Here is a 56681-nt window from a genome sequence, read left to right as displayed (position 1 = left end):
GGTGACCGACGTGGTGACCTGCACCGAGGAGCGCTGGGCCTGGGACACCAACGAGGTGAGTTCGGTCATCATGTCGTTGAAGCCGGTTTCCACCGCGCCGAACTCGTCCTTGCGATCAAGATTCAGGCGACTGCTGAGATCGCCAGTGCGCATGACTTCGAGGATATCCACAATGCGATTCATCGGTGCCATGATCGCGCGCATCAACAGCAGGCCGCAGAGGCCGGCGACGATGATTGCCACCAGCAAAGAGACGCCCATGCTGATTTTGGCGGCCGTCACCGCGTCACTGATGGCCAGCGTGGATTGTTCAGCCAGAGCGTGATTATTTTCAAGAAGGCTGTTCAATTGCTTGCGCCCATTGACCCAGGCCGGCGTCAGTTTTTGCTCCAGGGCAAGAACCGCCTGGTCGTACTCTTTGCGCTGATAGAGATCGAGAACGTTGGTCATTTCTTTGTTGTAGAGCTGATGACGCACTTCGAACTCGTCGAACAGGACCTGGTCGTCCTCCGTGAAAATGGTTTTACGGTAGTTGGCTATTTGCTCGTTCAAGCGCTCTTCGAAACTTTTGTACATGGTCTGGTCGGCGACGGTCATTTCACGATGCCCGGAAAGGCCGACAAGCTGTTGGGTGAGGTTAAAACTGTCGACCCACGCACCGCGGATCATCGAACTGTAATACACCCCCGGGACCGCATCGGTGCGGACCGATTCTGCGCCGGCGTCGATCTTCATCAGCCGAGAAAAAGACACCACAACCATCAGCAGCATGATCGCGATAATTACCGCAAAGCTCGCCAAAATGCGTTGGCGCAACGTCCAGTTCTTCACAGTCAGTCCTCGGTGCGGATCAAATTGCGGGGGAGTATAGCTGAGGGCGATGTTTCATTTATAAGACGCTGAGCATCGTTTCTCATCCCGCCAATAAAAAGCACGGATTCGGTAGAAACATCACATCCCGCATTGGAAATTTGTCGACCGTGACATCGGGCACTAGTCTGGATAAACCCATGACACAGCCCGGCCTCAGTCAGCCTCCCACAAAGCGCACTACGCTAATAACAAGCCACTCGTGGCGAACTACCCCGTTCAACGCTGTCCCGACCCTAATTAAAGAAGAGGGAAACCCCATGTTCGAACACAAGACCGCACTGCTCAGTGCAATCGCCACGGCGCTTCTGGCCAGCGCCAGCCTGCAGGCCGCCGAACCGCTGAAAGCCGTCGGTGCCGGCGAAGGTCAGCTGGATATCGTTGCCTGGCCCGGCTATATCGAACGGGGCGAAAGCGACAAGGCTTACGACTGGGTCAGCGCTTTCGAGAAGGAAACCGGCTGCAAGGTCAACGTCAAGACGGCCGGCACGTCCGATGAAATGGTCAGCCTGATGGCCAAGGGCGGTTACGACCTGGTGACGGCGTCCGGCGATGCCTCCCTGCGCTTGATCGCCGGCAAGCGCGTCCAGCCGATCAACACCGCATTGATCCCCAACTGGAAGAATCTCGATCCGCGCCTGAAGGATGGGCCGTGGTACGTGGTCGACAAGCAAACCTATGGCACCCCGTACCAATGGGGGCCGAATGTGCTCATGTACAACACCAACGTGTTCAAACAGCCGCCGACCAGTTGGAGCGTGATACTCGAAGAGCAGAAACTGCCCGACGGCAAATCCAACAAAGGCCGCGTGCAGGCGTATGACGGCCCGATCTACATCGCGGACGCGGCGCTGTACCTGAAAACCGCCAAGCCGGAACTGGGCATCAAAGACCCTTACCTGCTCGACGAAAAACAGTACAAGGCCGTTCTCGACCTGCTGCGCGCCCAGCAAAAGTTGATTCACCGCTACTGGCACGACACCACCGTGCAGATGAGTGATTTCAAGAACGAAGGCGTGGTGGCCTCCAGTTCCTGGCCGTATCAGGTCAACGGCCTGATGAACGAGAAACAGCCAGTCGCCTCGACCATCCCCAAAGAAGGCGCCACCGGGTGGGCCGACACCACCATGATGCACGCCGAAGCCAAGCACCCGAACTGTGCCTATAAGTGGATGGACTGGTCGCTGACGCCGAAGGTCCAGGGCGATGTGTCCGCCTGGTTCGGCTCGCTGCCGGCGGTTCCGGCGGCGTGCAAGGCAAGCGAACTGTTGGGGGCCGAGGGGTGCAAGACCAACGGTTTCGACCAGTTTGACAAGATCGCCTTCTGGAAAACCCCGCAGGCTGAGGGTGGCAAGTTTGTGCCTTATAGCCGTTGGACCCAGGATTACATCGCGATTATGGGAGGCAGGTAATACACCGCCTCTTGTGGCGAGGGAACTTTGTGGCGAGGGGGCTTGCCCCCGTTGGGTGGCGAAGCCGCCCTGGAACCAGTCACCGCGGTCTAACAGATACACCGCGCTCTCCTTTTCAGGGCTGCTACGCAGCCCAATGGGGCGGTGCGGCGGTCCGACAAGCCCCCTCGCCACAGTGAGCATTCCAGCTAAAAAGGCACACCGATTCAGCTTTTTCAGAAGTCCAGGCAGGGGCCGCTGTGATGGGCCCCGCTTTTTGGGAGCACCGTATCCATGACGCTTGCAGTCCAGTTCACCAACGTTTCCCGTCAGTTCGGTGAGGTGAAGGCCGTTGACCGGGTTTCCATCGACATCCAGGACGGCGAGTTCTTTTCCCTGCTGGGCCCTTCTGGCTCGGGTAAAACCACCTGCCTGCGCCTGATCGCCGGTTTCGAACAGCCGAGCACCGGCTCCATCCGCATCCATGGCTTGGAGGCCGCCGGGCTGCCGCCGTATCAGCGCGACGTGAATACCGTGTTCCAGGATTACGCGCTGTTCCCACACATGAACGTACTCGACAACGTCGCCTACGGCTTGAAAGTCAAAGGCGTCGGCAAGAGCGAACGCCACAAACGTGCCGAAGAAGCCCTCGACATGGTCGCCCTCAACGGCTACGGCGAGCGCAAACCGGTGCAGCTGTCGGGCGGCCAACGCCAGCGTGTGGCCCTGGCTCGCGCGCTGGTCAATCGCCCTCGCGTGTTGTTGCTCGACGAACCCTTGGGCGCCCTCGACCTGAAGCTGCGCGAGCAAATGCAAGGCGAACTGAAGAAGCTGCAACGTCAGCTCGGCATCACCTTTATCTTCGTCACCCACGACCAGACCGAAGCGTTGTCGATGTCCGACCGCGTGGCGGTGTTCAACAAAGGGCGCATCGAGCAGGTCGACACGCCACGCCACCTCTATATGAAACCGACAACCACCTTCGTCGCCGAATTCGTCGGCACGTCCAATGTGATACGCGGTGATCTGGCCCGGCAGTTGAGCGGCAATCCTCAGCCGTTTTCGATCCGCCCGGAACACGTGCGTTTCGCCGAAGGGCCGCTGGCCAGCCATGAAATAGAAGTCAGCGGCGTGCTTCATGACATCCAGTATCAGGGCAGCGCCACCCGCTATGAACTGAAACTGGAAAACGGCCAGACCCTGAACATCAGCCAGGCCAACGTCCAGTGGCTGGACGTCAGTGCGCAACATCAGCCCGGGCAACGCATCAGCGCTCGCTGGGCGCGCGAGGCGATGATCCCGCTGCACGACAATGTTGTAGGCGGGGTATGAGATGGACAGCGTGATCTCTCGAACCCCGGCCAACGGCTCGCCGCTGCGCCGGTTTTCCAACCTGCTGTACCGGCGGCCGAACCTGTATCTGTCGCTGCTGCTGGTGCCGCCGTTGCTGTGGTTTGGCGCCATCTACCTCGGCTCGCTGCTGACTCTGCTCTGGCAAGGCTTCTACACCTTCGATGACTTCACCATGACGGTCACCCCCGACCTGACCCTGGCGAACTTCGCAGCGCTGTTCCAGCCATCGAACTTCGACATCATCCTGCGCACCCTGAGCATGGCCATCGTCGTGTCGATCGCCAGTGCAATCGTGGCCTTCCCGATCGCCTACTACATGGCGCGCTACACCAGCGGCAACACCAAGGCGTTTTTCTACATCGCGGTGATGATGCCGATGTGGGCCAGTTACATCGTCAAGGCCTACGCCTGGACCTTGCTGCTAGCCAAGGGCGGCGTGGCGCAGTGGTTTGTTCAGTATTTGAATCTGGAGCCCGTGTTGCAGTTCGTGCTCGGGATGCCGGGAGTGGGTGGCAGCACCTTGTCGACCTCGCATCTGGGGCGGTTCATGGTGTTCGTTTACATCTGGCTGCCGTTCATGATTCTACCGATCCAGGCGTCACTGGAACGCCTGCCACCCTCCTTGCTGCAAGCTTCGGCGGACCTGGGCGCCAAGCCGCGTCAGACCTTCATGCAAGTGATTCTGCCGCTGTCGATTCCGGGGATCGCGGCCGGTTCGATTTTCACGTTTTCACTGACGCTGGGCGATTTCATCGTGCCGCAACTGGTGGGCCCGCCGGGCTACTTCGTCGGCAGCATGGTCTACGCCCAGCAAGGGGCGATCGGCAACATGCCGATGGCGGCGGCCTTCACGCTGGTGCCGATCGTGCTGATCGCCATTTACCTGTCCATCGTCAAACGTCTGGGGGCCTTCGATGCGCTCTGACTCTTCCTCTCAAGACCGGGCGTCCCTGGGCCTGCGCATCGCCGCCTGGGGCGGGTTGCTGTTCTTGCACTTCCCGATCCTGATCATCTTCCTCTATGCCTTCAACACCGAAGACGCGGCGTTCAGCTTTCCGCCCAAGGGCTTCACCCTGAAGTGGATCGCCGTGGCGTTCTCGCGGCCCGACGTACTGGAGGCGATCAAGCTGTCGCTGCAGATCGCCGCCATCGCCACGCTGATTGCGTTGATCCTCGGCACCCTCGCCTCGGCGGCGTTGTACCGGCGGGACTTCTTCGGCAAGCAAGGTATTTCGCTGATGCTGATCCTGCCGATCGCATTGCCGGGGATCATCACCGGGATCGCGCTGCTGGCGACCTTCAAGACGCTGGGGATCGAGCCGGGGGTATTCACTATCGTGATCGGTCACGCGACCTTCTGCGTAGTGATCGTCTACAACAACGTCATCGCCCGGTTGCGCCGCACGTCCTACAGTTTGATCGAAGCGTCGATGGACCTCGGCGCCGACGGCTGGCAGACCTTCCGCTACATCGTCCTGCCGAACCTCGGCTCGGCGTTGCTGGCTGGCGGCATGCTGGCGTTTGCCCTGTCGTTCGACGAAATCATCGTCACCACCTTCACCGCCGGCCACGAACGCACCTTGCCGTTGTGGCTGCTCAACCAGCTCAGCCGCCCACGGGACGTGCCGGTGACCAACGTCGTGGCGATGCTGGTCATGATGGTGACCATGTTGCCGATTCTCGGCGCGTATTACCTGACCCGTGGTGGGGAGAGTGTCGCCGGTAGCGGCGGAAAATAACTGACCACTGGAAACCGGATCCTGTGGGAGCAGGGGCCAGTTCCCACAAAAAGAAAACAACAGCTTCGGAGGATAAAGCCATGCAAACCAAACTCTTGATCAATGGCCAACTGGTCGCTGGGGACGGCCCCGCCCAAGCCGTGTTCAACCCGGCCCTCGGTCGTGTACTGGTGGAAATCAACGAAGCCAGCGAAGCCCAGGTCGACGCCGCCGTGCGCGCCGCCGATAGCGCCTTTGAAGGCTGGTCGCAAACCACACCGAAAGAACGCTCGCTGTTGCTGCTCAAACTCGCCGACATCATCGAAGCCCATGGCGAAGAGCTGGCCAAACTGGAGTCGGACAACTGCGGCAAACCCTACAGCGCCGCGCTGAACGACGAGATCCCGGCGATTGCCGACGTGTTCCGATTCTTCGCCGGGGCCAGCCGTTGCATGGGTGGCGCGCTGGGGGGTGAATACTTGCACGGCCACACCTCGATGATCCGCCGCGACCCAGTGGGCGTGATTGCCTCCATCGCGCCATGGAACTACCCGCTGATGATGCTCGCCTGGAAAGTCGCCCCGGCCCTGGCCGCCGGTAATACCGTGGTGCTCAAGCCGTCGGAACAAACCCCGCTGACCGCCCTGCGCCTGGCAGAACTGGCGTCGGAGATTTTCCCGGCGGGTGTGCTTAACCTGGTGTTCGGTCGTGGTCCTACCGTTGGCACCCCACTGGTCACCCACCCGAAAGTGCGCATGGTGTCGCTGACCGGTTCCATCGCTACCGGCTCGAATATCATTTCCAGCACCGCCGGCAGCGTCAAACGCATGCACATGGAACTGGGCGGCAAGGCGCCGGTGATCATCTTCGACGATGCCGACATCGACGCCGCCGTGGAAGGTATTCGCACCTTCGGTTTCTACAACGCCGGCCAGGACTGCACTGCCGCTTGCCGCATCTACGCTCAGGCAGGCATCTACGACACCTTCGTCGAGAAGCTCGGCGCCGCGGTCAGCAGCCTCAAGTACGGCTTGCAGGATGATCCGTCGACGGAGCTGGGCCCATTGATCAGCGCGCAACATCGTGACCGCGTAACCGGGTTTGTCGAGCGGGCCATGGCGCAACCGCACATTCGGTTGATCACCGGCGGCAAGCCAGTGGAAGGCAATGGCTTCTTCTTTGAACCGACGGTGCTGGCCGACGCACAACAGGACGACGAGATCGTGCGCCGCGAAGTATTCGGGCCGGTGGTATCGGTGACCCGATTCACCGATGAAGCGCAGGCGCTGGCCTGGGCCAACGATTCGGACTACGGCCTGGCGTCGTCGGTCTGGACCTCGGACGTCGGCCGCGCCCATCGCCTGTCTGCACGCCTGCAGTACGGCTGCACCTGGGTGAACACCCACTTCATGCTGGTCAGCGAAATGCCGCACGGTGGTCAGAAACTGTCCGGTTATGGCAAGGACATGTCCATGTATGGGTTGGAGGATTACACGGTTGTGCGGCATGTGATGTTCAAGCATTAAAAGCGAAAAGATCGCGGCCTGCGGCAGTTCTCCTGTAAGCGCTGCCGCAGGCCGCGATCTTTTGCTCAACGGACAAAGCCTTTACACCTCAAAACCGCGAAACACTCCTCATCGCATCCACCAGATAGCGCATCGCAATCCGGTCACTCTCCGACAGCTCGCGATAGCGCTCCACCAACTTCAACTCCTCCGAACTGAGCCGACGCCTTCGCCGCCCGGTGGCCAGGCAGGGAAAGAGTCCTAACATTTCAGTGATTCCTTGTACTTTCGACATGGACGATGTCCTTCTAAACGTCAGAGAAAACTGCAAAACCGCATCGCCCTATCACTTTCAGCGGTCGTCTTGTGTGCACTGAACCCACCGGCCTGAAGGGCCGAAACCGGTCATGTCCATAGAATAGAAATTAAATCGGCACTGAGAAGTGGTTTTTAGAGTAATTAGTCGAAAAAAGCAGATATGCCCTATAAATCAGAAAGCGCTGTGAGAAACGTTACCTGACATGTCTTGTTTCATTGCCACGCTGTCGCAGTGCTATCAATCATTTTTGCTCTGCAACTGAACGGTTTAAGCTTATTGGCATCTGCTCTAAAGTCCGTTGCGTTTGGCCGAAGGCATGTCCGAACCGTTATTTCTGATCCAGCACGTGCCAGGAACGGCGCGGGATTGTTCACGACAGGTTGTACTTATGCACCGCAGGAATTTGCTCAAAGCGTCCATGGCCATCGCGGCTTACACCGGTCTCTCGGCCACCGGCCTGCTGGCCGCAAACGCCTGGGCCGGCAGTGGCACTGCCGATGGCGACGCCCAGGCGTTCGACTTCGAAGCGCTGAAGAGCCAAGCCAAACAGCTCGCCGGCAAGCCGTATCAGGACACCAAACAGGTGCTGCCGCCGACACTGGCAACCATGACACCGCAGAACTTCAATGCGATCCGCTACGACGGCAATCACTCACTGTGGAAGGATCTGAAAGGTCAGCTGGACGTGCAGTTCTTCCACGTCGGCATGGGTTTCAAGCAGCCGGTGCGCATGTACAGCGTCGACCCCAAGACTCGACTGGCGCGCGAAGTGCATTTCCGCCCGTCGCTGTTCAACTATGAAAAAACCACCGTCGATACCCAGCAGCTCAAGGGCGACCTGGGCTTTTCCGGGTTCAAGCTATTCAAGGCCCCGGAGCTGGATCAGCACGACGTCTTGTCGTTCCTCGGCGCCAGCTATTTCCGTGCGGTAGACGCCACCGGCCAGTACGGTTTGTCGGCCCGCGGCCTGGCAATCGACACCTACGCCAAGAAGCGTGAAGAGTTCCCGGACTTCACCAAGTTCTGGTTCGAGACACCGGGCAAGGACAGCACCCGTTTCGTGGTGTACGCCCTGCTCGATTCGCCGAGCGCCACCGGGGCCTACCGTTTTGACATCGATTGCCAGGCCGAGCGCGTGGTGATGGAAGTCGACGCCCACGTCAATGCCCGCACCGCCATCGAGCAACTGGGTATCGCACCGATGACCAGCATGTTCAGCTGCGGCACCCACGAGCGCCGTATGTGCGACACCATTCACCCGCAAATCCACGACTCCGATCGCCTGGCCATGTGGCGCGGCAACGGCGAGTGGATCTGCCGCCCGCTGAACAACCCGGACACCTTGCAATTCAACGCCTTCGCCGACACCGACCCGAAAGGCTTTGGTCTGGTGCAGACCGACCATGAATTCGACAGTTATCAGGACACCGTCGACTGGTACAGCAAGCGCCCGAGCCTGTGGGTAGAACCGACAACCGCGTGGGGCGAAGGCTCTATCGATTTGCTGGAGATTCCTACGACCGGCGAAACCCTGGACAACATCGTCGCGTTCTGGACGCCGAAGAAACCGGTCGCCGCCGGTGATTCCCTGAACTACGGCTACAAGCTCTACTGGAGCGCCCTGCCACCGACGGGTACGCCGCTGGCACGGGTCAACGCGACCCGTTCGGGCATGGGCGGCTTTGTCGAAGGCTGGGCACCGGGTGAGCATTATCCCGAAGTCTGGGCACGCCGCTTTGCCGTGGACTTCACCGGCGGCGGGCTGGACCGCTTGCCCGAAGGTGCGGGGATCGAACCGGTGGTGACCTGCTCGAACGGTCAGGTGAAGGATTTCAACGTGCTGGTGCTCGATGACATCAAGGGCTACCGAATCACCTTCGACTGGTACCCGACCAATGACAGCGTGGCGCCGGTGGAGCTGCGGTTGTTCATTCGCACCAATGACCGCACGTTGAGTGAAACCTGGCTGTACCAGTATTTCCCGCCGGCGCCGGATAAGCGCAAGTACACCTGATATAGGCTGCGATCTTTTGGCGTTAAAAAGCCCCGGTCAACCCGACCGGGGCTTTTTGGTTTTACAGCGGCTTTCAGTCACGCAAATCCGATTCATGAATCGGCTGGTCACGATGGGTGGCCCGTTGGTATTGCGCCGGCCAGACAGCCTTGTGCCCACCCAGATCGTCATCGGCATGCAGCGGCCAATACGGATCACGCAACAACTCCCGGGCGAGGAAGATAATGTCGGCCTGACAGGTACGCAGAATATGCTCGGCCTGGGCTGGCTCGGTGATCATGCCTACCGTGCCGGTGGCAATGCCCGACTCTTTACGTACCCGCTCAGCAAATCGGGTCTGATAACCGGGCCCTGTAGGAATTTCGGCATTTACCGCCGTACCGCCCGACGAAACGTCGATCAGGTCCACCCCCAGGTCTTTCAAGCGTCGCGCCAGCTCCACGGTTTCGTCGGGGTTCCAACCGTCTTCCACCCAGTCCGTGGCCGATACTCGCACAAACACCGGTAACTCTTCAGGCCAGACGGCCCGCACCGCTTCGGTGACTTGCAGCACCAGCCGAATACGATTCTCGAATGAACCACCGTACTGATCGCGCCGTTGATTGCTCAAGGGCGAAAGAAATTGATGCAGCAGATACCCATGAGCGGCGTGCACTTCGACCACTTTGAAACCGGCGATCAACGCCCGTTTGGCCGAATCGACGAAAGCCTGGACGACCTCGGCGATCTCACTTTCATTAAGCTGCTTGGGTGGTGTGTGCTGGGGGTCGAAAGCGATCGGCGAAGGGCCGACCGGGATCCAGCCGCCATCTTCCGGCTTGACGCTGCCATGCTTGCCCAGCCACGGCCGATGCGTGCTGGCCTTGCGCCCGGCGTGGGCCAGCTGGATGCCGGCAACGGCGCCCTGAGCGGCAATGAAGCGCGTAATACGTTGCAAGGGTTCGATCTGTTGATCATTCCAGAGACCAAGGTCCTGGGCGGTGATACGCCCGTCGGCGGTGACCGCCGTGGCTTCGGTAAACACCAGACCGGCGCCGCCGATCGCGCGGCTGCCGAGATGGACTAGATGCCAGTCATTGGCCAGCCCATCGACGCTGGAGTACTGGCACATCGGTGATACCGCGATGCGGTTAAGCAGGGTCAATTGACGAAGGGTATAGGGTTCAAGCAGCAGACTCATGGGGCACCTCTCAAATCAGTGGGCAGGCTCCAGGGTTCTGTTTGAATAGTCGACGAGTGACAGGAAAAAGGTGCAGCACCCGCCCCCGCGGGCAAAAAATTCGACAAGACGTCACAAGGATAATCAAGCAGTGCTTAGAGCCTAGTCGACATCGCGGGATCAGGGAGGGTTCAGAGAGATTCGGTGTGAGGGAAATCGCTTTCGCGGGCAAGCCTCGCTCCCACAGGGTTTACGCAAATCCTAAGGGAGCGGGCTTGCCCGCGAAGGGCTTAACGCGGTTCGATGTGGGCAATCATCAACTGCACAGTCTCGTTCCCACGAAACTCGTTGAGGTCGAGTTTGTAGGCCAATTCGACCCACTTGATGGTCGGATTCGGCCAGATGTCCCGGTCGATCCCGAAGGCGATACCATCCAGCTTCACCGAGCCGCATTCACTCTTGAGCACCACTTTGAGGTGCCGCTCGCCAACCACACGCTGCTCGACCAACTGGAACACCCCGTGAAACAGCGGCTCCGGAAAGTGTTGCCCCCAAGGCCCGGCGTGGCGCAGGGCGCGAGCCAGTTCCAGGTGAAACTCCTCGACCGCCAGGGTGCCGTCCGACAGCAGTCGCCCGGTCAGGTCTTCTTCGCGCATTTGCCTGCGCACTTCGGCGTCGAAGGCTTCGGCGAACAACGGAAAATTCGCTTCCGGCAAGGTCAGGCCGGCCGCCATGGCGTGGCCGCCGTATTTACTGATCAGGTTCGGATGTTGCGCCGCGACCACGCTCAATGCATCGCGAATGTGAAAGCCCTGAACCGAACGCCCCGAGCCCTTGAGCAGGCCATCGCCAGCATCGGCAAAGGCAATGGTCGGACGGAAATAGCGCTCTTTCATACGCGAGGCGAGGATACCGATCACCCCCTGGTGCCACTCGGGATCGAACAGGCACAGGCCGAACGGCATCGATTCCACCGGCAGATCCTTGAGCTGGGCCAGCGCCTCGCGCTGCATGCCCTGCTCGATGGATTTACGGTCCTGGTTCATGCCATCCAGCTGAGCCGCCATTTCACGGGCGGCGCCAGCGTCTTCGGTGAGCAGGCACTCGATGCCCAGGCTCATGTCATCCAGCCGCCCTGCCGCGTTCAGACGCGGGCCGAGGATAAAGCCCAGGTCAGTGGAGGTGATGCGCGAATGATCACGCTTGGCCACTTCAAGGATCGCCTTGATCCCCGGCCGCGCGCGCCCGGCGCGAATTCGCTCCAGGCCCTGATGCACCAGAATCCGGTTGTTGGCATCCAGCGGCACCACGTCGGCGACGCTGCCCAGCGCCACCAGGTCGAGCAATTCACCGATGTTCGGCTGCGGCTTGCTCTCGTACCAGCCCAGGCTGCGCAAACGCGCACGCAGGGCCATCAGTACATAGAAAATCACCCCGACACCGGCCAGGGCTTTGCTCGGGAACTCGCAACCCGGCTGGTTCGGATTGACGATGGCGTCGGCCAACGGCAGCTCGTCACCGGGCAAGTGGTGATCGGTGACCAGCACCTTGAGCCCGGCTTTTTTCGCCGCCGCCACGCCTTCGACGCTGGAAATGCCGTTGTCCACGGTGATCAGCAACTGCGGATCACGGGTCAGCGCCACTTCGACGATTTCCGGGGTCAGGCCGTAGCCGTACTCGAAGCGGTTGGGCACCAGATAGTCGACATGCGCCGCGCCCAGCAGGCGTAACCCCAACATGCCCACGGTACTGGCCGTCGCGCCATCGGCATCGAAGTCGCCAACGATCAGAATCCGCTGACGCTGCTCCAGCGCTGTCACCAGCAAATCCACCGCCGCCTCGATGCCCTTGAGCTGCTGGAACGGAATCAGCCGCGCCAGGCTCTTGTCCAGTTCAGCCTCGGACTGCACGCCCCGCGCCGCGTAAAGGCGGGTCAGCAGCGGTGGAATATCACCGAGGAATGGCAGGGTGTCGGGCAACAGGCGAGGTTCGATGCGCATGGGGTGACAGGTGCTTCTCTTGAATACGTAGGATAAAACCGGGTGACGCGGCCAAGCGGCGAATAATCAGCCGCGTTCGCCGGCCAGCCATTGCAACTGGACTTCGTGCTGACCACGGTCGTCGGTGACGAAAATCGTTCCTTCGCTGATCATCACGTCCCACTTGATAACGCGCGGCATGTCCTTGGCCAGGGTTTCCAGCACTTCCTGGGGCACGGCGGCGATGTTGACGTTTTTCAGGGTCTTGATCGCCGGGATCACTTTGCCTTCCCACACACGCAGGCTGCCGTAGGCCAGCAGGCTGGTGCGTTCGGTGCGGCGCGAGCACCAGGTCAGGCGGTCGGCGTCTGGCTGGCCGACTTCGATCCAGTGCAGGACACGGTCGTCCAGGCTCTTTTCCCACAGCGCCGGCTCATCCACGTCTGACAGACCGCGGCCAAAAGACAGCTGCTCGTTGTACCAGAAGGCGTAGGCCAGCAGCCGCACGGTCATGCGCTCTTCGGTTTCCGAAGGGTGACGGGCGATGGTCTGCTTCACGTTCTCGTAGACGCTGCGGTCGAGGTCGGTGAGGTTCAGTTCAAACTTGTATGTCGTGGACGGCTGGGCCATGAACGGGCTTCTTGATACGGGGAAAGGCGGCAAGTCTAACCGATGCAAGAGGGCAATCAACGAATTGAAGGCGAATCAACTTTGGGCGATGGATGTCGGCCTATGATAAAACGCTGTATTCGCTCAGCCTTTGTCCTACAGGATTTCGCATGCCGTTCTCCAATAAACCGCTCTCGGGTCTGAAAGTCATCGAATTGGGTACGTTGATTGCCGGGCCGTTTGCCTCGCGTATTTGCGGCGAATTCGGCGCCGAAGTGATCAAGATCGAGTCACCGGACGGCGGTGATCCGTTGCGCAAATGGCGCAAGTTGTATGAAGGCACCTCGCTGTGGTGGTTCGTTCAGGCGCGCAACAAGAAATCCCTGACCCTGAACCTGAAACACCCCGATGGCCTGGCGATCCTGAAACAGCTGCTCAGTGAAGCGGACATCCTGATCGAGAATTTTCGCCCCGGCGTGCTGGAAAAGCTCGGCCTGAGCTGGGAAGTCCTGCACGCACTGAACCCGAAACTGGTGATGGTGCGGCTCTCGGGCTTTGGCCAGACCGGCCCCATGAAAGATCAGCCGGGCTTCGGTGCGGTCGGTGAGTCCATGGGCGGCCTGCGCTACATCACCGGGTTCGAGGACCGGCCGCCAGTGCGCACCGGGATTTCCATCGGCGACTCGATTGCCGCGCTCTGGGGCGTGATCGGCGCACTGATGGCCTTGCGTCATCGCGAGGTCAACGGTGGCTTGGGACAAGTGGTGGACGTGGCACTGTACGAAGCGATCTTCGCCATGATGGAAAGCATGGTCCCGGAGTTCGACGTGTTCGGCTTCATCCGCGAACGCACCGGCAACATCATGCCGGGCATCACACCCTCCTCCATCCACACCAGCGCCGATGGCAAACACGTGCAGATCGGCGCCAACGGCGATGCGATCTTCAAGCGATTCATGCTGATCATCGGCCGCGAGGACCTGGCCAACGACCCAGTGCTGGCCAGCAACGACGGGCGTGACAGCCGTCGCGACGAGATTTACGGGGTGATCGATCGCTGGGTCAACTCACTGCCGCTGGACGCGGTGATCGAGCAATTGAACCAGGCCGACGTTCCCGCCAGCCGGATCTTCAGCGCCGAAGACATGTTCAGCGATCCGCAATACCTGGCCCGGGAAATGTTCCTGCAAGCCAAGCTGCCTGACGGCAAGGACTTCAAGATGCCCGGCATCGTACCGAAGCTTTCCGAGACACCCGGCACCTCGGAATGGGTCGGGCCGCAGTTGGGTGAACACAATGCGCAAGTCCTCCACGATCTGGGCTACGACCCGGCACAGATCGCACGGCTGCGTGAAGACGGGGCCATATAAGCTGAATCGCCTGCTTTCATCCGTCCTCGGTTACGCCGGCATCGGGCGCCTGCTGGCGGCGCTCGGGCTGTTGTCGGGCCTGATATCCCCGGCCCTGGCGCAACCTAAGGAGCATTTGTTCTGGCTGTTGCGCGACCTGCCGCCACTGACAATCTTCGAAGGTCCGAAAAAAGGCCAGGGCGTTATCGACCAACTGATGCCCCTGCTGATCGCCGGTATGCCGCAGTACGAACACACCCTGATACGGGTCAATCGCGCCCGCGGCATGCAGATGCTTCACGAAGAATCCTTTACCTGCGACCCCTCGCTGGTCTGGAGCAAGGAGCGCGAACAATGGATCACGTATTCCATTCCGGCCTTCCGGGTGGTCAGCAATGGGCTGGTGATCCGACGTGAAGACCGGTCGGTGCTGGAACCGTTTCTTTCCAACGGTGAAGTCGATCTGGCCGCATTGTTGGCCAGCGGTCAACAGAAAGTCGGTGTGATCGCCGAGCGCCGTTACGGTGAGTTCCTCGACACACTGCTGCAACAGGCGCCAGCCGGCGCGCTGACGCCCCACTATGGCAATGACGCCCTCGGCAGCCTGCTGCAGATGCAACGCTTGGGTCGTTTGCAGGTGGTATTGGGTTACTGGCCGGAAATCCGCTATCAGGCCCATCAGGAAAACCTGGCCGATGAGCAACTGGAGTTCTACCCGGTCAAAGGCACGGGCAACTACATGCCCGTGTACATCGGTTGCTCGAATACGCCTCAGGGTCGACAGGCGATCAGTGAAATCAACCGACTATTGCGCGCCCTGCCCCGCGAGCACCTGGGCCCGTTGTATGCCGACTGGCTCGACCCGCAAAGACGCAAGGATTACCTGAAAGAAACCAAGGCCTTTTTCGAGCATCAGGCCACGCAATGACAAATCGCAGGCAAAAAGAAACCCCGAGAAGTGGGGAGACAACTCGGGGTTAAACGTGGCCTGTATTACAGACCCGTAGCAGCAAGCTACAAGCACCGGAGCACAATGCTTGATCCTGCCGTTACATGGTCTGACTGACCTTGGTGCAGGAAGGTTCCCACAAAAAACACTTCAATTTCGGCTGGCCAGGCGCTTGTCCTGAGCAGCATTGCGCAACGCCGCGATGACACAGGGCTCCAAGCGTCCTTCAGCGATCAGCACGTCGCGGTGCAAGCCGTCGACGACATCCGTCAGCAGACGTTTATCGGTTAACTGGGCCTGATTGAACAGCCGTTCGACCACGATAGCGCCGGTCGCACTCTTGAGCGTCACCAGGCATTCGCCATGGGCACCCGATGGGGTCAACGTGACTTGGTACGGGCTCAGAGCCTCGCCGAGCAATAGACTGATACTTTCCATCTCGATCACCACTCAATAGTCCGCAAACAAAGTGCCTGGGGCGTATCCACAGTAAATGACCCCAGACCCGAGAAGAAAGTTCTGGATTCCAACGGCAGGCGCACCGGCGCCTCTGGTGGATAAAGCATGCCCGGAAAAGATGACAGTAAAAAAACAGCCGCGTTTAAACCCTTTCACCCGAGACACATTCCTTGTAGCCGCTGCTACAGGCATTGCGCTTCACGCCTGCCTTGTCCGCTTGGCCAGATCGGTCCATCCGCCCAGCAGCCCTCGCAATTGACCGTCCGCACTATAAAACGGCACCGTCCACTGATAGATGTCCCTGACACCATCCTTGAACATCAACTGACGTTCGCTGAAGCGCGTCTTGCGCGTACCGAGTTGGGCCATGAACTCGGCGTGCAGTTGCTCGGCGGTTTCTTTGGGCAAGACATCGAGTTCGATCAGTCGACGCCCCTGTATCTGGTCGAAACGGGTCGACAACCCCTCTTCATAACTCTTGTTGCACATGATCAAGCGCCCTTCCAGGTCACGCACGAACATCGGATCGGGCATGGCGTCTATCAAGGCATGCTGGAAGGAGAGCTGGTCATTGAGGTCTTTTTCGGCGTCCCGACGTTGCTGGATCAACATCGCAAGTCGCCGGTTCCACAATAGGGATAGCAGCGCAAAAACACTGGCGACAAAAACGCCCCAACAACCCCATTCGGCTATTCGCTGCCAGGTCGAAGGCGTCTGTACAGGAACAATGCCATCGAGCCACTTCAAGCGAATGGCACGTAACTCGGCAGGTGGAAACGCTTCGAGCGCCTTGTTGAGGATGCTCAACAATTGCGGCTGCCCTTTGCGTACCGCCAGATGATCGGCCTCCCATTTACCCTCCACCGTATCGCCCACCTTGAGCTGCCCGGACGGATAGAGCTGCGCCCCGGTTTCGTTCTCGATGGTGGCATAGGCTTCGCCGCTTTCGACCAACGCCCTGGCCTCGGCGTAGGTTTTGACCGAATGCAACTCGATGGCCGGATAATCGCGACGAATGGCCGCCTCCAGCGCATGCCGTGCTGGCAGCACCAGTACTCTTTTCGACAGCTGCTGCATGGATTGCACCGCTGGCGCGCCCGCTCGCCCGACGAACACCCAGCCAGCACCACCGAACGCATGACTGAAATCCAGGAATTCCTTGCGTTCCTCACTCATTGCCAGTGTGGTGCTCATGTCTGCCGCGCCGTTTTCCAGGCGCTCCAGCAATTGATCGGTGGAAAACGTCTCTTCGTGGAGGAACTTCAGCCCTGTCATGGCGCTGATGCGGTTGAGCACATCGTTGTTCAAACCGCTCCAGTGTCCATGTTCATCCTTGAACAGGTACAACGGGTACTGCGCCGACGCGACGATGACCGTCGGATGTTGCGCAATCCATTGCAGCTCCTGAGCGTCTAGCCCGATCGCGGCCCCGACGACCGACTCACGGGGTCCATAAGTCGCCAATTGCGCCGCCAGGCCCCATTGAGCAACGCTCATGGCGCCGACCAGAAATATCCAGCACGCAGCTGGTTTAAACCCTCTAAAAAACAGCATTGCCACTTCCTTGGTGATCGTCTCGCCCGTCCTTCATGGGCGGCTCTTCATTTACGAAACCCGACAAGTGTGGCATGCAGAAATGAGAAAGCCCGTCAGGAGACGGGCTTCAAAATGTGACAGCTTTTACCGGTTACAGTGGCTTGCCGCGGTTGCCATGCTGACTGACAAAGGCCTGCACGGCTTTCAAGTCGTTCGGCAACACGGTGCAACGCTCATCTCGCTCAAACAAATCAGAAAGATGTGCAGGTAGTTCGAGCGCTTTTCCTACACCGGCTTTTTCCACCGCGTCCGGGAATTTGACCGGATGAGCCGTGCCCAGGATCACCATCGGGATATCCAGGCTGCGACGGCATTCGCGCGCGGCCTTCACGCCGATGGCGGTGTGCGGGTCCAGCAGCTCGCCGGTTTGCTCGAAGACTTCGGCAATGGTTTCGCAGGTTTGAGCGTCATCCACGGCCAGCGAATCGAACAGCTTGCGCGCCTCGGTCCAGCGTTCCTGTTCGACGCTGAAACCGCCACCCTGCTTGAAGGTGTCCATCAAACCGGCAATCGCCGCGCCGTTGCGACCGTGCAGGTCGAACAACAGGCGTTCGAAGTTCGACGAGACCATGATGTCCATGGACGGCGACAGCGTGGCGTGCAGGGTTTCCTTGACGTACTGATTGCCGCTCATGAAGCGGTGCAGGATGTCGTTGCGGTTGGTGGCGACGATCAACTGGTTGATCGGCAGGCCCATGTTGCGCGCCAGGTAACCGGCGAAGATATCGCCGAAGTTGCCGGTCGGCACCGAGAACGATACCGAACGCGCCGGGCCGCCCAACTGCAGGGCTGCGTGGAAGTAATAAACGATCTGGGCCATGATCCGCGCCCAGTTGATCGAGTTCACCGCTACCAGGCGAGTGCCCTTGAGGAAGCTCTGGTCGGCGAAGCTCGCCTTGACCATTTCCTGGCAGTCATCGAAGTTGCCTTCGATGGCGATGTTATGGATGTTCTCGCCGAAGATGGTGGTCATCTGGCGACGCTGCACTTCGGACACGCGGTTGTATGGGTGCAGGATGAAGATGTCGACGTTTTCGCAATGCTTGCAGCCTTCGATGGCCGCCGAACCGGTGTCACCGGAGGTAGCGCCGACGATCACCACGCGCTCGCCGCGCTTTTCCAGCACGTAGTCGAGCAGGCGACCGAGCAGTTGCAGGGCGAAGTCCTTGAACGCCAGGGTCGGGCCGTGGAACAGCTCCAGCACCCATTCGTTGCTGTTCAGCTGACGCAACGGCGCCACGGCGTTGTGGGAAAACACGCCATAGGTTTCTTCAAGAATCTTTTTGAAATCGGCATCGGGGATGCTGCCGGTGACGAACGGGCGCATCACCCGGAAGGCCAGCTCGTGATACGGCAGGCCAGCCCAGGAAGCGATTTCTTCCTGAGTGAAACGTGGCAGGTTTTCCGGGACGTACAGACCGCCGTCGGTGGCTAGACCGGCCAGCAGGACGTCTTCGAAATTCAGGGCCGGTGCCTGGCCGCGGGTACTGATATAACGCATGACTGGCTCCAATAGACAGTGTTCGCAAACCCGGGCCCGCACGCGGGCCCGGTGAACGATAACGGCTTAGTTCAGGTGCTCGACGCGGATCCGTACAACCGGACCGACCACGCCCGCCAAGGCTTCCAGGGCAGCGATCGCATCGTTGATGTGCTGTTCCAGCACACGATGGGTCAGCAGGATCATCGGCACCAGGCCGTCGTGTTCCTCGACTTCCTTTTGCATGATCGATTCGATGTTGATGCCGCGCTCCGACAGGATGCTCGCCACCTGGGCCAACACGCCCGGATGGTCCTTGGCCTGAATGCGCAGGTAGTAAGCGCTTTCGCAGGCTTCGATCGGCAGGATCGGGTGGGCCGACAGCGAATCCGGCTGGAAGGCCAGGTGCGGTACACGGTTTTCCGGGTCGGAGGTCATGGCGCGAACCACGTCCACCAGGTCGGCGATTACCGACGAAGCGGTCGGTTCCATGCCGGCGCCAGCACCGTAGAACAGGGTCGAACCGGCAGCATCACCGTTGACCATCACCGCGTTCATCACGCCGTTGACGTTGGCGATCAGGCGATCGGCCGGGATCAGCGTCGGGTGCACGCGCAACTCGATACCGGCCGCGGTGCTGCGCGCCACGCCCAGGTGCTTGATGCGATAGCCCAGCGCTTCGGCGTAGTTCACGTCAGCGGTGGTCAGCTTGGTGATGCCTTCGGTGTAGGCCTTGTCGAATTGCAACGGAATGCCGAACGCGATGGACGCCAGGATCGTCAGCTTGTGGGCGGCGTCGATGCCTTCGACGTCGAACGTCGGGTCGGCTTCGGCGTAACCCAGGGCCTGCGCTTCGGCCAGCACGTCTTCGAAGGTCCGGCCTTTTTCACGCATTTCGGTAAGGATGAAGTTACCGGTGCCGTTGATGATGCCGGCCACCCAGTTGATACGGTTGGCAGACAAGCCTTCACGGATCGCCTTGATCACCGGAATGCCGCCGGCCACGGCCGCTTCGAACGCAACGATCACGCCCTTCTCGCGAGCCTTGGCGAAAATTTCATTACCGTGAACGGCAATCAGTGCCTTGTTCGCGGTGACCACATGCTTGCCATTCTCGATGGCCTTGAGTACCAGCTCGCGGGCAACGGTATAGCCGCCCATCAGCTCTATGACGATGTCGATCTCAGGGTTCGTGGCCACTTCGAAGACATCGTTGGTAATCGCAATACCGGTCGTCTGGAACTGAGGCTTTGGCGTGCGCATGGCAATTTGTGCCACTTCGATTCCACGCCCGGCACGACGAGCAATTTCCTCGGCGTTGCGCTGAAGTACGTTGAAGGTACCGCCACCGACGGTCCCTAACCCACAGATGCCTACTTTGACCGGTTTCACTGTGAACTCCCCATAAAACGGCCGACTCGAGGCCGGCCGTGAAAACAGCCGCAGGTTCGCGGCTCTCTATTGATGGCCCGGCAAATGCTGCCGCCGGACCACGCTCGTCAAAGGCTGGCCGTGACGATGCGAATTTACTTCGCGCCCAGTGCCAGTTTGGCGACTTGTGGCGCAGGCTGGTAGCCCGGAATGACCTGACCGTCAGCCAAAACGATGGCCGGTGTACCGTTCACGCCAATCGACTGACCAAGGGCAAACTGCTTGGACACCGGGTTATCGCACTTGGCGGCCTTGATTTCCTTGCCATCGACCATTTTGTCCATGGCGGCTTTCTTGTCTTTGGAGCACCACACGGCTTGCAGTTGCTCGTCACCCGGCGAGCCCAGGCCCTGGCGCGGGAACGCAACATAACGCACTTCGATACCGCGCTTGTTCAGCTCAGGCACTTCGGCGTGCAGCTTGTGGCAATACGGGCAAGTGGTGTCGGTGAACACGGTGATGTGCGACTTGGTTTCGCCGATGGCCGGGTAGACCACGGTTTCCGCCACCGGAATGTCGTTGATCAGTTTGGCAATGCCCAGGCGTTCGGTCTTCTCGGTCAGGTTGACCGGTTTACCGTCCTTGAGCTGGAACAGGTAGCCCTGAACAACGTATTGGCCGTCGGCGCTGGCGTAAAGCACGCGGCTGCCCTTGAGCTTGACTTCGTACAGACCTGGCAGCGGGCTGGCGGTGATGGTTTCGACCGGCACGTCGAGCTGGAGGTTTTCCAGGCTTTTACGAATGGCTTTGTCGGCCGCGTCATCGGCGACGGCAAAGGTGCTGACCAACGCAATGGCTGCAGCGGCGAAAATCTGGGTCAGACGCATGAGAACTCCTGAAGGCGGACAAATGGGACGATCAGAACGCCCGTGCCGAAACACCGGGTCATAACCGCCCATCGTGCAAACCGGCAAAGCCTACCACATAAGGCCCCTGTGGCGAGGGGGCTTGCCCCCGTTGGGTTGCGAAGCAGCCCCTCCTTGGCGATCCCTATCCGACATATGGACCGAGGCGTGAGGCTTGACGACTGCTGCGCAGCCGAACGGGGGCAAGCCCCCTCGCCACAGGGCTTGCGCTAGCCTCTGGGGTGATGCTTGGCATGCAGGTCCTGCAAGCGCGCCCGGGCGACGTGAGTATAGATCTGGGTGGTGGAGAGATCGCTGTGGCCGAGCAACATTTGTACCACCCGAAGGTCGGCACCGTGGTTGAGCAGGTGCGTGGCGAAGGCATGCCGCAGGGTATGCGGCGACAGCGACTTGCCGATCCCGGCGACCTTGGCCTGGTGCTTGATGCGATGCCAGAAGGTCTGGCGGGTCATCTGCTCACCGCGCTGGCTGGGGAACAGCACATCGCTGGGACGCCCGCCCAGCAACTCGCCACGGGCATCGCGCATGTAGCGCTCGACCCAGACAATCGCCTCCTCACCCATCGGCACCAGCCGTTCCTTGCTGCCCTTGCCCATCACCCGCAGCACGCCTTGGCGCAGGTTGACCTGCTCCAGCGTCAGGCTGATCAGCTCCGTCACCCGCAAGCCACACGCGTAAAGCACCTCAAGCATGGCGCGATCACGCTGACCGATGGCCTCGCTCAGGTCCGGAGCGGCCAGCAAGGCTTCCACATCGGCTTCCGACAAGGATTTAGGCAATGGCCTACCCAGCTGCGGCATATCCACGCGCAGGGTCGGATCAACGGCAATCAGCTTTTCCCGCAGTAAATAGCGATAGAAACCACGCACACCAGAGAGGAATCGCGCCGTAGAACGGGGTTTGTAGTTTTGCTCCAGGCGCCAGGCAAGGTGATCGAGGATCAACTCGCGCCCGGCGTTGATCAGCTCCAGGCCCTTCTCCTGCAACCAGCCGTTGAACAAGGCCAGGTCGCTGCGATAGGCATCGCGGGTGTTATCGGAAAGGCCTTTCTCCAGCCACAGGGCGTCGAGGAACTGGTCTATCAGGGGATGATCGATGGCAGGCATGGGGGCTCAGGACTGGCGGGCAAAAGGCCGCAAAAATGAAGAGTCTTGCATAACACGTTGAAGGTGACACATGAAATTCGGGCACAAAAAAAGCATCCCTTGCGGGATGCTTCTTTTTGAGTAGACGCTCAGCTCATTACCGGGCCGGTTCGTTCTGCCCCAGGATCAGCTTGCCATCCTTGTCGACCGGAATCTGATTGCCCGGATCGCGATCCATCCGCACTTTGCCTTCCTTGCCGTCCAGCGAATAACGAACGTCGTAGCCTACGACCTTGTCGCTGATGTCATTGACCGTGTTACAGCGAGTCTGAGTCGTGGTGTAGGTGTCACGCTCCTGCATGCCTTCCTGCACCTTGTTACCCGCATAACCGCCGCCGACCGCACCGGCCACTGTGGCGATTTTCTTGCCTGTACCGCCGCCGATCTGGTTGCCCAACAGGCCACCAGCCAGGGCGCCGACCACCGTACCGGCGATCTGGTGTTGGTCTTTCACCGGCGCTTGCCGGGTCACCGTAACGTCCTTGCACACTTCACGTGGAGTCTTGATTTGTGTCTTGACCGGTTCAACGGCCAGCACTTGTGCATACTCAGGGCCGCTTTTAACCAGTTTGTAGGTGGCAACAGCACCACCGGCAGTCACACCGACAGCACCCAATACCGCACCAACCAGCAACGACTTGTTCACATGAACCTCCTGGCTATAACAGACGGGACAAACCCGCGCTTCTCCCAGCCTTGGAGCATAAAAAAAGGCGCGAGTTCAACACTCGCGCCTTCTCGGCTTGCAGCAGGAGATAACCGTTATGGACGGTCGTCGACTTCCTTCTCGCTCGTTGCCACAGGAATCAGGTCTTCGCTGTTCAGGTTCAGCCAGATCAGCACCACGTTCGCGATGTAGATCGAGGAGTAAGTACCCGCCAGAACACCGATGAACAGGGCAATGGAGAAACCGAACAGGTTGTCGCCACCGAAGAACAACAGGGCCGCGATCGCCAGCAAGGTGGAGATCGACGTCGCCATGGTCCGCAGCAGGGTTTGCGTGGTCGAGATGTTGATGTTCTCGATCAGGCTGGCCTTGCGCAGGACGCGGAAGTTCTCACGAACCCGGTCGAATACCACGATGGTGTCGTTGAGCGAGTAACCGATGATCGCCAGTACCGCCGCCAGCACCGTCAGGTCGAAGGTGATCTGGAAGAACGACAGGATACCGACGGTCACGATCACGTCGTGGATCAAGGACACGATCGCACCGACCGCAAACTTCCACTGAAAGCGGAAAGCCAGGTAGATCAGGATGCCGCCCAGCGCCATCAGCATGCCGAGGCCGCCCTGGTCGCGCAGTTCTTCACCCACCTGCGGGCCGACGAACTCGACACGCTTGACCTGAGCCGGGTTGTCGCCGCCGACTTTCTGCAGCGCTTCAGCCACCTGGTGACCCAGTTGCGGGTCTTCGCCAGGCATACGCACCAGAAGATCGGTAGTCGCACCGAAGTTCTGCACGATGGCTTCGTGATAACCGGCTGTAACCAGTTGCTCACGCACCTTGGTGACATCCGCCGGACGCTCGTAGGTCAGCTCGATGAGCGTACCGCCGGTGAAGTCCAGGCCCCAGTTCATGCCCTTATGAAAGACACTGAACATTGCCAGCGCGGTAAGGAACAATGTGACGCCGAACGCAAAGTTGCGAACGCCCATGAAGTTGATTGTACGTAACATGGCAGCCCCTTAAATCCACAACTTCTTGAAGTCACGACCGCCGAAGATCAGGTTGACCATCGCGCGGGTCACCATGATGGCCGTGAACATCGAGGTAAAGATCCCGAGGGACATGGTCACGGCGAACCCTTTGACTGGGCCGGTGCCCATGGCAAAGAGAATCCCGCCCACCAACAAGGTTGTCAGGTTGGCGTCGAGAATCGCGGTGAATGCCCGGCCGAAGCCTTCGTTGATTGCCCGTTGTACGGTCATGCCGGCCGCGATCTCTTCACGTATCCGCGAGAAGATCAGGACGTTGGCGTCGACCGCCATCCCCATGGTCAATACGATACCGGCGATACCCGGCAGGGTCAGCGTTGCACCCAGCAGCGACATCAAGGCCAGCAGCATCACCATGTTCACTGCCAACGCAACGGTGGCGATGAGGCCGAAGAAGCGGTAGATGGCCATGATGAACAGCGAGACAAACAGCATGCCCCACAACGATGCATCGATACCTTTGGTGATGTTGTCGGCACCCAGGCTTGGGCCAATGGTGCGCTCTTCAGCGAAGTACATCGGAGCCGCCAGACCACCGGCACGCAGCAGCAGCGCCAACTCGGACGATTCGCCCTGGCCGTTCAGGCCAGTGATGCGGAACTGGGCACCCAGCGGCGACTGGATGGTCGCCAGGCTGATGATCTTCTTCTCTTCTTTGAACGTCTGGACCGGCACGTCTTTCTCGACGCCGTTGACCACTTGCTTGACGTAAGTGGTGACCGGACGCTGTTCGATGAAGATTACCGCCATGCTGCGGCCGACGTTGCTGCGAGTCGCACGACTCATCAGCTCGCCACCGTGGCCATCCAGACGGATGTTCACTTCTGGCGTACCGTGCTCGCCGAAGCCCGCCTTGGCGTCAGTCACCTGGTCACCGGTGATGATCAGGCCACGCTCGATAAGCGCCGGAGGACGCTTGCCTTCACGGAACTCGAATTCCTCGGAAGTGGCTTTCGAAGCACCAGGCTCAGCGGCCAGACGGAACTCCAGGTTGGCCGTCTTGCCGAGGATACGCTTGGCTTCTGCGGTGTCTTGCACGCCCGGCAGCTCAACCACGATGCGGTTGGCGCCCTGGCGCTGAACGATAGGTTCGGCAACACCCAGCTCGTTGACGCGGTTACGTACCGTGGTCAAGTTCTGCTTGATGGAGTATTCACGGATTTCCGCCAGCTTGGCCGGGGTCATCGCCAGACGCAGTACCGGTTGGCCATTGAGGTCGGCCGGAACAATGTCGAAATCGTTGAAGTTCTTGCGGATCAGCGCACGGGCCTGCTCGCGGGAGTCTTCATCAGTGAAGCCCAACTGAATGGCACCGCCCAGTTGCGGCAGGCTGCGATAACGCAGCTTCTCTTTACGCAACAGGCTCTTGACGTCGCCTTCGTAGACTTTCAGGCGTGCGTCGAGGGCTTTGTCCATGTCCACTTCCAGCAGGAAGTGCACACCACCGGACAAGTCCAGACCCAGCTTCATCGGGTGCGCGCCCAGGCTGCGCAGCCATTGCGGGGTGGTTTGCGCCAGGTTCAGTGCAACGACGTAGTCATCGCCCAATGCCTTGCGCACAACGTCTTTGGCTGGCAACTGGTCTTCAGCCTTGACCAGGCGAATCAGACCGCCCTTGCCGTTTGCCGCCAGCGTGGCCGCCTTGACGTTGATCCCGGATTCCTTGAGCGCGGTGCTCACACGGTCCAGATCAGCCTGATTGACTTGCAGCGCAGTGCTTGCACCGCTGACCTGAATGGCCGGGTCATCAGGATATAGATTGGGAGCGGAATAAATCAGACCGACCGCCAGCACCGCCAGGATCAGAATGTATTTCCACAGAGGGTATTTGTTCAGCATCACGCCGCCCGCTTATGACGCGGGGCGCCTTGCGCGCCCCGTCGATTGAGTAGAAGTTGTAACTTAGATCGCTTTGAGCGTGCCTTTTGGCAGCGTGGCGGCGATGGCGCCTTTCTGGAACTTCATTTCAACAGTGTCGGACACTTCCAGAACCACGAAGTCGTCGGACACTTTGGTGATTTTGCCGGCGATACCACCGGTGGTCACAACTTCGTCACCTTTTTGCAGGCTGCTCAGCAGGTTCTTCTGCTCTTTGGCGCGCTTGGCCTGTGGACGCCAGATCATCAGGTAGAAGATGACCAGGAAACCGACCAGGAAAATCCACTCAAAGCCGCCGCCCATCGGGCCTGCCGCAGGTGCAGCAGCGTCAGCCATGGCATTAGAGATAAAAAAGCTCATTTAGCACTCCAGTTGCAAATGTTGAATCTTGGGGTCAGAAAACTCAGTCCAAAGGCGGAACAGGCAACCCGCGTTTGGCGTAGAAGGCATCGACAAAGGCGGCCAATGTACCCTGTTGAATAGCCTCGCGCAAACCAGCCATAAGCACTTGATAATGGCGCAAGTTATGGATGGTATTGAGCATGCTTCCCAGCATTTCGCCGCACTTGTCCAGGTGATGCAGATAAGCGCGGGAGAAGTTCTGGCAGGTATAGCAATCGCAGGTCGGATCCAGCGGCGAATCATCATGGCGATGGAACGCGTTACGGATCTTCAGCACGCCTGTATCAATGAACAGATGCCCGTTGCGGGCATTACGGGTTGGCATCACGCAATCGAACATGTCCACACCGCGGCGCACACCCTCAACCAGATCTTCCGGTTTGCCAACGCCCATAAGGTAACGAGGTTTGTCAGCCGGCATCTGGCCCGGCAGGTAATCGAGCACCTTGATCATCTCGTGCTTGGGCTCGCCCACCGACAGACCACCGATGGCCAGGCCGTCGAAGCCGATCTTGTCGAGGCCTTCCAGCGAACGCATGCGCAAATCCTGGTGCATGCCGCCCTGGACGATGCCGAACAACGCCGCGGTGTTGTCGCCATGGGCGTTTTTCGAACGCTGAGCCCAGCGCAATGACAGCTCCATCGATACGCGAGCGACGTCTTCGTCGGCCGGGTACGGGGTGCATTCGTCGAAGATCATCACGATGTCCGAGCCAAGATCACGCTGGACCTGCATCGACTCTTCCGGCCCCATGAACACTTTGGCGCCGTCGACCGGAGAGGCGAAGGTCACGCCCTCCTCCTTGATCTTGCGCATGGCGCCCAGGCTGAACACCTGGAAACCGCCGGAGTCGGTCAGAATCGGGCCTTTCCACTGCATGAAATCGTGCAGGTCGCCGTGCTTCTTGATCACTTCGGTGCCAGGACGCAGCCACAAGTGGAAGGTGTTGCCCAGAATGATTTCCGCGCCGGTGGCGACGATATCCCGCGGCAGCATGCCCTTGACCGTACCGTACGTGCCCACCGGCATGAACGCCGGGGTCTCGACGGTACCGCGTGGGAAGGTCAGGCGACCACGACGCGCCTTGCCGTCAGTAGCAAGCAACTCAAACGACATACGACTTTGGCGACTCATTCTTTGTCCTCAGGGCCACGTGGTGCGGGATTACGGGTGATAAACATCGCATCACCGTAGCTGAAAAAGCGGTATTCGTTGTCGACGGCGGCTTTATAGGCGGCCATGGTCTCGGGATAACCGGCGAACGCCGAAACCAGCATCAACAGCGTGGATTCGGGCAAATGGAAGTTGGTGACCAGAGCATCGACCACATGAAACGGCCGGCCCGGGTAGATAAAGATATCGGTGTCGCCACTGAACGGCTTGAGCACGCCATCACGCGCGGCACTTTCCAGGGAACGCACGCTGGTGGTCCCCACGGCCACCACACGACCGCCGCGAGCGCGGCAGGCCGCAACGGCATCGACCACGTCCTGGCCGACTTCCAGCCATTCGCTGTGCATGTGGTGATCTTCGATCTTCTCCACGCGCACCGGCTGGAACGTGCCCGCGCCGACGTGCAAGGTCACGAATGCGGTCTCGATGCCCTTGGCGGCAATCGCCTCCATCAGCGGCTGATCGAAATGCAGCCCCGCCGTCGGCGCCGCCACCGCGCCCAGGCGCTCGGCGTATACCGTCTGATAACGCTCGCGGTCCGAGCCTTCATCCGGGCGATCTATATAAGGAGGCAACGGCATGTGCCCGACGCGGTCGAGCAGCGGCAACACCTCTTCGGCAAACCCCAGTTCGAACAACGCATCGTGACGCGCCAGCATCTCGGCCTCGCCACCGCCGTCGATCAAAATCTTCGAGCCGGGCTTGGGTGACTTGCTGGAGCGCACATGGGCCAGCACGCGATGACTGTCGAGCACCCGCTCCACCAGAATTTCCAGCTTGCCGCCGGAAGCTTTCTGGCCAAACAGCCGCGCCGGAATCACCCGGGTATTGTTGAACACCATCAAATCGCCTGGGCGCAAATGCTCAAGCAAATCAGTGAATTGACGGTGTGCCAGGGCGCCGCTGACCCCATCCAGGGTCAACAGGCGACTACCGCGACGCTCGGCCAAAGGATGGCGAGCAATCAGCGAATCAGGGAGCTCGAAGGTAAAGTCAGCAACGCGCATGATGGGGTTCGTCTAGCAGGGCCGGGAAGTCTAGCGGAAATATCAAAAATTCTCCATGTACCTGATTGACCAGCGGTATTCACCTCTCTATACTTCGCCGCCATTGAGCCCTGATGGCGGAATTGGTAGACGCGGCGGATTCAAAATCCGTTTTCGAAAGGAGTGGGAGTTCGAGTCTCCCTCGGGGCACCATATAGCAGTATCTGAAAGTCTCTACCAGACTCTCAGACCCAAAGAAACCGGCCACTTAGGCCGGTTTTTTTGTGTCTGGTTATCTACCCCTGTATCCCCTTATCCGTTGTATCCCTGTATCCCTGCTTGTATCCTGAGAAAAGCACCTAACTTTGGGATACAAGGATGAAGCGCGCAGACATCAAGCGCCGCCCTCTCGCAGACACGACGCTTGCGGGGCTGGAGCCGGAATCAAAGGAATACCGGGAGCTGGACGGAAACGGCCTCTACTTCAGGGTCAAACCTGATGGTGGTAAATCGTGGCAGCTCCGCTACAAACGTCCGGCGGGCAATTGGGCTTGGATGGGGCTCGGGGGTTATCCGGAAGTAAGTGGCGCGTTGGCACGGGACAAAGCTGCTGACCTACGCAAGGTAGTGAGTAGCGGTGCTGATCCGCTAGAACAAAAGCGATCCGCGAAAGCTGCAATCGATGCGGCCAAAACCCGAACCTTTCGATCTGCTGCTGATGCATGGCTGAAGGCGAAAGAGGAAAAGGGTCTTGCAACCTCCACCCTCAACAAAATCCGTACCTACCTCGACAAGGACATACTCCCGGCACTGGGAGACAAGCCTCTAGATGAAATCACCCGTACCGACTGCGCAGAACTCCAGGCATCCATCGAAGCCCGAGACGCACACAACGTGGCGGAAAAGTGTCGCACCTGGATAAATCAGATCTTCGGGCGAGCCATCGGCTTAGGCCTGACTGAAAACGATCCGGGCAGCCGCCTTCGCGATATTGCAGCCCAAGCTCCAAAGACTCAGCAGCATCCACATTTGCTGGAGCCTGAGCTGGCGGAATTTCTCCAGGCACTAAAAAACACCCCGAGCAGGCTGACGGCCCGTACTGCGGCATGGCTTTGTGTTTGGACGGCATCACGACCTGGAATGGTCCGCTTGGCCGAATGGAAGGAATTCGACCTTGAGAAAGCCATTTGGACCACACCTGCCGCCAAAATGAAGATGCGTCGGGATTTTGTATGCCCCCTTCCCCGCCAAGCAGTTGCGGCACTGAAAGAGCTTTACCACTTAACCGGTCGCAGTCGTTGGCTCTTCCCTGGGGTCGGAGCCAAAAATCCGACCATCAGCGAAAACACGATCAATAAGGTCTTTGCCACCATCGGCTATAAAGGCCGCCTCGTTGGGCACGGGACTCGGCACACCGCGAGCACATTGCTCCGAGAACATGGCTGGCCGAAAGAACACGTTGAGGCACAGCTTGCCCATAAAGAGGAAGGCATTTCCGGGGTATACAACAAGGCTCAATACCTTGAACAACGCGTGAAGATGATGCAGTGGTATGCCGACCATCTTGATGCCCTTGAGTATGGAAACGTCGTGCAAGGCCAATTTGGAAAGGTGATATGAGGCTACTTATCCATCCCGCCTCCAAAAGCGGTGTAACGCGTGTTACTCGTGTAACGAAGTTTATCAACCAACTGAAAACATTAGGTTTTTTTAGAGTTACACGCAAACTCAGTTTTCCGTACGCCCCGTGTAACAGGGATAAACGGTGTAACGGCATGAGAACCAATGTTGCCCTGTTGGTAGCTTTTTTTCGTCGTGGACCTCGCGGGCTAATCGCCCCCGTTTCGGGGCAAGGGGCAGCGTCATGAAAGGCACAGTTAGCCTAGAAGCTGGAGAGCTAGAGATCGCGGGGGTCGAGGTAAGTTGTCTGCTTATGGATATCGAGGAGATCGAGTTAGCCGTTAGTGAATTAGCGTTGTACGGTCATTTTTTCGACCATTTCAAAGGAGGCTTCGAGCTAATCCATCATGCATTGTTTTATTGGCTTGAGGATGGCGGATATGCCGAAAGCGCTAAATCGACGATTAACACCCTGTTTCTTCGTCGAGATCTCATCGAAGAGCGCTTTCACTTTGCTGAAGCGACAGCCCTACCGAGGGTAATTCGCAGTGAGATTAAGACAGATCATCTCGTTAGCGACTCCCAGCTCGTAGCAACCTACGCATTCGTGCAGGCCGTAGAAGCAATTGAAGCCCTTGCGAACTGGCTGTTCGACTTGGAGCTTGGGGTTTATGACATTGAGGTTGACCTGGTCGAGTTACTGCGACAAACCGATCACAAGGAATACGTGAAGCTTGTGGAGAAGGCGCGAGATCGAACAAGCGGGTTCGAAATCAGAAGCAGAGAGGACTTCGCCCTCTTAAAAGCGGGCGCTGATAAGGCATTGATGCTGGCCTCACTTTACCGACAAATCGAAGACGTCGAGGCTTCACAACCTGGCTCTAATGCATACAGTTTTATGCGTAACGTCCTGGCTAATGTTTCTGCGACCCAAGCATCACAACGCGGAAAGACAGCAGGCAAAGGCAACAGTAACCCTGAATCGGACATACAACAGGCGGCAAAAAACCGATTTGATCGTGTATGCAGTGCAGCCGACCGACACCTTTCAGCCAATCCAAAAATATCTGGAACTGACTTGATCAAAGTGATCGTTGAAAAGGACAAGATAGCGTCGATTCCGACCGTCAGAAAATACCTTCATAGGGGTGGTTACATACCCCGATAGCCAGCAAAAAAAAGCAAACCATGTTTGCTTTTTTTTTGCTCTCTAACCTGTGCCTGTCTCTCACATTACAGGCACGACTATGACTAACTCCCTCGCATCCATAACCAACAACATTTCCCATCGCGATCCAGCGACGACCTTGATCAGAATTTCTGAAGTCACGGCCATCGTTGGTCTTGCTCGCCCCACGATCTACAAGCTCATGCAGTGCACTAAAAGCGGATTTCCGCGCCCCGTAAAACTGAGCACCAGCACCGCACGCGGCGCACCGGTCGCGTGGGTGCTGGCTGAAGTCCAAGCCTGGGCACGGGGTCGTATTGAAGCCCGTGATCAGGTGGCCGCATGAGACGTAGTCACTGCCCATTCAAGGGGCCCTTTCTCGACTCCTACAGCATCGGATTCCGACTTTATCGACCTGATGCTATCAACTGGCGGCATCGCACCATCGCGGGCGTGAGCTGGAACGGCGAAGAGCAGGAGGCGTTCTTTTTCAGCCCTGACGGCCTCGCTCTCCCACTTAAAGCCAATCCTTGGGAATTACCCGAACTTATCCGTAAAAACGCGAAGCGCAGAGAGTTTTCGAGCGTCCACGGCACCGGCTATTTCGCCATGAGCGAAAGCCGCCTCGCCTCACTGAAAACGCGAGGTATGAACGACTGGGTCACCTACTGGCTGGTGGATCAATCGGCCGGGTACGCGAACAATCCGGCGGTATGGCAACGCATCACGGATGAGGATCTCGCAGTGGAAAAGACCGTTACCGAGAACCTTCACAAAAGCATGCGCTTGACCTCGGATCTGACCGAGTACGTAGATGAGTGTCTAGCACAGCGTCGCGATGTGATGGCCGTCGAATACCGCAGACGTTGCGTCGAAGACAGCAAGATCTTGGCTTGGCTCAAAGGCGAAACACCACCACCGCTGCTTGCCTTTGCGCAGGAGGCAGCATGAGCCAAAAGATCGCGGATAACGCTTTGATGCACCCGTTTTCGGTGCTGCGCCGGATTGGCTTTTCGCCCCGCCTCATGCAGCGCCTCGAGCGCTACCGCAGCCAACAGGACAAGCAAGGTCGCGTGGTCAGTGTACTCAGCTGGGCCGACGGCACCTGGTGCGCCCTCTCCCTGCACTGCGAAAAAATCGGAGCCGTGATCGCCGACGAAGGCCAGCAATCGCAAGCCTACGAAGATGCACGATCGATGCTCAGCGGTGGCTTCCTGCCCCTTCTTTCCCTGCGCTGGGAAGCCCATGCCTGAAACGAAAACGCCTCCGGGGGCGATCCGGAGGCGTTGAGGTAAATCTACATGCACGAACAATTTATGCCGCACCTGAAAATTCCGCAAGTCATCAACGCAGTTGCACTTTCCAAAAACGGACGTTACTCTTCCGCCGTCGCTGCAAACTCAGCGGCCGGGCTTGGTAACCCGTTGAACAATAGGCGCAACAGCGCCCATATCTCTTTTGCAGGCGCTTTTTTTACGCCCGCAATTTCGTTTTATGGCGGCTGTGCGTGGGAGACCTTCGGGTCTGCCGGGTTCCTATTGTCCCGGTTTACCAACCTGCGCACAGCTGCCACCCATTCGCTTGGTAACGAACGTGGCAGCTCCTCAACAATAGGAGCTTCGCCAGATGCACGCCCTCAATCCGTCCAAAATTCGCGCCGCTGCCCATCGTGCAATGGCTCTCGCCGCTTTACACGCCAATTCCAGCCTCGCTACACGCCTCTCCCGCTACAACAACCACATGGCCAAAGCTCGTGCGCTCGAAACCGCAGGCGGTGCCCAATGAACAACACCCTGCGCTGCGCCCTGCCTGAAGACCTATTGCGCGTCAGCTTGAACGCCGAAGCCGGTGTGCCCATCGACGCGATCACCTGCGCCATTGATCGCGCCGACTCGGTGCTGACGTTGCTAGAAGATCACTTCGAAAGTGAATCCTCGCGCCTCGCCAATCATGTGATCGCAGCCGTCCTTTGGGACGTACGCGGCACTCTCGGCCTGATCAAGACCCTCGCCTTGCACGGTGACACCACCTCCATTCCGGCTGCACAGAAAGGCGGTGCGCTATGACCACCTCCACCACCCGTGGTCACGCCACATTTACTCGCGTGAATGCCACCGATTTGAAGTTGTTCCGGGTCAATGCAGGAGTACCGGTCGAAGAGGCACTGGAGATGGTTTCCCTGCTGCAGCATCACGCCAACCAGCTCAACTTTGACGCCGCCATGAGCGATAACGGCGAGCGTTTCAGTTGGCCTGCTCTGTACCTTGGAGAGATGGCCAAAGCCCTGATCGATGACATCAACGATGCACTGTTTTTGTCGAGGGCTGACGCATGAGCCAACGCCCGAGCAACTCCGAGAAACGTCCCAGCTTCGCCGACGTGAAAACCGCCGCGCTGAAAGACATTGACCGTGTCTTGTCGCACTGGCTGCCAAATGGCAAGCGCGTGGACGGCGGCAAGGAATACACCGCCCCGAATCCGACCCGCAGCGATAAGCGAGCCGGTTCGCTCAAGATCAGTTTGAGCAAGGGCACGTGGGCCGACTTCGCCACCGGCGACAAGGGCGGTGACCTAATCGATCTGGTGCGCTATCTGGACGGCGGCACCGACGTCGAGGCCTGTAACAAACTGGCGGATCTGCTCAACGTATCGCCCGGTGCCGCCCAGGCGAAGCCAGCGCCCGCGAAGACAAAAGCACCTGAGTGGATTCCCATTCAGCCGATCCCGGCCGAGGCCATGAATAAGTGCCCGGCCAAGCATCGGCAACACGGCGCGCCGTCCAAGGTGTGGATCTACCGCGACGCGCAGGGCCAGGCGCTTATGGCGCTTTACCGCTTCGACCTCGCGCCGGATGAAGACGGCATACCGAAGAAAGTCTTTGCTCCCCTGACATGGTGTCAGCGCGCCGATGGCCAAACCACGCAATGGCGCTGGCAAGGTCTGCCCGATCCGCGTCCACTGCTGCGCCTTGACGAACTGACCCAGCGCGCTGACGCACCGGTTATTCTCTGCGAAGGCGAGAAAGCTGCCGACGCCGCCGCCGAACTGTTGCCCGGCTACGCGGCCACCTGCTGGCCGAACGGCTCCAACTCCTGGCACAAAGCCGACCTGACACCGCTCAAGGGTCGCGAAGTGCTGTTGTGGCCGGACAACGATGTCAGCGGCAAAGCCTGCATGGAAGCCGTGGCCGACAAGCTGCGCGAAATCGGCGCCGCCTCGGTCCGAATCATCGCGCTGGACGTGTTCAAACGTAAGCCCACACTGAAGAACGACCGCGCCGCCTTCGCCAAAGGTGGTCAATGGGTCGACGGTGACGATGCGGCCGATGCGCTCGCCAAAGGCTGGACGGCGGCGCACTTCGCCGAGCTGGAAAGCAGCGGAGAAATGTTCGGTTTGGGTGTCGAAAAGACGGAGCCTGAGCAGGCCGAGACCAAATCAGAACCGAAGACAAAAACCGCCGCCAAGCGCCCCGCAAAATCGAAAAACGACCTGATGCCCGGTGGCTTTCGCCTCACCTCCGAAGGCGTGTTTTATGCGGGCGACGACGGCGAGGCGCGGCCGGTGTGTTCGCCGCTGGAAATCCTGGCCCGCACCCGCGACGACAAAGGCCAGAACTGGGGCCTACTGGTCGAGTTCGACGATCCCGACGGCGCCAAGAAACGCTGGAATATCCCGGCGCGCACCATGACCGGCGACTTCGGCAAGGACGTACTCGGACCGTTGGTAGATATGGGACTGCGCCTCGCGGGCAGCCGCTCAGGACGCAACGCACGCAACGACCTGCAGAGTTACCTCGGCGGCTTCGACAGCGCGCAACGGGCACGACTGGTCACCCGCTTGGGCTGGCACGACAGCGCCTTTCTGCTGCCAGAGCAACAGGTCGGCGCACACAGCGAACACCTGCATTTTTACGAGGCGGGTTCTCAGCTTCCGCCAATCAGCGAAGCAGGCTCGCTTGAGCAGTGGCAGGACCAGATCGGTGCACTGTGCGTCGGCAATCATCGATTGGCGTTCGTCGTCGGCGTGGCCTTTGCTGGCCCGCTGCTGCACATGCTCGGCCATGAGTCGGGTGGCTTCCACTTGTACGGCGACAGTTCAGGCGGCAAGACCACGCACCTGCAAGTTGCTGCCTCGATCTACGGCGGACCGCGTCTGGTGCGTTCGTGGCGTTCCACCGACAACGCGCTCGAATCCATCGCCGCCGCGCATTCCGATGGGCTTCTGGTGCTGGATGAAATCGGCATGTGCGACCCGCGCATCATCGGCGAGACGGTGTACATGCTCGGCAACGGCACCGGCAAGGCACGCGCCAATGATCGAGGGCAAGCAGGCCGACAGGTACAGGAGTGGCGTCTGCTGTTCCTCTCCACCGGAGAGAAGACGCTGGCTCAGCACATGGCCGAAGCCAACAAGGAACTGAAAGCGGGCATGGAAGTACGCATGCTCGCCGTTCCGGCCGATGCGAGCAAAGGCCTCGGCATGTTCGATGCGTTGAACGGCTTTGAGGATGCGGCGTCACTCGCCGACGCGCTCAAGGCGCGGGTAGCGAAGTATTACGGCACTCCGCTCACCGCTTTCCTCACCGCGCTGTGCGAACCGGGCAAACGCCACGGTTGGTCCGCCATCCTGCGACGCACGCTGGAAGGGTTTATCGCCCAGTCGCTGCCGGCCTCGGCCAGCGGACAGGCACACCGTGCAGCCGCTCGTTTCGGCCTCGCGGCCGCAGCGGGTGAGCTGGCCACCGCGATGGGCATCACCGGCTGGCCCGATGGAACCGCCACCACCGCCGCTCGCGTGTGCCTCAACGCCTGGATGAACGAGCGTGGCGGCGCCGGAAACTTCGAAGGTGATGCGATCTTGGCGCGGCTGCGCCAGGTCATCGAGCGCTTCGGCGAAAGCCGTTTTACCCGCTGGGAATCGGCGGCGGCAAAGATCGACGAACACGGCCCGCGCACCATCGACCGCCTCGGCTTTCGCAAGACGCTGGAGCACGGCTTGGGCGACTCCTTGCACACCACCAACACCTATTACGTGCTGCCCGAAGCATGGCGCTCGGAGATCTTCCGGGGGATGAACATCAATGCTGTGAACAAAGAGCTGCTACAGCGCGGCGTTCTGGAGCCGGGAGGTGATGGCAAGGCGTCGAGTTTGATCCGATTACCCGGCCTAGGCACGCAACGCTGCTACGTCGTGAAAACGATTCCAGGAATGGATGAGAGCGAGGCTAGGGCTGCCTGAGGGCATCTCTGCTGATCGAGGTAGCGCCGGCTTATTCCGGCCTCGCCAGCCACTCAACCAACCCACAATCGAATTGAACAGAGACTAAACACATGAACGAAATTCAAGACCTTAAAGACCGTCGCAACCATCTGCTGAGCGAGGCCGACCAATTGCATGCCGAACTGCTGCCCCTTGAGGCGGTGCTGGAAAGTGAGGAAACCATCGAACCGACTCAGGAGCGCGAACTCCGCGACAGGTACAACGAGCTGAAACGGAATTTCGATTCGCGCAAAAACAACGCCGACCTTTTGGACAGGAAAATCAGTCGCCGCGAAAACCTCGCCAACTGCGATTCCCTGATGGCGGGGTACATCGAAGCGATGGATAACTGGACCGCTGATGAACAGGAGTTGAGGGAGAAGCGCCAAAGCCTCAGCACCCGCCTGGAGCAAATTCAGCAGCAGGCGGAAGAGGACATGGCAAAAGCTCGCCAGGCCGAAACGGACGCCGCCACGGCGTACGCACAGGCAGTCGCGTGGGGCGACACCGAAGGCGAGAAAACAGCCAATACTGATGCGCAAAAGGCTGCGAAGAACCTCACCGTGGCCACCGAGCACAATCGTCGCCAACACCTGATCATGACAGCTCTGGAGCAGGAGCTGGTCACCGTAGATAAATACATCGCTGAAGCACTGCTAAAGCATAAAGAAATAGAGCGCACTGCCCTGTTGCTATCGCAGACGGTACTTGAAGAACAGTGGAACGAGGCCGCAAAAACGTTGTTCGAGGTGGGCGGAAAGCTCTGGGCGAATTACAACTTGATTGGCCGTGACCAGATTGGACTTATGAAGCTTGCCGTTCCAGAGCAAGGCGAGAATTTTGGGAAGTGGACGTGGGAAGAGCTATCAGCTCGATCGCGCCAGTACCGCGCGCGGGACTTAATCGAGCTCGACGGCGTATCGACACCGCACCAACCTGAAGTCATGAGCAGTCTGGAACAACCCAAGGATGAACGTAATGAACAAACCAATACAGAACAGCGCGAGCTGGTCTGACACGCTTAAAACTCGGAAGGCCCATCTCAATGCGCTACTGAAGACCATCAACGCAGGGACGGGAAAATCCAGTCCGATACAAAAGCTAACCATCAACGCGATTAAATCGGAAATGGCGCATATTGAAAGCCAGCTGAATCGCCGGAAACAGCGCTGAACTTGTAACGAGCACTAACATCCAAATAAGCGAGCACGCATAACCGAACTAAAGAAGGGAAACAACATGTCCAAACTCGCAGAATACCGTCAGCTCGAAAAACACCTCGCTGAGCAGCTCCAGGCCCTGGAAGCACTGAAAGGTGATGATGGTCTGAAGAAAGAAATCGAGTTCGAAACCAAACTGCGCAAGCTGCTCGAACACTACGGGTTTAGCCTGAAACACATCATCAACATTCTGGAGCCGCACAGCACGGCGCGGCATCAAGCAGCAGCTCCGGCTGCCGGTAGACGCAAACCACGCGAACTCAAGGTCTACGAAAACCCGAATACTGGTGAGGTGATCGAAACCAAAGGTGGGAATCACAAGGCTTTGAAAGAGTGGAAAGCGAAACACGGAGCCAATGTCGTCGAAGGATGGCTGAAGAAGTAAATCTGCTTCGCCTGAAAAAGGGCCCATGCGGGGCCCTTTTTCGAAGTGACGCGGACACCCTCAGGACTACCAGATTAGCGCCCTCTTTCTTAAAAAAACCAGTGATGGCAGCCCCTGTAACTTTCATCAGAACCTCAGTACTGCCACCGCTAACTCATCTTAAATCGTCCATGCTGGTAGCTCTATTGAATATTTCCATATTTCCGCGGTACCTATAGATGTTTCTTGTTCATAGCCATTAGCAAAAGGAAATACTATGCTCGAAGCATTATTTTTTGCATAGAGGTAATATAAAGCAAAGCCTAGTGCTTGCGCCTTAGTGGAAAGAGGGCTCAAATACAAATTCGTGATGGGCTTTTTTAAAGACTCCGCCTGCACTACTTCGTGGATTCGCTCAGCGGTAGAGAATGGATCGTTGACGGGAGCATAATATCGTTGCTTGCCTCTCCCAGTCGGAAATGCTGCTTCTGGAGCCTTACTAGCCCGAACAACACTCTCCTGATACATATCTGCTCTAAGAGAAGGAAACCCCCACAATGTAACTATATTTGCGAAGTCTTTATGCTCAGCCACTTGCTTGAGCAGTTCGTGATCATAGCCAATACCGAGGAGCAGAATATCGTTTGAGCTTTCATTGTTTGGCTCACCTTCAAATCCGGCGATTGATCGAACTAGCGTTACGGGACCCGCAGAAAAATTGGTATCGTCTTTTTTCTGATATCGAACAGGTTCAGAATAAATTGCGTCAAATTTCAGAAGGCCATAATATTGTAGCAACTTGATCAGAAACAATAAGTGCGGCCGCATAAATCCGGTTATATCAATGCACAGTCGCTTGCCTGCCAGAGACTCAGCATACTTCTGAAAAAACTCGTTTAAAAACTCAGACTCTTCCATCTGCGACGAATAGAACACCTCTCCGCTTTCGGGGTACTCAGATTCGTTAAACTGGTATTGTGGAAAAATTAGCCATAGCTTTAGCGGCGCTTGACATTTATCGAAAACGACTCCAATTCGATCGCTCAAATTATATGCAGAAATGAATACATCATACTGGGCGTCGAGCGGCCAGCTTCCTTCTATGGGCAAGCGAGTTTTATAAAAGTAATCAAATCGCATCATCGTCACCAAAATTCAGTGAAAGAGTACCGTTGGTGGATAGCTCTTCCATATGTGGACGATTTAACTGAGCTCTCGACTTGCCAAAATTAGGAGCCTTCATACCTAAGGTTGCCTCGTTCAACTCCTTTTGAAAGCCTGAGCTGTCAAGCGTACCGAATATGGCTTCCGCTACGCTGTGGGGCAAGCGGACATCTCCGCGAACAGATACGGGTAGATCCCACTTCGGCGACAGCATAGGGTTGAGTTGATATTTTTCATCGACGCGCTTGGAGTTTGCGTTGGGACGGCCTTTAGGATGGCGGAAAATATATGACCAATTCTCTGCTCGTTTGAGATTGTATTTGGCGGCTTCTGACAGCTTAGACACATCCAAACTGAAGGCTAATGGAGATACCTCAACTGGTTTGGAGGAGAAGCGCACCTCGCGGAGATATTCGGCCAAACGTTCTACTGCACGCTGAACGTTAGGAACGTCCGCACCTGGCCTAGCGTCTTCGTCAAAGAAAAACCCGGCACTTTGTATGACAGCTTCGGCTTGAGTCAGGATTGGAATAGGCCCCTCTCGGAATGGGCGATCACCATTGAACGATGCCCATTTGTAAACATTTTGCAGTATTACCAACAGATTTCTTGGTACACAGGCTGACATCCTGACGAACGAGTCGAACCCAGCATACATTGGAGTCGGTGACTGTTTGTAATCTCGATATAACTGAGCCAACAAATCTATAGCGAAGTGCCCGTATAAAGTTTTGTGCCGACCGGGCTCTCCAGCAAGAAAACCTTTGCATTCTTCGGAAATTAATTCCGCTGACTTAATCAGGTCTTTTCCGCGATACCAGTCTTGGTAAAGCATGAAAATGTTAACTTTCTCAACCAGGGGATGCTCATAGATGCTGAGCAAAGAGATTATTCTTTTAGCGTCAGAAGCAGTTGCGACGGCATTATTTGTACCTTTCGAATGAAGCTGATCACGAAGCCTCTTAAAGTACGGGCGGTCGGATGACTTGGCTATTCCGACTAACTCTTTAGTGTGACTACGATAGTAGTCGTCCGAACTATACGCTTCAAAAAGACTCTGCAGTACCCCCTTAAGTTTTTGTTCACCCGGTTTGTTCGCGAAACCACCGTCCTCTAAACGCTTGGCGCACAACTCTCTTGAAAACTCTTTGAACGCTTCCCCTTTAGACCTCAGAATTTGATCCAAATACAACGCTTTAAACTCTGAACCTTCTTTGTTTTCTTCATCAGTACCGTAATTAGCAAGGGTCTTGATACCGTACAATCGAGCACCAAGCCTAAAGCTGCAGGGGTCCATTGAATGACGAATTAGCGTATTCAAAAACTTTTGTTGATCTTCGGTTAAGTTCTCAACTTCATCTACCAAATATATAAATCGAAGCTTCTCGAATATTTTTATTCGCTTCGTTACGAGCGCCGGCACGCCAAAGAGCAAAGACCCAGGACTTAGCAGTATATTTACATTGAGCGATCTAGTGAATACACAGTTATTTACACTCAGGTCGACAGCTTTCCGAAGTGAAACTATAAAATCCAAAAGACTAGTTAGGGTATCTGGTTCTTGGGTTGGCAGCTCGTCCAGCAGCAGCAACACATCGCCGACCAAGGAGTTGAGCTCAAGCATTAATTTGTGATCGAACTTTGATAAATCTATCAAGGTAAGTATCAAGTTCTCAACCAATCTTAGCTCAAAATAATAATTAAACAGCGTCCCCCATTTTTCTCCGTCCTGGCCTTTCCCGGAGAATTTCCCCGTATCTAGAGTGTTAGCACGGAGGAAAATCCCGATATAGCCTTCGCTTATCAGACCTTTTATCGAATTATCGGGAAATCGAAGTTTTTGCACGGGGTAGGAGCAATATCGCATCAGGTGGGTCTTACCGCTCCCCTTACCTCCGAGAATATGCATTGACGTAATCGAGGTTGGTTCGAGCAAAGCCTGTAGTTCTTGCCCTTTAAAATCAACCCAAAAATCTTTTATCTGGAGGTCGGAATAGTCAGCAGCCCGAATAAGATCAAATGGATTAGTATTATTTTCCACGATCACACTCCGTATTTTTTATCGAATCGTTTGAAAATCGGCACCCAAGAGGTTGATAGTGGATTATCGAACCACATAATTGGTAAAGAATTATCAGGGGTGTTGTGCAAGAATGAGAGTAGCAGCTGACCATTTTTATAGCCTAAAACATGATCGCTAGGGAGTAGCTTAGCGCCGTATCCAGCAGCGACATCTTGCGCACTTTGCTTGTCTAGACCATTGGGAAGGTTAGCAAATGCCCTTGCATTCGGTGAAAAACATTTAAATGTTTCATCCAATTCAAACACGCAAGAAACGTTATCCCCAAAGTATTCTGGTTTTCTTGCGGTCTTCAAACCTTTAGTCGTAGCAAATAAAGCGTAGTAGTGACATTCGACACCTGGAAAGCGGCGAATCTCTTCAAGTTTGTGCGAGAGATATTGTTCAATTTGCGAGCCAGATCCTAGCAAATCATCAATAAATACATACCGCTTTATACTTTTATCGTGCTGCGAAATTTGAATTTGCCCTTGACTGTCACGGGATAATTTAAAAATATCACCGCTATCAATAAACAAATCCTTCCCTAGATTATTTATCTGTCTGAAATAGTAAAGAAGATGAGGGCCACTTTCTGAAGGATTGCCTACCCCGACGAATCGGGTCTTGAGGCGCTCTTCTAAAAAAAGTGGCTCGATAATTCCGGGATCTAAAGTATCGTTATTAGCACGACGTATTTGAGATGTTATTGGGTGTCGGTATAGTGTCTGGTATACACACTTAAGCATCTCCCTAAGCAGATCAAGTCCAAAATAGTTAACTTGTGAAAGCAGGTGTAATGCGTGCAACTTCTCATTGCTTTCATCTTTGAACTGGCCATTAAAATTTTCTAGCCAGGCTTCAACATCGGGCCAAGTGAGGCGAGAGTCCCAAGCTTGCTGAGAAAGAATTTCAATCTTACGCTTTAGTATGTCTTTTAGTTCCATTAAATAATCTTCCTCAAAACCAAGACCCACTCACGAGTTATAAGGCTGGCGGTTTTGTTACGCTTGGTCATCAAACCTCTTGATTTGATCGAGTCGATCAGCTTCAGCCTTAGCTCCATACCCAAACTTTCACAAATCTCTAGCAAATAGTTTGAAGACATAAACTCATGCCCGCATACGATATTATTCCCAATCACCAAGACAAGTTGTCCGCCTGGCTTCAAAACTCTAAATACTTCTGTCAGAGCCTGTCGCATCTCGATCAAATAGGTGGAGGCGATAGATGCTCGCAGAGGGTTTACTTCGTATACGTTTTTTAAGATTTTATCAGCTTCTTTTATGCCGGTACTCGAAAAGCTCATGTATTTCTGCTTTGGTATGTGCTCTCTACCAATATTTTGGTCTTCAAGACCGCGAAGCTCGCAAGGCTTCGCAAACTCTAGCCAGCCTAAGTTAAGACTAGTCGCCCTAATGTACTTCTGCGCTCCCGCATACGGCGGAGAAGTTATCACTAGGTCTATAGAGCTAGAAGCTAAGGGCTGTCCCGACTCAACAACTAATCTGCGCGCATCTCTTCCCGCCAGGCAGGGTCTATGCGTGCCGCTGTCCATGGCGGACAATTCGCGCATGCGTTTTAGGTTTGATTCGAACTGTTCCGAGAAAAGATCAATTACGCTTGTAGACTTACGATCCCTTCGACCTGGATAGTCTTTGATTTTTACTGGGACGGATAATCGTGGATCCGCCAAACTGCTTTTTCTTGTAATCGATGAAAACGTGACCAGAAGAAAGTCTTTGATTATGCCATTAGGTTGATGGCCTATAGCTGCTTTAAGTCGACTAAGATGCTTGATGGTTTCAGGAGTGTACCAGTGCTCGATATTTACGATTTCAGGATGAGACCGAGTACGATTTTTTTTGAAGTCTGAAAGGCACTGTTTGAACGCCTCGTTAAGATTCTCTTCACTAACAAGGGTCGTCTTTGCTGAGGTTATCAAACGCGCTAATGGATTAGCATCAGCATAGAACGCTTCACGACCGGATAGCATTGCCTCTAACGCAACTGTTCCTGTACCTGAGAAAGGGTCAAGCACCCGACCTGCTAGGGGGCAGACCCGATCTGACGCCAAGAAGAAATGCGCAATATGCGGCAAGAGCTTCGCTGGGTAACTATGAATGTAGTGCGTCGCACGCTCTCCGACCTTCATCCATGGCACGAGCTCTCGGAAGGAGACCTCCTGAGCCTCTCCCGAATTGATGAAGTTGGCGAGTAAGCTGTCAAGGATGGCATCAGTGGAGAACGGATACCCCTTACCTCGCCACTGGACGAATTTATTCATTCCCGTTTGCTCTAGCGAAGCACTCAAAAGAAGCTGGCAAGGTTTTTTCCGTTTGTTTGATCGTTTGTAAAATACGCTTAGCAAGGCTCGATGTAGTCAGAGCCGCCATTTTGGAACGCATCCTATCATCGGTGAGGGTTGGACGCTCGGTCGTCACCTTATCAACGGCCGTTGGAGGTGAGCGCATATCGCTGATCGGAAGCCCCTAAAAAGTCGAGCTTTGTTCCTCTCTGCTGTCGACCGATATGTTACACCGATCCGCGTTGTTACACCGAATATCGGGATTGCTCCTGACCAGTGTTACTCATAATTTATCTTTTAAATTCAATGGGTTGAGACCACTTGTTACACCAGTAACACCTGTAACACGACATTTGTTAGGTATCTGCCCCCGCCCCCCATAATCAAAGCTCCCACCGCGATGAATACTCCAGCGAGAGCGGGGGCGGGGGCCCCTGAGGGAATATGCTCCCCACGGGGTCGGAAACCCGCGTGATCGTGTTAGCGGAAAAACGCCCAGCTTAGTGAACAGGTGAACCGGGTGAACTGCTGTTCACCAGTGCATTTGTACTATGGCTTGGGATGTCGCAGGGGACCCTGGGCATTCCGGATAGACACGGGGCAGAGAACCCGCCGGATCTCGTTAGTGGCTGGGTTTCAAAGTTTGTTGACTGGTTGACCGAGTTGACTGGGTCAACCGTTCATTATCATCAACACAATAGGGGACCGTTACTGTTCTGGTAACGATGCCCTTTTCGCTTCAAGATCCTTTCGATTTCAACGTTGAAATTTCAGTAAGCTGGTACGGCTGCCGCTACCACGATGTCGCGGGTTTCCGACCCCGTGCCTAATCAAATGTCTCAGGGGCCCCCGGCATTTCCGGTCGCCCTTGCACGCAATGGGGAAATGACTGCATTCTCCGCACGACCAGCACTGCACATGGCTGCACCGTCAGCAGCTAGGATGCATTCGCCTACCTTCAGTTAACAAGGACGTATCGATGGAACCCGTTATCGCCTTCTTACCAGAGCACGCAGACGAAATTCACATTCGCTCTACGCTCCATTTTGCGATCGAGGAAGCAAAAAAAAGCAAAAATCGGCTAACGGTTTACGTGAATGTTAAGAACAGCTGTCCCTTTCTTGAAGGGGTGTTTGATCGCGCTGATCTCAGCCGACTGCATCGAAATCAATCCATAGTGATCAGTGGGGTGGAGATCACTCTAGAGTCCACGGCTACTCTGGCCCCTTTCACCGCTCACGATGTGATCCTGGCTGTCCATGCATCAACGGCACTTCGCGCAGGAATAGACCGCATCAAAGAAAGGGGATCCTTTATACTGGTGGCCGATAAAGCAGACGTACCGGATGAATGGATCAACTCGCATCAGGTCAGGTTGCTCAAGGCGGAATGACTCTCTAGTAACTGCAAGCTTGTATCCCTGCTTGTATCCCTAGCCGCCGAATATCGCTGCAAGCCTTGTATTATATGGAACCCGACAGTCTCCCTCGGGCACCAAAATTAAGAAAGGTCTTGCTTAGCAAGGCCTTTTTTTTCGCCTGCAGAAAAGCCATTGCCCGCACCGCTGTCATGTGGGGTCTGCCGAGGGTTGCGATCTTTTGATCTTGCTTCTTCTCACGCACGTCCCGCACCGGTGGAACATTTCACAAGGATTCCCCCATGGAATTGCAGCTGGAAAGCGTCGCCCTCTTCTCCCTCAAACTGGCTTACGAGACGGAAGATTCAAGTCCGATTTTGCGTGACGATCTGGTCATGGGTGACTACCAGCGGGATGTGTTTGAGTTGCTGGTGCGGCGGGGGGATGTTGAGACCATTAAGGTCAAAGTGGCTGAATGCGTAGGTCTGGCGCTTGAGGCGATAGGTGGAGTTGGTACGGCGCTGGGTCGAGAACTAGATAGATTGTCGGTTGATTTCAGAGCTGCGCAGACGCTGGAGCACCTTGATGTTCCGCTTATTGCGCTTAAGGATTACTTGAAAGACATTCAGTGAGTGATCGGGTGGAAGCACGTTTGGTGCCCCTTTACACCGGGTGATACTGGATAGGGGTTTGGCTGATATAAAAATGGACCTGTCCACTTTTCCATTGCGCCGGCAGACAACAACGAAAGACTTTTTCGGCATCACAAGGACGTATCAATGCGACAAATCGCCCTTAGCAACAAGCCACTCAGAGGCATTCCCCGCCGCCTTCGCGCTCTGGAACGCTGGGCGTCCAGTTTTCGCAACGAGTTTCACCCGCGATCCGAGCACATGGAGCGCTACATACATTGGAAGATCCCGGTGCACGCGGCCCTGGTCCAAGGCCCTCAAGCCAGGATCGAAGTTCAGGCCTTCTGCATTCAGCAACTGCTCGAAGCCGCCAGCCACCTGTCCAAAGCTGCCGACCACTCACAGGGTTACTACCGGGTCGCCTGCCTGCTGGTGTGGCCATGGGTTCATCAGAGCGAGGTCACCCTCTTCTATGACCGAGATTACTATCTGGGTTTTCTCGGTGAAACCAACACGCTTAAACCAGAGCGGATCAGTGATGTTCTTGCCCTGCACGCTCCAGCGCATTTCATCGAGCACGGGCATGACGTAACTCAACCTGACGATGAGGTTGCAGTACAGTGGTGGTGCATCGGGGAACCGGCCTGATATGGAGAAAAGGAGCGTGAATGTTTATAGGGCTCTTGGTTTACAGCGCAATAAATCGACGCATCTGCTCCCTGAAATCCCCCACAGATCTGATGCTGTTTCTCACCCGTAATGCTTGCTATACATCCCCCATCGACAAGCCCTCAAAGCATTAAGCCAGTGCGTGAGCGCCCCACACCCCGCTCATCTAGACTTAAAGAATAGTCGTAGGCAGAACCAAACACGTCGCTTTGGTGCGGATGATTCAAAGGCGGCGTGGCAAGCTGCGTGATATGCCTGAAGAGGTGCGGCAAAGACCGCGCCGGGCACAACAAGATGCCCACTCAGGGTGCCCTGGCCAACGGCCTGAAAATGCCACGATACCGTGACGTGGTGTGAACGCCGCAGCCGACACTTTCGGACGACCGACAACCGCCTGGTTTGTCCGTGACCGTGAGGAATGCTGTATGTCTGATGAGATGTTGCACCTGCCTATGGTCAACAGCCTGCTGGAGCGCCACAAGGGTTTACCCGGCGCATTGTTGCCGATCCTTCATGAAATTCAGGAGGGCATCGGTTATATCCCCGATGCCGCCGTTCCCGAGATTGCCCACGCCCTCAACCTGAGTCAGGCCGAGGTTCGCGGGGTGATCAGCTTCTACCATGACTTCCGCACCGCGCCTCCGGCCCGGCATATCCTGCGTCTGTGCCGGGCCGAGTCCTGCCAGAGCCGCGGCGCCGAGCAGCTCGCGGCGCAATTGCGCGACCGCCTGCAACTGGACGACCACGGCAGCAGTGCCGACGGCAATATCAGTCTGCGCCCGGTGTATTGCCTCGGCGCCTGTGCCTGCTCGCCTGCCCTGGAGCTGGATGGTCAGGTGCATGCGCGGCTCACTGCCGAACGCCTGGATGCCCTGCTCAACGCTTGCCAGGAGGACGCATGATGCCGACGCTTTATCTGCCCTGTGATTCTCTTGCCCGTGCCGTAGGCGCCGATGAGGTGGCCGTGGCCCTGACCACTCAGGCCCGGGAGCGCGGTCTGTCGTTGGACTTGCAACGCACCAGCTCGCGCGGCCTGTACTGGCTGGAACCGCTGCTGGAAATGGACAGCCCGCAAGGTCGTATCGGCTTCGGCCCGCTGACCGCTGCCGATGTGCCGTCCGTGCTCGATGCGCTGCAAGGCGAGCCGTCCGCTCATCCGCTGGCCTTGGGGCTGGTGGAGGAGTTGTCTTATCTGAAAACCCAACAACGCCTGTTGTTCGCCCGCGCTGGTATTACCCGGCCGCTGTCCCTGGAGGATTACCGGGCTCACGGCGGCTTCGAGGGCTTGACCCAAGCCATCGCTCTGGGCGGCGAGCAGACCGCGACTGCAGTATTCGATTCGGGCCTGCGTGGCCGTGGCGGCGCGGCTTTCCCGGCCGGGATCAAATGGCGCACGGTGCGCGCCACCCAAGCGGCGCAGAAATACATTGTGTGTAACGCCGACGAAGGCGACTCCGGCACCTTTGCCGACCGCATGTTGATGGAAGGCGACCCCTTCCTGCTGATCGAAGGCATGGCCATTGCCGGCATCACCGTCGGCGCCACCTACGGCTACATCTATGTGCGCTCGGAATATCCACAAGCCGTGGCCACCCTGCGCGAGGCGCTGGACATCGCCCGGGCCGCCGGTTACCTCGGCGCCAATGTCGGTGGTAGCGGACAGGCCTTCGACATGGAAGTGCGTGTCGGTGCCGGCGCTTACATCTGCGGTGAGGAAACCGCGCTGCTGGACTCCCTCGAAGGCAAGCGCGGGATCGTCCGCACCAAGCCGCCGATCCCGGCCTTGCAGGGCCTGTTCGGCCTGCCGACCCTGGTGCACAACGTGCTGACGCTGGCCTCGGTGCCAATGATTATGGCCAAGGGCGCGCAGTTCTATCGCGATTACGGCATGGGCCGTTCCCTGGGCACCATGCCCTTCCAGCTGGCGGGCAATATTCGTCACGGCGGTCTGGTGGAACGGGCCTTTGGCCTGACCCTGCGGGAATTGGTGGAAGATTACGGTGGTGGTACCGCCAGTGGCCGGCCGCTGAAAGCCGCGCAGGTTGGCGGCCCTCTCGGCGCCTGGGTGCCGCCGTCGCAATTCGACACGCCGCTGGATTACGAAGCCTTCGCCGCCATCGGCGCAATGCTCGGTCACGGTGGTGTGGTGGTGGCTGACGACAGCCTGGACATGGCCCACATGGCGCGCTTCGCCATGCAGTTCTGCGCCGAGGAATCCTGTGGCAAATGCACCCCATGCCGCATCGGCTCGACCCGGGGCGTTGAGGTGATCGACCGCCTGCTGGCCGCACCTGACCAGAGCGGTCGCGATGAACAGGCAATCATCCTCAAGGACCTGTGCGACACAATGCAATACGGTTCGCTGTGCGCGTTGGGCGGCATGACCTCCTATCCGGTCGTCAGCGCCCTCAAGCACTTCCCCGCCGACTTCGGTCTGCAAGCCTCGGAGGCCGAGCAATGATCACTGTATTCGACCCGAAAACCGATATGGATCTGGGTACCCCGGCCCGCGAAAGCCAGGTGCAAGTCACCCTGAACATCGACGGCCAAAGCATCAGCGTGCCCGAAGGCACCTCGGTGATGCGCGCTGCGGCGATGCTGGGCACCACCATTCCCAAACTGTGCGCCACCGACAGCCTGGAAGCGTTCGGCTCCTGCCGCATGTGCCTGGTGGAGATCGACGGCATGCGCGGCTACCCCGCATCCTGCACCACGCCGGTCAGCGAAGGCATGACCGTGCACACCCAGACGCCGAAGCTCGCGACCCTGCGCCGCAATGTCATGGAGCTGTACATCTCCGATCACCCGCTGGATTGCCTGACCTGCTCGGCCAACGGCAACTGCGAGCTGCAAACCGTCGCCGGCCAGGTCGGCCTGCGGGAAGTGCGTTACGGCTATGAGGGCGAGAACCATCTGGACGACGTGAAGGACACGTCCAACCCGTACTTCGACTACGACCCGAGCAAATGCATCGTCTGCAACCGCTGCGTGCGCGCCTGCGAAGAAACCCAGGGTACGTTTGCCCTGACCATTACCGGGCGCGGGTTCGAATCCCGGGTCGCGGCCGCCGGTGGCGAGGACTTCCTCGACTCGGAATGCGTGTCCTGCGGTGCCTGCGTGCAAGCCTGCCCGACCGCGACCCTGATGGAAAAAAGTGTGGTCGAACTGGGTCAGCCCGAACATAGCGTCATCACCACCTGCGCCTATTGCGGTGTGGGCTGTTCGTTCCGCGCCGAGATGAAAGGCGACCAGTTGGTGCGCATGGTTCCGGACAAGAACGGCCAGGCCAACCACGGCCACTCCTGCGTCAAGGGGCGCTTTGCCTGGGGCTACGCGACTCACCCGGATCGCATCACCAAGCCGATGATCCGCAAGTCCATTAACGACCCTTGGCAGGAAGTCAGCTGGGATGAAGCGGTGACTTACGCCGCCAGCGAATTCCGCCGGTTGCAGCAAAAATACGGCCGCGATTCCATTGGTGGCATTACCTCCAGCCGCTGCACCAACGAAGAAACCTACCTGGTGCAAAAACTGGTGCGCGCCGCGTTCGGCAACAACAACGTCGACACCTGTGCGCGAGTCTGCCACTCACCGACCGGCTACGGCCTGAAACAAACCCTGGGCGAGTCCGCCGGCACGCAGAGTTTCGACTCGGTGATGCAGGCTGACGTGATCCTGGTGATGGGTGCCAACCCCAGCGACGCTCACCCGGTGTTCGCCTCCCAGCTCAAGCGCCGTCTGCGTGAAGGCGCGCGACTGATCGTCATAGACCCACGCCGTATTGACCTGGTGGACACGGTGCATGCCCGCGCCGAACTGCACCTGGCCCTGCGTCCGGGCACCAACGTCGCCATGCTCAACGCCCTGGCCCACGTCATCGTCACCGAAGGCTTGCTCAACCAGGCCTTTATCGACGCCCGTTGCGAGGGCAACGATTTCGCCCACTGGAAAGAGTTCGTCAGCCGTGCGGAAAACTCGCCGGAAGCCCTTGGCCCTGTCTGCGGCGTAGAACCTGCCGACATCCGTGCCGCTGCACGCTTGTATGCCACCGGCGGTAACGCGGCGATCTACTACGGCCTGGGCGTCACCGAGCACAGCCAGGGCAGTACCGCGGTCATGGGCATTGCCAACCTGGCCATGGCCACCGGCAACATCGGTCGCGAAGGTGTGGGCGTGAACCCGTTACGTGGGCAGAACAACGTTCAGGGCTCCTGCGACATGGGCTCCTTCCCCCACGAACTGCCCGGTTACCGTCACGTCTCCAACGAGGTGGTACGGACGCAGTTCGAACAGGCCTGGAACGTCACCCTGCAACCCGATCCGGGCCTGCGCATTCCCAACATGTTCGAGTCTGCACTGGCCGGCAGCTTCAAGGGCCTGTACTGCCAGGGCGAAGACATCGCCCAGAGCGACCCCAACACCCAACACGTCACCGCGGCGCTGTCGGCCATGGAATGCATCGTGGTGCAGGACATTTTCCTCAACGAAACCGCCAAGTTCGCCCATGTGTTCCTACCGGGCGCCTCGTTCCTGGAAAAAGACGGCACCTTCACCAACGCCGAGCGGCGCATCTCCCGGGTACGCAAGGTCATGGAGCCTCTGGGCGGCAAGGCCGACTGGGAAGGCACCGTGGCCCTGGCTAACGCCCTGGGCTATCCGATGAACTACAAGCATCCGTCGGAAATCATGGATGAAATCGCCAGCCTGACGCCGACCTTCACCAACGTCAGCTACGCCGCACTGGATAGTCACGGCAGCCTGCAATGGCCATGCAACGCCGCGGCACCGGACGGCACGCCAACCATGCACATTGAGGAATTCGTGCGTGGCAAGGGGCGCTTCATGCTCACCGGCTACGTGCCGACCGAGGAGAAGGTCAACAGTCGCTATCCGCTACTACTGACCACCGGGCGCATCCTCAGCCAGTACAACGTCGGCGCCCAGACCCGCCGCACTGAAAACGTCGCCTGGCACGACGAAGACCGCCTGGAAATCCACCCGACCGACGCCGAGAGCCGTGGGATCAACGAAGGCGATTGGGTCGGCATCGGCAGCCGCGCCGGCCAGACCGTACTGCGGGCACGAGTCACCGAGCGGGTTGCCCCAGGCGTGGTGTACACCACCTTCCACTTCCCTGAGTCGGGTGCCAACGTGATCACCACCGACAACTCCGACTGGGCGACCAACTGTCCGGAGTACAAGGTCACCGCCGTGGAGGTCAGCCGCGTCTATCACCCTTCCGAGTGGCAAAAACGCTATCAGGCATTCAGCGACGAACAACAACGCCTGCTCAACGAACGTCGCCATGAACGTAGCGCCGGGACAAAAGCCGAGGTACGCCGATGAGTACGGAAAACCTGATCAAGATGGTCAACCAGATCGCCCAATACTTTGCCAGCGAACCGGATCAGCAACAGGCCGTGCTCGGCGTGCGCAATCATCTGCAGATGTACTGGACGCCCGGCATGCGCAAGGAGTTGCTGGCCTGGCAGACGGCGCATCAGGGAGCAGACTTGCACCCGCTGGCGCAGGCAGCGGTCAGTGGGGCGGGCTGGGAGGCTTAGGTTTACACGATCCTTGGGGAAGATTGCCCCTTGGCCTGTTGGCTGAAAACTGTGGCGAGGGAGCAAGCTCCCTCGCCACATGTGAGCATGTGTTGCGAGTCTTTCGGGACTAATGCACCGGCAACACCACCAACGCCTCCAAACCGCCCATCGACCGATTACTCAGGGTCAGCTCACCTCCGTGTTCCAGCACAATCGCTCGCGCCGCCGATAACCCCAAACCAACACCCCCGGTGCTTTTGTTGCGCGAGCCTTCCATGCGAAAGAACGGTGCGAACACTTGTTCAAGGCAGGCATCTGGAATACCCGGTCCACGGTCCAGTATTTTGATCCGCACCTCTCCAGTACCGGGAATCAGTTCAATCTCCGGCTCACTACCGTACTTGATGGCGTTATCAAGCAAGTTAGTGATCACCCGTTTGAGCCCCAACGGTCGACCGAAATACACCAGCCGCAGCGGCCCGCTGAAGGCAATCTCAATACGCTGATCACGGTAATCATCGAGCAGGGTTTGCAGCAGTTCCGCCAGATCAAACTGGGTGGCCGGTTCAAGCCTGGCGTCGTCGCGGAAGAACTCCAGTGCCGAGTGGATCATCGCCTGCATTTCATCCACGTCACGAAACAGCCGCTGCTGTTGCTCGGTATCTTCGATGAACTCGCCACGCAGGCGCATCCGCGTCAGAGGGGCGCGCAGGTCGTGAGAGATGGCGGCAAGCATTTGCGTGCGGTCGCGAATGAAGTGCTGCAACTGGGCCTGCATGGCATTGAACGCGAGAATAGCCTGACGGATTTCGTGGGGACCGAGTGGTTCGATCGGCGGTGCGCGGAAGTCCACGCCGAAGCGGCGGGCGCCTTCGGCAAAGCGCTGCAAAGGTGTGGCGAGGCGTCGGGTGGCGATCAGCGCGACCAGGGCGGTGGAGATCAGCACCAGCAGGATCACGATCAGATAGCGTGGCGTTTCGTCGAGCCCCCAACTGCGCGAGGGCGCGGAGAACATCAGCCACGATGCGTCGGACAACTCGATCAGCAGCGCGTAATGTGCGTCCGCCGTGTGCTCCTTCCAGTCGGCCGGTTCATAGGCTTCGATGCGCCGGTCAGGGGCTCTGAGCATCGGCTGCAGGATGCTCGAACCGATGTCGGACTTCGGATCTTCCACTGTCGGCAGATTGAGATCGTGCCGATCAGGGTGCCAAGTGATTGTGAAGCCGCTCTCGTTGGCGGCTTGCGCCAATGAGGGACGCAGAGGCGCCGGAGCGGCCTCGATGACGCGGGTGATGGCGGCGGCTTTTTCCAGCAGGCCGATTTCGGTCAGCGGCGGACGCGCCCACACGCCGGCCAGTTGGATAAACAACCCGTTGAGCGCCAGTGAAATGAGCATGGCCAGAATGATCGTCAACGCAATCCAGCGCGCCACCGTATCTTGCGGCCAGTCTCGGGCGCGAATCCGCTTCAGCCAGCTCATCGCCGCGTCACGCTGGGTGTGAACAGGTAACCACCATTGCGCACTGTGCGAATCATTGCCGGGCGCTTGGTATCGGACTCGAGTTTGCGTCGCAAGCGGCTGACTTGAACGTCGATGCTGCGATCGAACGCCTCATGGCAATGCCCGCGCGCCAGGTCCAGCAACTGCTCGCGGGTGAGAATGCGCTGCGGGTGCTCGACGAAGACCAGCAGCAAGTCAAACTCACCGGCCGATAGCGGGATCATCACGTTGTCCGGCGAGCGCAACTCACGGCGAGTGACGTCCAGGTGCCAGTCAGCGAAATCAATCAGCGGCCGTGGCCTGTCCTGCGGCACCGGACGACGCTCGTCCACACGCCGCAGCACGGCGCGCACTCTGGCCAGCAGTTCACGGGCGTCGAAGGGTTTGGTCAGGTAATCATCGGCGCCCAGCTCCAGCCCGACCACCCGGTCACTGAGCTCGCCCATGGCCGTGAGCATGATCACCGGCATTGCATATCGAATCCGCAGTTGCTGACACAGGATCAGCCCGCTGTCGCCGGGCAACATCACGTCCAGAATGATCAGGTCCGGTGCCTGGCGCTCTATGGCCGCCCACAGCGACGCACCGTCTGTGGCGACCTCGACACTGTAGCTGTGCTGCACGAAGAATTTTTTCAGTAGATCGAGGACTTCAAGGTCGTCGTCCACAATTAAAAGGCTGTTCACCGAAGGTCACTTAAGGGGGCGAATGGAACCGCCATCTAAAACCATTCACGGCAGCGCGTCATATATTTCAATCTTGCAACAAAACGTCATCGCCGCAATAAACCAGACATCTTCGCGCAAGGCATGGGGCTCAGTATCTCGGCGAATTCCTCCCGAGACTCATCCATGTTGCCTTTCAAGTGTGCTCCCTGGCTGGCCCGTAATACTTCGATTGCTGTGCTGACCGCAGGGTTGACGGGGTGCAGCAGCCAACCGCTGTCTACCACCAACGTGAGCTGCGCCGACGTCGCCTATTCGGTGTACGATCCGGCGGAACCACTCAATCGCGGGGTCTTCGCGTTTAACCGGGTGCTCGATGACTACGCTCTGGCGCCGGTCGCTCGCGGCTATCGTTACATGCCGGACTTTTTCCAGACCGGTGTGCATAACTTTGTAGCGAACTTCGGCGAGCCCAAGGTCTTTATCAATGACCTGCTGCAAGGCAACCCGATGCGCTCGGTCAATACCATGGGGCGTTTCGTGCTCAACACCACAGTCGGGGTGGTGGGCTTGATCGACGTTTCCGGCATGGCCGGTATCCCGCGTCACAATGCGGACTTCGGCCAGACCTTCGGCGTGTGGGGCATCGGCAACGGTCCGATCGTCGAGCTGCCATTGCTCGGAACCTCCAACAGTCGCGACGCCGCCGGCCGCGTGCTCGACTTTGTGGTCGATCCGTTCGGCAGTAACAGCGATACCGTGGACACGCTGTCCACTATCAGCACTGTCGGCGGCATCGTCGATGGTCGGGCAGAAGCCTTACCGTTGACCGACAGCCTGCAAAAACTGCCGGACTACTACGGCGCTCTGCGTAACGTGGTTGCCGAGCGTCGTGCCGCTTACGTAGCCGATGGCAAACAAGGCTCGTCAGAGCACACCACCCCACAGTGCACAGGAGCAGCGGCCGATGGGTTCTGAAAGCAATAGCCTGACTCTGCAGAAACGGGTAATCCAGCAAGATCCGGCCAATCTGCATTGTCGGGAAATCACCCTGCGCCTGTCAGCGGACTGCCGCCAACTGGTGCTCAGTCGCTACACCGAACACTACGGCCAGGCGGTGGTGCGCTGGATCGAGCGTAGCCATACGGTGTCAGTAGCCGAACTGTTGCGCTGGCTCGTGGCCAATGGTGAGGTGGAGGTCACGCGAGCTGATAGTCAGTCACTGTCTTGATTTCAGGGGGATGATACGGAGGATGGTAGTCTTCCGGTCGTCATCCCCTGCGAAGCCTACAGCGAAACTGAGACAAATCTGTCTGCCCTCGCATAGTTACTGCCGCCCTTACCAGCAATCAGGCTCGCACATAGACCCAAGCGCTGATGCCGGACTTGAGGGTCACACTGATGCGTTTGTAGTCCGCCACCTCGTATTCGTCGGCCGCGACCAGCTCTTGGGCCGTGATTTCGAAAACAGTGCCGGCGATCTCGTCCGACACGTCGCCACTCTCCTGCACGATCGGATGATGGGTTTTCCCACTAGCGGCCAACACCGCCGGATCGATTATCTCGACCAGGTTCTGCTTGTAACCTGGCAGGCTGTCCAGGCGCCCTTTCAACTCGCGCCCGAAGGTGGACAGCTGAACGGCCCGGTCCTGCAAAGTACCGTAGGAGAACAGCAGAACCGGTTGCCCTGTTTGGTTTGGCATGAGGTTTCCTCGATCAGATAAGCAAGTCTTCGTAGAACGCTCCGAAAGGGCGTTCAGGGTGGGCGATCTGGATTTCCAGAATCCACAGGCCGTTTGTCGGGCACTTGTCTAAATCCCCGAGGTCGCCACCACGGTGAATCGCATGAGGGAAATCGCTGACTCTATGGCCTTTGATGTCGAGGTTGAGCTTCCATCCCATGGCTTGCGCCTGGTCAGCCGCATAGCGGTAAAGCTCCATGCCGGAAACCCGCTCGCTACGCCAAAAGCCTTCGACCCGATTGAAAAGCTCCCGAGAGGCCGCAGCACAGGCGATCATTTCCGGGTCGGAACCGGTGGTGAAAGTCGCCCCTGCATCACCTTCGTGCCCTTGCCAGACCGCGCCCATGTCGACGAAAAAATATCTTCGTCACCCAGCACAGGATCGCCATCGGAGCGCTGTTTGAACGTCTTGAGCGTATTGGCGCCAAAGCGGATCAGCAGCGGGTGCCAGATGCGATCCATGCCAAGTTCCGACAGAACCTGTTTACCCAGTGACTGGGCTTTGGACTCGCGCATGCCGGGAGAAACAACCCGGGCAATCTGTTCGATGGCCTTCCAGGTCATCTGCTGCGCATGGCGCATCGTTTCCAGCGTGTAACGCTCGCCTACTGCTTCTTTACCGCTCAGAGCCGTTGTCATCGATCATTCCTTTTGTACGAATTCTCGCTGTATATTTTTATATATTGCGATACTCGATAAAAAAGATATAGCCATGATCCAGGCTAAAGAAACTTTCCTGCGGGCAAAACAAAACCCCTACCTGCATACGCAGATAGGGGTTTCGGAATTTAATCTTGACGATGACCTACTCTCACATGGGGAAACCCCACACTACCATCGGCGATGCATCGTTTCACTTCTGAGTTCGGGATGGGATCAGGTGGTTCCAATGCTCTATGGTCGTCAAGAAATTCGGGTACCGAACCGTCTTTCGACGCTTCAGCAAATTGGGTATGCGATAGTTTGTGCGGCTTTTGTGAATGGTGCGAACTTTCGGTTCATTGCGTCTTCACACACCGCAATCTGGCTTTTAAGCGCAAATTGCTTGGGTGTTATATG

General features: G+C 57.8%; 53 protein-coding genes, 1 tRNA gene, 1 rRNA gene and 1 pseudogene (1 of these 56 running past the window's edge). 30 read left to right on the top strand and 26 right to left on the bottom strand.

Annotation, left to right across the window (positions count from 1 at the left end; all coding sequences use genetic code 11):
- Positions 1–831 carry the 5' portion of a methyl-accepting chemotaxis protein gene (locus AC1RL4_RS08615; protein WP_230175177.1) on the bottom strand. The gene continues 792 nt to the left of window position 1, outside the view, so 831 of the gene's 1623 nt are visible here — the first part of the coding sequence; the start codon lies at positions 829–831; the stop codon falls past the left edge of the window.
- A 299-nt stretch (positions 832–1130) separates the two neighbouring features.
- Here AC1RL4_RS08615 and ydcS point away from each other — a divergent pair, with 299 nt between their 5' ends.
- From ydcS to AC1RL4_RS08590, 5 genes are all read left to right on the top strand, one after another.
- Complete coding sequence (ydcS, locus tag AC1RL4_RS08610; RefSeq protein WP_019581620.1) at positions 1131–2282, top strand: putative ABC transporter substrate-binding protein YdcS; 1152 nt, start codon at positions 1131–1133, stop codon at positions 2280–2282.
- Positions 2283–2555: 273 nt separating this feature from the next.
- Positions 2556–3593 carry an ABC transporter ATP-binding protein gene (locus AC1RL4_RS08605; RefSeq protein WP_086946356.1) on the top strand — a complete coding sequence of 346 codons (1038 nt, stop codon included), beginning with the start codon at positions 2556–2558 and terminating at the stop codon, positions 3591–3593.
- Position 3594: 1 nt separating this feature from the next.
- Positions 3595–4539, top strand: coding sequence for an ABC transporter permease (locus AC1RL4_RS08600; protein WP_019581622.1), 945 nt, complete (start codon positions 3595–3597; stop codon positions 4537–4539).
- The gene (locus tag AC1RL4_RS08595; protein WP_018926693.1) at positions 4529–5353 is read left to right on the top strand and encodes an ABC transporter permease; all 825 of its coding nucleotides are present in this window, start codon (positions 4529–4531) and stop codon (positions 5351–5353) included. Before AC1RL4_RS08600 ends, AC1RL4_RS08595 begins: the two co-directional genes overlap by 11 nt.
- Before the next feature lie 80 nt (positions 5354–5433).
- Positions 5434–6858 carry a gamma-aminobutyraldehyde dehydrogenase gene (locus tag AC1RL4_RS08590; RefSeq protein WP_230175181.1) on the top strand — a complete coding sequence of 475 codons (1425 nt, stop codon included), beginning with the start codon at positions 5434–5436 and terminating at the stop codon, positions 6856–6858.
- An 88-nt stretch (positions 6859–6946) separates the two neighbouring features.
- On the opposite strand, the gene AC1RL4_RS08585 is transcribed toward AC1RL4_RS08590, so the two are convergent.
- Positions 6947–7132 carry a hypothetical protein gene (locus AC1RL4_RS08585; protein WP_007940616.1) on the bottom strand — a complete coding sequence of 62 codons (186 nt, stop codon included), beginning with the start codon at positions 7130–7132 and terminating at the stop codon, positions 6947–6949.
- Between the two features lie 412 nt (positions 7133–7544).
- On the opposite strand from AC1RL4_RS08585, the gene AC1RL4_RS08580 reads away from it, so the two are divergent.
- On the top strand, positions 7545–9170 hold the full coding sequence (locus tag AC1RL4_RS08580) for a glucan biosynthesis protein D (RefSeq protein WP_230175183.1): 1626 nt from the start codon (positions 7545–7547) through the stop codon (positions 9168–9170).
- Between the two features lie 73 nt (positions 9171–9243).
- On the opposite strand, the gene AC1RL4_RS08575 is transcribed toward AC1RL4_RS08580, so the two are convergent.
- The 3 genes from AC1RL4_RS08575 to AC1RL4_RS08565 all read right to left on the bottom strand — a co-directional run bounded on the left by AC1RL4_RS08575 (position 9244) and on the right by AC1RL4_RS08565 (position 12938).
- On the bottom strand, positions 9244–10350 hold the full coding sequence (locus AC1RL4_RS08575) for an NADH:flavin oxidoreductase/NADH oxidase (protein WP_019581626.1): 1107 nt from the start codon (positions 10348–10350) through the stop codon (positions 9244–9246).
- Between the two features lie 269 nt (positions 10351–10619).
- On the bottom strand, positions 10620–12329 hold the full coding sequence (recJ, locus tag AC1RL4_RS08570; RefSeq protein ID WP_230175185.1) for a single-stranded-DNA-specific exonuclease RecJ: 1710 nt from the start codon (positions 12327–12329) through the stop codon (positions 10620–10622).
- Positions 12330–12395: 66 nt separating this feature from the next.
- Positions 12396–12938, bottom strand: coding sequence for a YaeQ family protein (locus AC1RL4_RS08565; RefSeq protein ID WP_007940622.1), 543 nt, complete (start codon positions 12936–12938; stop codon positions 12396–12398).
- A 149-nt stretch (positions 12939–13087) separates the two neighbouring features.
- On the opposite strand from AC1RL4_RS08565, the gene AC1RL4_RS08560 reads away from it, so the two are divergent.
- Positions 13088–14287, top strand: a complete 1200-nt coding sequence (locus AC1RL4_RS08560; RefSeq protein WP_019651844.1) for a CaiB/BaiF CoA transferase family protein — start codon at positions 13088–13090, stop codon at positions 14285–14287.
- Complete coding sequence (locus AC1RL4_RS08555) at positions 14268–15194, top strand: TIGR02285 family protein (RefSeq protein ID WP_019581628.1); 927 nt, start codon at positions 14268–14270, stop codon at positions 15192–15194. The genes AC1RL4_RS08560 and AC1RL4_RS08555 overlap by 20 nt, the downstream gene beginning before the upstream one ends.
- Before the next feature lie 171 nt (positions 15195–15365).
- Here the strand turns inward: AC1RL4_RS08555 and AC1RL4_RS08550 are convergent, their stop codons facing one another.
- The 12 genes from AC1RL4_RS08550 to queA all read right to left on the bottom strand — a co-directional run bounded on the left by AC1RL4_RS08550 (position 15366) and on the right by queA (position 28369).
- Complete coding sequence (locus AC1RL4_RS08550) at positions 15366–15653, bottom strand: DUF3509 domain-containing protein (protein ID WP_019581629.1); 288 nt, start codon at positions 15651–15653, stop codon at positions 15366–15368.
- A gap of 219 nt (positions 15654–15872) precedes the next feature.
- Positions 15873–17228 (bottom strand): transporter substrate-binding domain-containing protein, encoded by a 1356-nt coding sequence (locus tag AC1RL4_RS08545; protein ID WP_028939500.1) that lies wholly within the window; start codon positions 17226–17228, stop codon positions 15873–15875.
- Positions 17229–17361: 133 nt separating this feature from the next.
- Positions 17362–18771 carry a threonine synthase gene (gene thrC / locus AC1RL4_RS08540; RefSeq protein WP_230175194.1) on the bottom strand — a complete coding sequence of 470 codons (1410 nt, stop codon included), beginning with the start codon at positions 18769–18771 and terminating at the stop codon, positions 17362–17364.
- A 66-nt stretch (positions 18772–18837) separates the two neighbouring features.
- Positions 18838–20142: a homoserine dehydrogenase gene (locus AC1RL4_RS08535; protein ID WP_018926703.1), complete on the bottom strand. Its 1305-nt coding sequence runs from the start codon at positions 20140–20142 to the stop codon at positions 18838–18840.
- A gap of 134 nt (positions 20143–20276) precedes the next feature.
- Positions 20277–21008 carry a DsbC family protein gene (locus tag AC1RL4_RS08530; RefSeq protein WP_007934018.1) on the bottom strand — a complete coding sequence of 244 codons (732 nt, stop codon included), beginning with the start codon at positions 21006–21008 and terminating at the stop codon, positions 20277–20279.
- Positions 21009–21256: 248 nt separating this feature from the next.
- Positions 21257–22153 carry a site-specific tyrosine recombinase XerD gene (xerD, locus tag AC1RL4_RS08525; RefSeq protein WP_007934017.1) on the bottom strand — a complete coding sequence of 299 codons (897 nt, stop codon included), beginning with the start codon at positions 22151–22153 and terminating at the stop codon, positions 21257–21259.
- A gap of 136 nt (positions 22154–22289) precedes the next feature.
- Positions 22290–22838, bottom strand: coding sequence for a glycine zipper 2TM domain-containing protein (locus tag AC1RL4_RS08520; RefSeq protein WP_018926705.1), 549 nt, complete (start codon positions 22836–22838; stop codon positions 22290–22292).
- A gap of 116 nt (positions 22839–22954) precedes the next feature.
- Positions 22955–23869: a protein translocase subunit SecF gene (gene secF / locus AC1RL4_RS08515; protein WP_230175196.1), complete on the bottom strand. Its 915-nt coding sequence runs from the start codon at positions 23867–23869 to the stop codon at positions 22955–22957.
- Between the two features lie 9 nt (positions 23870–23878).
- Positions 23879–25747, bottom strand: a complete 1869-nt coding sequence (gene secD, locus AC1RL4_RS08510) for a protein translocase subunit SecD (RefSeq protein ID WP_018926707.1) — start codon at positions 25745–25747, stop codon at positions 23879–23881.
- A gap of 63 nt (positions 25748–25810) precedes the next feature.
- A complete protein-coding gene (yajC, locus tag AC1RL4_RS08505; RefSeq protein WP_007934009.1) occupies positions 25811–26146 on the bottom strand; it encodes a preprotein translocase subunit YajC in 336 nt (111 codons plus the stop codon).
- A 43-nt stretch (positions 26147–26189) separates the two neighbouring features.
- Positions 26190–27305, bottom strand: a complete 1116-nt coding sequence (tgt, locus tag AC1RL4_RS08500; RefSeq protein ID WP_019651852.1) for a tRNA guanosine(34) transglycosylase Tgt — start codon at positions 27303–27305, stop codon at positions 26190–26192.
- A 14-nt stretch (positions 27306–27319) separates the two neighbouring features.
- Positions 27320–28369 carry a tRNA preQ1(34) S-adenosylmethionine ribosyltransferase-isomerase QueA gene (queA, locus tag AC1RL4_RS08495; protein WP_105344839.1) on the bottom strand — a complete coding sequence of 350 codons (1050 nt, stop codon included), beginning with the start codon at positions 28367–28369 and terminating at the stop codon, positions 27320–27322.
- Between the two features lie 107 nt (positions 28370–28476).
- Here queA and AC1RL4_RS08490 point away from each other — a divergent pair.
- The 13 genes from AC1RL4_RS08490 to AC1RL4_RS08430 all read left to right on the top strand — a co-directional run bounded on the left by AC1RL4_RS08490 (position 28477) and on the right by AC1RL4_RS08430 (position 38000).
- Positions 28477–28561: transfer RNA gene (locus AC1RL4_RS08490), tRNA-Leu, on the top strand.
- Positions 28562–28726: 165 nt separating this feature from the next.
- Entirely contained in the window at positions 28727–29968 is a 1242-nt protein-coding gene (locus tag AC1RL4_RS08485) for a tyrosine-type recombinase/integrase (RefSeq protein ID WP_192230153.1), read from the top strand.
- A 244-nt stretch (positions 29969–30212) separates the two neighbouring features.
- On the top strand, positions 30213–31136 hold the full coding sequence (locus AC1RL4_RS08480) for a hypothetical protein (RefSeq protein WP_493119468.1): 924 nt from the start codon (positions 30213–30215) through the stop codon (positions 31134–31136).
- A gap of 79 nt (positions 31137–31215) precedes the next feature.
- Positions 31216–31482, top strand: coding sequence for a helix-turn-helix transcriptional regulator (locus AC1RL4_RS08475; RefSeq protein ID WP_192230149.1), 267 nt, complete (start codon positions 31216–31218; stop codon positions 31480–31482).
- A complete protein-coding gene (locus AC1RL4_RS08470) occupies positions 31479–32087 on the top strand; it encodes a hypothetical protein (protein WP_493119466.1) in 609 nt (202 codons plus the stop codon). The genes AC1RL4_RS08475 and AC1RL4_RS08470 overlap by 4 nt, the downstream gene beginning before the upstream one ends.
- A complete protein-coding gene (locus AC1RL4_RS08465; protein WP_192230145.1) occupies positions 32084–32389 on the top strand; it encodes a hypothetical protein in 306 nt (101 codons plus the stop codon). Before AC1RL4_RS08470 ends, AC1RL4_RS08465 begins: the two co-directional genes overlap by 4 nt.
- A 373-nt stretch (positions 32390–32762) precedes the next feature.
- Complete coding sequence (locus AC1RL4_RS08460; RefSeq protein ID WP_192230143.1) at positions 32763–32921, top strand: hypothetical protein; 159 nt, start codon at positions 32763–32765, stop codon at positions 32919–32921.
- A complete protein-coding gene (locus AC1RL4_RS08455) occupies positions 32918–33202 on the top strand; it encodes a hypothetical protein (protein ID WP_192230141.1) in 285 nt (94 codons plus the stop codon). The genes AC1RL4_RS08460 and AC1RL4_RS08455 overlap by 4 nt, the downstream gene beginning before the upstream one ends.
- Positions 33199–33471: a DUF3077 domain-containing protein gene (locus AC1RL4_RS08450; protein WP_192230140.1), complete on the top strand. Its 273-nt coding sequence runs from the start codon at positions 33199–33201 to the stop codon at positions 33469–33471. The genes AC1RL4_RS08455 and AC1RL4_RS08450 overlap by 4 nt, the downstream gene beginning before the upstream one ends.
- Positions 33468–36374: a DUF927 domain-containing protein gene (locus AC1RL4_RS08445; protein WP_493119463.1), complete on the top strand. Its 2907-nt coding sequence runs from the start codon at positions 33468–33470 to the stop codon at positions 36372–36374. The genes AC1RL4_RS08450 and AC1RL4_RS08445 overlap by 4 nt, the downstream gene beginning before the upstream one ends.
- Positions 36375–36466: 92 nt before the next feature.
- Complete coding sequence (locus AC1RL4_RS08440; protein ID WP_192230136.1) at positions 36467–37411, top strand: coiled-coil domain-containing protein; 945 nt, start codon at positions 36467–36469, stop codon at positions 37409–37411.
- Positions 37374–37568 (top strand): hypothetical protein, encoded by a 195-nt coding sequence (locus AC1RL4_RS08435; RefSeq protein WP_225609102.1) that lies wholly within the window; start codon positions 37374–37376, stop codon positions 37566–37568. The genes AC1RL4_RS08440 and AC1RL4_RS08435 overlap by 38 nt, the downstream gene beginning before the upstream one ends.
- Positions 37569–37634: 66 nt before the next feature.
- Positions 37635–38000, top strand: a complete 366-nt coding sequence (locus AC1RL4_RS08430; RefSeq protein ID WP_192230134.1) for a histone-like nucleoid-structuring protein, MvaT/MvaU family — start codon at positions 37635–37637, stop codon at positions 37998–38000.
- 159 nt (positions 38001–38159) lie between these two features.
- On the opposite strand, the gene AC1RL4_RS08425 is transcribed toward AC1RL4_RS08430, so the two are convergent.
- The 4 genes from AC1RL4_RS08425 to AC1RL4_RS08410 are packed head-to-tail and all read right to left on the bottom strand — an operon-like array spanning position 38160 to position 43489.
- Positions 38160–39119 (bottom strand): hypothetical protein, encoded by a 960-nt coding sequence (locus AC1RL4_RS08425; RefSeq protein WP_192230132.1) that lies wholly within the window; start codon positions 39117–39119, stop codon positions 38160–38162.
- Positions 39109–41184: an ORC-CDC6 family AAA ATPase gene (locus AC1RL4_RS08420; RefSeq protein ID WP_493119459.1), complete on the bottom strand. Its 2076-nt coding sequence runs from the start codon at positions 41182–41184 to the stop codon at positions 39109–39111. The genes AC1RL4_RS08425 and AC1RL4_RS08420 overlap by 11 nt, the downstream gene beginning before the upstream one ends.
- 2 nt (positions 41185–41186) lie before the next feature.
- A complete protein-coding gene (locus tag AC1RL4_RS08415; RefSeq protein ID WP_192230128.1) occupies positions 41187–42149 on the bottom strand; it encodes a phosphoribosyltransferase-like protein in 963 nt (320 codons plus the stop codon).
- Positions 42149–43489 carry a hypothetical protein gene (locus tag AC1RL4_RS08410; protein ID WP_493119457.1) on the bottom strand — a complete coding sequence of 447 codons (1341 nt, stop codon included), beginning with the start codon at positions 43487–43489 and terminating at the stop codon, positions 42149–42151. The genes AC1RL4_RS08415 and AC1RL4_RS08410 overlap by 1 nt, the downstream gene beginning before the upstream one ends.
- 1000 nt (positions 43490–44489) lie before the next feature.
- Here AC1RL4_RS08410 and AC1RL4_RS08405 point away from each other — a divergent pair.
- The 7 genes from AC1RL4_RS08405 (at position 44490) to AC1RL4_RS08375 (ending at position 51732) form a co-directional block, all read left to right on the top strand.
- Positions 44490–44903: a hypothetical protein gene (locus AC1RL4_RS08405; RefSeq protein WP_493119455.1), complete on the top strand. Its 414-nt coding sequence runs from the start codon at positions 44490–44492 to the stop codon at positions 44901–44903.
- Between the two features lie 266 nt (positions 44904–45169).
- A complete protein-coding gene (locus AC1RL4_RS08400) occupies positions 45170–45499 on the top strand; it encodes a hypothetical protein (protein WP_019581637.1) in 330 nt (109 codons plus the stop codon).
- A 147-nt stretch (positions 45500–45646) separates the two neighbouring features.
- Complete coding sequence (locus AC1RL4_RS08395; protein ID WP_488169157.1) at positions 45647–46147, top strand: DUF3916 domain-containing protein; 501 nt, start codon at positions 45647–45649, stop codon at positions 46145–46147.
- A 446-nt stretch (positions 46148–46593) separates the two neighbouring features.
- Positions 46594–47070, top strand: a complete 477-nt coding sequence (locus AC1RL4_RS08390; RefSeq protein ID WP_018926718.1) for a formate dehydrogenase subunit gamma — start codon at positions 46594–46596, stop codon at positions 47068–47070.
- Positions 47067–48629, top strand: a complete 1563-nt coding sequence (locus AC1RL4_RS08385) for a formate dehydrogenase beta subunit (protein WP_230175200.1) — start codon at positions 47067–47069, stop codon at positions 48627–48629. Before AC1RL4_RS08390 ends, AC1RL4_RS08385 begins: the two co-directional genes overlap by 4 nt.
- Positions 48626–51514, top strand: a complete 2889-nt coding sequence (gene fdhF, locus AC1RL4_RS08380) for a formate dehydrogenase subunit alpha (RefSeq protein ID WP_064616228.1) — start codon at positions 48626–48628, stop codon at positions 51512–51514. Before AC1RL4_RS08385 ends, fdhF begins: the two co-directional genes overlap by 4 nt.
- The gene (locus AC1RL4_RS08375; protein WP_019581641.1) at positions 51511–51732 is read left to right on the top strand and encodes a formate dehydrogenase subunit delta; all 222 of its coding nucleotides are present in this window, start codon (positions 51511–51513) and stop codon (positions 51730–51732) included. Before fdhF ends, AC1RL4_RS08375 begins: the two co-directional genes overlap by 4 nt.
- A 109-nt stretch (positions 51733–51841) precedes the next feature.
- Here AC1RL4_RS08375 and AC1RL4_RS08370 read toward each other — a convergent pair whose 3' ends face one another.
- Both AC1RL4_RS08370 and AC1RL4_RS08365 read right to left on the bottom strand, forming a co-directional pair.
- Positions 51842–53194, bottom strand: coding sequence for an ATP-binding protein (locus AC1RL4_RS08370; protein WP_028939510.1), 1353 nt, complete (start codon positions 53192–53194; stop codon positions 51842–51844).
- Entirely contained in the window at positions 53191–53901 is a 711-nt protein-coding gene (locus AC1RL4_RS08365) for a response regulator (RefSeq protein WP_019581643.1), read from the bottom strand. Before AC1RL4_RS08365 ends, AC1RL4_RS08370 begins: the two co-directional genes overlap by 4 nt.
- 165 nt (positions 53902–54066) lie before the next feature.
- On the opposite strand from AC1RL4_RS08365, the gene AC1RL4_RS08360 reads away from it, so the two are divergent.
- Together AC1RL4_RS08360 and AC1RL4_RS08355 are read left to right on the top strand one after the other, a co-directional pair.
- Positions 54067–54858, top strand: a complete 792-nt coding sequence (locus tag AC1RL4_RS08360; RefSeq protein WP_019581644.1) for an MlaA family lipoprotein — start codon at positions 54067–54069, stop codon at positions 54856–54858.
- A complete protein-coding gene (locus AC1RL4_RS08355; protein WP_019581645.1) occupies positions 54848–55111 on the top strand; it encodes a hypothetical protein in 264 nt (87 codons plus the stop codon). Before AC1RL4_RS08360 ends, AC1RL4_RS08355 begins: the two co-directional genes overlap by 11 nt.
- A gap of 118 nt (positions 55112–55229) precedes the next feature.
- Here the strand turns inward: AC1RL4_RS08355 and AC1RL4_RS08350 are convergent, their stop codons facing one another.
- From AC1RL4_RS08350 to rrf, 3 genes and pseudogenes are all read right to left on the bottom strand, one after another.
- Positions 55230–55583, bottom strand: coding sequence for a gamma-glutamylcyclotransferase family protein (locus AC1RL4_RS08350; RefSeq protein WP_230175202.1), 354 nt, complete (start codon positions 55581–55583; stop codon positions 55230–55232).
- 13 nt (positions 55584–55596) lie between these two features.
- Positions 55597–56261 (bottom strand): annotated as a pseudogene (locus AC1RL4_RS08345) (M24 family metallopeptidase).
- Between the two features lie 153 nt (positions 56262–56414).
- Positions 56415–56530, bottom strand: a 5S ribosomal RNA gene (gene rrf / locus AC1RL4_RS08340).
- Positions 56531–56681: the final 151 nt, after the last annotated feature.

Source organism: Pseudomonas sp. GW822-FHT07A10, from assembly GCF_058798795.1.
The sequence above is the reverse complement of the archived record's forward strand: the minus strand, read 5'-3'. Positions and strand labels throughout refer to the sequence as shown.

What these genes read in the sequence shown, in the direction of transcription:
- ydcS (WP_019581620.1), top strand. Translation starts at nt 1,131, where the DNA reads ATGTTCGAACACAAGACCGCACTGCTCAGTGCAATCGCCACGGCGCTT.
- AC1RL4_RS08605 (WP_086946356.1), top strand. Translation starts at nt 2,556, where the DNA reads ATGACGCTTGCAGTCCAGTTCACCAACGTTTCCCGTCAGTTCGGTGAG.
- AC1RL4_RS08600 (WP_019581622.1), top strand. Translation starts at nt 3,595, where the DNA reads ATGGACAGCGTGATCTCTCGAACCCCGGCCAACGGCTCGCCGCTGCGC.
- AC1RL4_RS08595 (WP_018926693.1), top strand. Translation starts at nt 4,529, where the DNA reads ATGCGCTCTGACTCTTCCTCTCAAGACCGGGCGTCCCTGGGCCTGCGC.
- AC1RL4_RS08590 (WP_230175181.1), top strand. Translation starts at nt 5,434, where the DNA reads ATGCAAACCAAACTCTTGATCAATGGCCAACTGGTCGCTGGGGACGGC.
- AC1RL4_RS08585 (WP_007940616.1), bottom strand. Translation starts at nt 7,132, where the DNA reads ATGTCGAAAGTACAAGGAATCACTGAAATGTTAGGACTCTTTCCCTGC.
- AC1RL4_RS08580 (WP_230175183.1), top strand. Translation starts at nt 7,545, where the DNA reads ATGCACCGCAGGAATTTGCTCAAAGCGTCCATGGCCATCGCGGCTTAC.
- AC1RL4_RS08575 (WP_019581626.1), bottom strand. Translation starts at nt 10,350, where the DNA reads ATGAGTCTGCTGCTTGAACCCTATACCCTTCGTCAATTGACCCTGCTT.
- recJ (WP_230175185.1), bottom strand. Translation starts at nt 12,329, where the DNA reads ATGCGCATCGAACCTCGCCTGTTGCCCGACACCCTGCCATTCCTCGGT.
- AC1RL4_RS08565 (WP_007940622.1), bottom strand. Translation starts at nt 12,938, where the DNA reads ATGGCCCAGCCGTCCACGACATACAAGTTTGAACTGAACCTCACCGAC.
- AC1RL4_RS08560 (WP_019651844.1), top strand. Translation starts at nt 13,088, where the DNA reads ATGCCGTTCTCCAATAAACCGCTCTCGGGTCTGAAAGTCATCGAATTG.
- AC1RL4_RS08550 (WP_019581629.1), bottom strand. Translation starts at nt 15,653, where the DNA reads ATGGAAAGTATCAGTCTATTGCTCGGCGAGGCTCTGAGCCCGTACCAA.
- AC1RL4_RS08545 (WP_028939500.1), bottom strand. Translation starts at nt 17,228, where the DNA reads ATGCTGTTTTTTAGAGGGTTTAAACCAGCTGCGTGCTGGATATTTCTG.
- thrC (WP_230175194.1), bottom strand. Translation starts at nt 18,771, where the DNA reads ATGCGTTATATCAGTACCCGCGGCCAGGCACCGGCCCTGAATTTCGAA.
- AC1RL4_RS08530 (WP_007934018.1), bottom strand. Translation starts at nt 21,008, where the DNA reads ATGCGTCTGACCCAGATTTTCGCCGCTGCAGCCATTGCGTTGGTCAGC.
- xerD (WP_007934017.1), bottom strand. Translation starts at nt 22,153, where the DNA reads ATGCCTGCCATCGATCATCCCCTGATAGACCAGTTCCTCGACGCCCTG.
- secF (WP_230175196.1), bottom strand. Translation starts at nt 23,869, where the DNA reads ATGTTACGTACAATCAACTTCATGGGCGTTCGCAACTTTGCGTTCGGC.
- secD (WP_018926707.1), bottom strand. Translation starts at nt 25,747, where the DNA reads ATGCTGAACAAATACCCTCTGTGGAAATACATTCTGATCCTGGCGGTG.
- yajC (WP_007934009.1), bottom strand. Translation starts at nt 26,146, where the DNA reads ATGAGCTTTTTTATCTCTAATGCCATGGCTGACGCTGCTGCACCTGCG.
- tgt (WP_019651852.1), bottom strand. Translation starts at nt 27,305, where the DNA reads ATGTCGTTTGAGTTGCTTGCTACTGACGGCAAGGCGCGTCGTGGTCGC.
- queA (WP_105344839.1), bottom strand. Translation starts at nt 28,369, where the DNA reads ATGCGCGTTGCTGACTTTACCTTCGAGCTCCCTGATTCGCTGATTGCT.
- AC1RL4_RS08485 (WP_192230153.1), top strand. Translation starts at nt 28,727, where the DNA reads ATGAAGCGCGCAGACATCAAGCGCCGCCCTCTCGCAGACACGACGCTT.
- AC1RL4_RS08480 (WP_493119468.1), top strand. Translation starts at nt 30,213, where the DNA reads ATGAAAGGCACAGTTAGCCTAGAAGCTGGAGAGCTAGAGATCGCGGGG.
- AC1RL4_RS08475 (WP_192230149.1), top strand. Translation starts at nt 31,216, where the DNA reads ATGACTAACTCCCTCGCATCCATAACCAACAACATTTCCCATCGCGAT.
- AC1RL4_RS08470 (WP_493119466.1), top strand. Translation starts at nt 31,479, where the DNA reads ATGAGACGTAGTCACTGCCCATTCAAGGGGCCCTTTCTCGACTCCTAC.
- AC1RL4_RS08465 (WP_192230145.1), top strand. Translation starts at nt 32,084, where the DNA reads ATGAGCCAAAAGATCGCGGATAACGCTTTGATGCACCCGTTTTCGGTG.
- AC1RL4_RS08460 (WP_192230143.1), top strand. Translation starts at nt 32,763, where the DNA reads ATGCACGCCCTCAATCCGTCCAAAATTCGCGCCGCTGCCCATCGTGCA.
- AC1RL4_RS08455 (WP_192230141.1), top strand. Translation starts at nt 32,918, where the DNA reads ATGAACAACACCCTGCGCTGCGCCCTGCCTGAAGACCTATTGCGCGTC.
- AC1RL4_RS08450 (WP_192230140.1), top strand. Translation starts at nt 33,199, where the DNA reads ATGACCACCTCCACCACCCGTGGTCACGCCACATTTACTCGCGTGAAT.
- AC1RL4_RS08445 (WP_493119463.1), top strand. Translation starts at nt 33,468, where the DNA reads ATGAGCCAACGCCCGAGCAACTCCGAGAAACGTCCCAGCTTCGCCGAC.
- AC1RL4_RS08440 (WP_192230136.1), top strand. Translation starts at nt 36,467, where the DNA reads ATGAACGAAATTCAAGACCTTAAAGACCGTCGCAACCATCTGCTGAGC.
- AC1RL4_RS08435 (WP_225609102.1), top strand. Translation starts at nt 37,374, where the DNA reads ATGAACAAACCAATACAGAACAGCGCGAGCTGGTCTGACACGCTTAAA.
- AC1RL4_RS08430 (WP_192230134.1), top strand. Translation starts at nt 37,635, where the DNA reads ATGTCCAAACTCGCAGAATACCGTCAGCTCGAAAAACACCTCGCTGAG.
- AC1RL4_RS08425 (WP_192230132.1), bottom strand. Translation starts at nt 39,119, where the DNA reads ATGCGATTTGATTACTTTTATAAAACTCGCTTGCCCATAGAAGGAAGC.
- AC1RL4_RS08415 (WP_192230128.1), bottom strand. Translation starts at nt 42,149, where the DNA reads ATGGAACTAAAAGACATACTAAAGCGTAAGATTGAAATTCTTTCTCAG.
- AC1RL4_RS08410 (WP_493119457.1), bottom strand. Translation starts at nt 43,489, where the DNA reads ATGAATAAATTCGTCCAGTGGCGAGGTAAGGGGTATCCGTTCTCCACT.
- AC1RL4_RS08405 (WP_493119455.1), top strand. Translation starts at nt 44,490, where the DNA reads ATGGAACCCGTTATCGCCTTCTTACCAGAGCACGCAGACGAAATTCAC.
- AC1RL4_RS08400 (WP_019581637.1), top strand. Translation starts at nt 45,170, where the DNA reads ATGGAATTGCAGCTGGAAAGCGTCGCCCTCTTCTCCCTCAAACTGGCT.
- AC1RL4_RS08395 (WP_488169157.1), top strand. Translation starts at nt 45,647, where the DNA reads ATGCGACAAATCGCCCTTAGCAACAAGCCACTCAGAGGCATTCCCCGC.
- AC1RL4_RS08390 (WP_018926718.1), top strand. Translation starts at nt 46,594, where the DNA reads ATGTCTGATGAGATGTTGCACCTGCCTATGGTCAACAGCCTGCTGGAG.
- AC1RL4_RS08385 (WP_230175200.1), top strand. Translation starts at nt 47,067, where the DNA reads ATGATGCCGACGCTTTATCTGCCCTGTGATTCTCTTGCCCGTGCCGTA.
- fdhF (WP_064616228.1), top strand. Translation starts at nt 48,626, where the DNA reads ATGATCACTGTATTCGACCCGAAAACCGATATGGATCTGGGTACCCCG.
- AC1RL4_RS08375 (WP_019581641.1), top strand. Translation starts at nt 51,511, where the DNA reads ATGAGTACGGAAAACCTGATCAAGATGGTCAACCAGATCGCCCAATAC.
- AC1RL4_RS08370 (WP_028939510.1), bottom strand. Translation starts at nt 53,194, where the DNA reads ATGAGCTGGCTGAAGCGGATTCGCGCCCGAGACTGGCCGCAAGATACG.
- AC1RL4_RS08360 (WP_019581644.1), top strand. Translation starts at nt 54,067, where the DNA reads ATGTTGCCTTTCAAGTGTGCTCCCTGGCTGGCCCGTAATACTTCGATT.
- AC1RL4_RS08355 (WP_019581645.1), top strand. Translation starts at nt 54,848, where the DNA reads ATGGGTTCTGAAAGCAATAGCCTGACTCTGCAGAAACGGGTAATCCAG.
- AC1RL4_RS08350 (WP_230175202.1), bottom strand. Translation starts at nt 55,583, where the DNA reads ATGCCAAACCAAACAGGGCAACCGGTTCTGCTGTTCTCCTACGGTACT.